The 56088-nt window shown below is 59.0% G+C and carries 57 protein-coding genes and 2 tRNA genes (1 of these 59 only partly in view); 20 read left to right on the forward strand and 39 right to left on the reverse strand.

From position 1 onward, the window contains the following. Nucleotides 1–836: 836 nt before the first annotated feature. Nucleotides 837–1214, forward strand: coding sequence for a hypothetical protein (locus JFT58_RS28145; protein WP_198834803.1), 378 nt, complete (start codon nucleotides 837–839; stop codon nucleotides 1212–1214). 489 nt (nucleotides 1215–1703) lie between these two features. Here JFT58_RS28145 and JFT58_RS28150 read toward each other — a convergent pair. The 5 genes from JFT58_RS28150 to dapA form a co-directional block, all read right to left on the reverse strand. Further along, nucleotides 1704–1793, reverse strand: a tRNA-Ser gene (locus JFT58_RS28150). A gap of 83 nt (nucleotides 1794–1876) precedes the next feature. Beyond that, a complete protein-coding gene (gene purC, locus JFT58_RS28155) occupies nucleotides 1877–2590 on the reverse strand; it encodes a phosphoribosylaminoimidazolesuccinocarboxamide synthase (RefSeq protein WP_005786030.1) in 714 nt (237 codons plus the stop codon). Nucleotides 2591–2617: 27 nt separating this feature from the next. Beyond that, entirely contained in the window at nucleotides 2618–3376 is a 759-nt protein-coding gene (locus JFT58_RS28160; RefSeq protein ID WP_054897606.1) for an MBL fold metallo-hydrolase, read from the reverse strand. Nucleotides 3377–3380: 4 nt separating this feature from the next. Further along, a complete protein-coding gene (gene bamC, locus JFT58_RS28165; RefSeq protein WP_032892980.1) occupies nucleotides 3381–4496 on the reverse strand; it encodes an outer membrane protein assembly factor BamC in 1116 nt (371 codons plus the stop codon). A gap of 17 nt (nucleotides 4497–4513) precedes the next feature. Further along, entirely contained in the window at nucleotides 4514–5392 is an 879-nt protein-coding gene (gene dapA / locus JFT58_RS28170; protein WP_054897607.1) for a 4-hydroxy-tetrahydrodipicolinate synthase, read from the reverse strand. Between the two features lie 262 nt (nucleotides 5393–5654). Here dapA and JFT58_RS28175 point away from each other — a divergent pair, with 262 nt between their 5' ends. Together JFT58_RS28175 and JFT58_RS28180 are read left to right on the forward strand one after the other, a co-directional pair. Beyond that, a complete protein-coding gene (locus JFT58_RS28175; protein WP_003189463.1) occupies nucleotides 5655–6215 on the forward strand; it encodes a glycine cleavage system protein R in 561 nt (186 codons plus the stop codon). Between the two features lie 14 nt (nucleotides 6216–6229). Beyond that, nucleotides 6230–6703 (forward strand): peroxiredoxin, encoded by a 474-nt coding sequence (locus JFT58_RS28180; protein WP_003189461.1) that lies wholly within the window; start codon nucleotides 6230–6232, stop codon nucleotides 6701–6703. Between the two features lie 19 nt (nucleotides 6704–6722). On the opposite strand, the gene JFT58_RS28185 is transcribed toward JFT58_RS28180, so the two are convergent. Continuing rightward, entirely contained in the window at nucleotides 6723–6962 is a 240-nt protein-coding gene (locus JFT58_RS28185) for a sulfurtransferase TusA family protein (RefSeq protein ID WP_054897608.1), read from the reverse strand. Nucleotides 6963–7057: 95 nt separating this feature from the next. Between JFT58_RS28185 and JFT58_RS28190 the strand changes: the two genes are divergently transcribed. Further along, a complete protein-coding gene (locus JFT58_RS28190; RefSeq protein WP_003189458.1) occupies nucleotides 7058–8491 on the forward strand; it encodes a M48 family metalloprotease in 1434 nt (477 codons plus the stop codon). A gap of 68 nt (nucleotides 8492–8559) precedes the next feature. On the opposite strand, the gene JFT58_RS28195 is transcribed toward JFT58_RS28190, so the two are convergent. The 4 genes from JFT58_RS28195 to rpoE form a co-directional block, all read right to left on the reverse strand. After that, entirely contained in the window at nucleotides 8560–9996 is a 1437-nt protein-coding gene (locus tag JFT58_RS28195; RefSeq protein WP_014717365.1) for a DegQ family serine endoprotease, read from the reverse strand. A gap of 234 nt (nucleotides 9997–10230) precedes the next feature. Next, nucleotides 10231–11190: a MucB/RseB C-terminal domain-containing protein gene (locus JFT58_RS28200; RefSeq protein ID WP_054897609.1), complete on the reverse strand. Its 960-nt coding sequence runs from the start codon at nucleotides 11188–11190 to the stop codon at nucleotides 10231–10233. A 16-nt stretch (nucleotides 11191–11206) separates the two neighbouring features. Beyond that, nucleotides 11207–11794, reverse strand: coding sequence for a sigma-E factor negative regulatory protein (locus JFT58_RS28205; RefSeq protein WP_034126575.1), 588 nt, complete (start codon nucleotides 11792–11794; stop codon nucleotides 11207–11209). 32 nt (nucleotides 11795–11826) lie between these two features. After that, nucleotides 11827–12408, reverse strand: coding sequence for an RNA polymerase sigma factor RpoE (gene rpoE / locus JFT58_RS28210; RefSeq protein WP_003172477.1), 582 nt, complete (start codon nucleotides 12406–12408; stop codon nucleotides 11827–11829). Between the two features lie 460 nt (nucleotides 12409–12868). Between rpoE and nadB the strand changes: the two genes are divergently transcribed. Further along, nucleotides 12869–14485, forward strand: coding sequence for an L-aspartate oxidase (gene nadB / locus JFT58_RS28215; RefSeq protein ID WP_054897610.1), 1617 nt, complete (start codon nucleotides 12869–12871; stop codon nucleotides 14483–14485). Here nadB and JFT58_RS28220 read toward each other — a convergent pair. Then, a complete protein-coding gene (locus JFT58_RS28220) occupies nucleotides 14454–14900 on the reverse strand; it encodes a protein YgfX (protein WP_054897611.1) in 447 nt (148 codons plus the stop codon). The genes nadB and JFT58_RS28220 overlap by 32 nt on opposite strands. Further along, nucleotides 14884–15138: an FAD assembly factor SdhE gene (locus JFT58_RS28225; RefSeq protein WP_003189444.1), complete on the reverse strand. Its 255-nt coding sequence runs from the start codon at nucleotides 15136–15138 to the stop codon at nucleotides 14884–14886. Before JFT58_RS28225 ends, JFT58_RS28220 begins: the two co-directional genes overlap by 17 nt. A gap of 141 nt (nucleotides 15139–15279) precedes the next feature. Here JFT58_RS28225 and ygfZ point away from each other — a divergent pair, with 141 nt between their 5' ends. Then, the gene (ygfZ, locus tag JFT58_RS28230; protein ID WP_054897612.1) at nucleotides 15280–16221 is read left to right on the forward strand and encodes a CAF17-like 4Fe-4S cluster assembly/insertion protein YgfZ; all 942 of its coding nucleotides are present in this window, start codon (nucleotides 15280–15282) and stop codon (nucleotides 16219–16221) included. A gap of 35 nt (nucleotides 16222–16256) precedes the next feature. Then, nucleotides 16257–17078: an HDOD domain-containing protein gene (locus JFT58_RS28235; protein WP_034126564.1), complete on the forward strand. Its 822-nt coding sequence runs from the start codon at nucleotides 16257–16259 to the stop codon at nucleotides 17076–17078. On the opposite strand, the gene JFT58_RS28240 is transcribed toward JFT58_RS28235, so the two are convergent. Continuing rightward, the gene (locus JFT58_RS28240) at nucleotides 17079–18464 is read right to left on the reverse strand and encodes a sensor histidine kinase (protein WP_054897613.1); all 1386 of its coding nucleotides are present in this window, start codon (nucleotides 18462–18464) and stop codon (nucleotides 17079–17081) included. Continuing rightward, complete coding sequence (locus JFT58_RS28245) at nucleotides 18457–19128, reverse strand: response regulator (protein WP_014717358.1); 672 nt, start codon at nucleotides 19126–19128, stop codon at nucleotides 18457–18459. Before JFT58_RS28245 ends, JFT58_RS28240 begins: the two co-directional genes overlap by 8 nt. 235 nt (nucleotides 19129–19363) lie before the next feature. Between JFT58_RS28245 and JFT58_RS28250 the strand changes: the two genes are divergently transcribed. The 5 genes from JFT58_RS28250 to JFT58_RS28270 all read left to right on the forward strand — a co-directional run bounded on the left by JFT58_RS28250 (nucleotide 19364) and on the right by JFT58_RS28270 (nucleotide 24826). Beyond that, complete coding sequence (locus tag JFT58_RS28250) at nucleotides 19364–20656, forward strand: OprD family porin (protein ID WP_054897614.1); 1293 nt, start codon at nucleotides 19364–19366, stop codon at nucleotides 20654–20656. Nucleotides 20657–20684: 28 nt separating this feature from the next. Beyond that, nucleotides 20685–21674, forward strand: coding sequence for a Bug family tripartite tricarboxylate transporter substrate binding protein (locus JFT58_RS28255; protein ID WP_161793218.1), 990 nt, complete (start codon nucleotides 20685–20687; stop codon nucleotides 21672–21674). A 147-nt stretch (nucleotides 21675–21821) separates the two neighbouring features. Continuing rightward, complete coding sequence (locus tag JFT58_RS28260) at nucleotides 21822–22280, forward strand: tripartite tricarboxylate transporter TctB family protein (RefSeq protein WP_054897615.1); 459 nt, start codon at nucleotides 21822–21824, stop codon at nucleotides 22278–22280. Between the two features lies 1 nt (nucleotide 22281). Further along, nucleotides 22282–23796, forward strand: coding sequence for a tripartite tricarboxylate transporter permease (locus JFT58_RS28265; protein WP_014717355.1), 1515 nt, complete (start codon nucleotides 22282–22284; stop codon nucleotides 23794–23796). After that, the gene (locus tag JFT58_RS28270) at nucleotides 23789–24826 is read left to right on the forward strand and encodes an AbrB family transcriptional regulator (protein WP_054897616.1); all 1038 of its coding nucleotides are present in this window, start codon (nucleotides 23789–23791) and stop codon (nucleotides 24824–24826) included. Before JFT58_RS28265 ends, JFT58_RS28270 begins: the two co-directional genes overlap by 8 nt. Nucleotides 24827–24855: 29 nt before the next feature. Here the strand turns inward: JFT58_RS28270 and ung are convergent, their stop codons facing one another. Then, nucleotides 24856–25548, reverse strand: coding sequence for a uracil-DNA glycosylase (ung, locus tag JFT58_RS28275; RefSeq protein ID WP_020301023.1), 693 nt, complete (start codon nucleotides 25546–25548; stop codon nucleotides 24856–24858). A gap of 136 nt (nucleotides 25549–25684) precedes the next feature. Here ung and JFT58_RS28280 point away from each other — a divergent pair, with 136 nt between their 5' ends. Beyond that, nucleotides 25685–26797: an enoyl-CoA hydratase/isomerase family protein gene (locus JFT58_RS28280; protein WP_054897617.1), complete on the forward strand. Its 1113-nt coding sequence runs from the start codon at nucleotides 25685–25687 to the stop codon at nucleotides 26795–26797. Here JFT58_RS28280 and JFT58_RS28285 read toward each other — a convergent pair. Both JFT58_RS28285 and JFT58_RS28290 read right to left on the reverse strand, forming a co-directional pair. Further along, nucleotides 26783–27235, reverse strand: coding sequence for a DUF3757 domain-containing protein (locus tag JFT58_RS28285; RefSeq protein WP_054897618.1), 453 nt, complete (start codon nucleotides 27233–27235; stop codon nucleotides 26783–26785). The genes JFT58_RS28280 and JFT58_RS28285 overlap by 15 nt on opposite strands. A 157-nt stretch (nucleotides 27236–27392) precedes the next feature. Next, entirely contained in the window at nucleotides 27393–27752 is a 360-nt protein-coding gene (locus JFT58_RS28290; RefSeq protein ID WP_054897619.1) for a hypothetical protein, read from the reverse strand. A 67-nt stretch (nucleotides 27753–27819) separates the two neighbouring features. On the opposite strand from JFT58_RS28290, the gene JFT58_RS28295 reads away from it, so the two are divergent. The 7 genes from JFT58_RS28295 to JFT58_RS28325 all read left to right on the forward strand — a co-directional run bounded on the left by JFT58_RS28295 (nucleotide 27820) and on the right by JFT58_RS28325 (nucleotide 32859). Further along, a complete protein-coding gene (locus tag JFT58_RS28295; RefSeq protein WP_155718216.1) occupies nucleotides 27820–27987 on the forward strand; it encodes a hypothetical protein in 168 nt (55 codons plus the stop codon). A gap of 8 nt (nucleotides 27988–27995) precedes the next feature. Then, nucleotides 27996–28208 carry a cysteine-rich CWC family protein gene (locus JFT58_RS28300; protein ID WP_054897620.1) on the forward strand — a complete coding sequence of 71 codons (213 nt, stop codon included), beginning with the start codon at nucleotides 27996–27998 and terminating at the stop codon, nucleotides 28206–28208. Next, nucleotides 28198–28890 (forward strand): pseudouridine synthase, encoded by a 693-nt coding sequence (locus tag JFT58_RS28305; protein WP_054897621.1) that lies wholly within the window; start codon nucleotides 28198–28200, stop codon nucleotides 28888–28890. The genes JFT58_RS28300 and JFT58_RS28305 overlap by 11 nt, the downstream gene beginning before the upstream one ends. Nucleotides 28891–29194: 304 nt before the next feature. Continuing rightward, complete coding sequence (locus tag JFT58_RS28310) at nucleotides 29195–30079, forward strand: alpha/beta fold hydrolase (protein ID WP_054897622.1); 885 nt, start codon at nucleotides 29195–29197, stop codon at nucleotides 30077–30079. Nucleotides 30080–30192: 113 nt separating this feature from the next. Next, a tRNA-Gly gene (locus JFT58_RS28315) sits at nucleotides 30193–30266 on the forward strand. A 181-nt stretch (nucleotides 30267–30447) separates the two neighbouring features. Beyond that, on the forward strand, nucleotides 30448–31707 hold the full coding sequence (locus tag JFT58_RS28320; protein WP_054897623.1) for a tyrosine-type recombinase/integrase: 1260 nt from the start codon (nucleotides 30448–30450) through the stop codon (nucleotides 31705–31707). Nucleotides 31708–31743: 36 nt separating this feature from the next. After that, nucleotides 31744–32859 (forward strand): acyltransferase family protein, encoded by a 1116-nt coding sequence (locus JFT58_RS28325; RefSeq protein WP_054897624.1) that lies wholly within the window; start codon nucleotides 31744–31746, stop codon nucleotides 32857–32859. Between the two features lie 34 nt (nucleotides 32860–32893). On the opposite strand, the gene JFT58_RS28330 is transcribed toward JFT58_RS28325, so the two are convergent. From JFT58_RS28330 to JFT58_RS28435, 22 genes are all read right to left on the reverse strand, one after another. Then, nucleotides 32894–34831, reverse strand: a complete 1938-nt coding sequence (locus JFT58_RS28330) for a hypothetical protein (RefSeq protein WP_198834804.1) — start codon at nucleotides 34829–34831, stop codon at nucleotides 32894–32896. Between the two features lie 70 nt (nucleotides 34832–34901). Further along, nucleotides 34902–41021: a hypothetical protein gene (locus tag JFT58_RS28335; RefSeq protein ID WP_060772894.1), complete on the reverse strand. Its 6120-nt coding sequence runs from the start codon at nucleotides 41019–41021 to the stop codon at nucleotides 34902–34904. Next, a complete protein-coding gene (locus tag JFT58_RS28340) occupies nucleotides 41018–43129 on the reverse strand; it encodes a transglycosylase SLT domain-containing protein (protein ID WP_198834805.1) in 2112 nt (703 codons plus the stop codon). Before JFT58_RS28340 ends, JFT58_RS28335 begins: the two co-directional genes overlap by 4 nt. Further along, entirely contained in the window at nucleotides 43129–43590 is a 462-nt protein-coding gene (locus JFT58_RS28345) for a hypothetical protein (RefSeq protein ID WP_233095462.1), read from the reverse strand. The genes JFT58_RS28340 and JFT58_RS28345 overlap by 1 nt, the downstream gene beginning before the upstream one ends. Before the next feature lie 11 nt (nucleotides 43591–43601). Beyond that, the gene (locus tag JFT58_RS28350; protein WP_060772897.1) at nucleotides 43602–44069 is read right to left on the reverse strand and encodes a phage protein Gp13 family protein; all 468 of its coding nucleotides are present in this window, start codon (nucleotides 44067–44069) and stop codon (nucleotides 43602–43604) included. Next, nucleotides 44056–46398, reverse strand: coding sequence for a hypothetical protein (locus JFT58_RS28355; protein ID WP_060772898.1), 2343 nt, complete (start codon nucleotides 46396–46398; stop codon nucleotides 44056–44058). The genes JFT58_RS28350 and JFT58_RS28355 overlap by 14 nt, the downstream gene beginning before the upstream one ends. After that, the gene (locus tag JFT58_RS28360; protein WP_060772899.1) at nucleotides 46395–46994 is read right to left on the reverse strand and encodes a hypothetical protein; all 600 of its coding nucleotides are present in this window, start codon (nucleotides 46992–46994) and stop codon (nucleotides 46395–46397) included. The genes JFT58_RS28355 and JFT58_RS28360 overlap by 4 nt, the downstream gene beginning before the upstream one ends. Before the next feature lie 59 nt (nucleotides 46995–47053). After that, on the reverse strand, nucleotides 47054–47431 hold the full coding sequence (locus tag JFT58_RS28365) for a hypothetical protein (RefSeq protein WP_060772900.1): 378 nt from the start codon (nucleotides 47429–47431) through the stop codon (nucleotides 47054–47056). Further along, nucleotides 47424–47816 (reverse strand): Bbp16 family capsid cement protein, encoded by a 393-nt coding sequence (locus tag JFT58_RS28370; RefSeq protein WP_060772901.1) that lies wholly within the window; start codon nucleotides 47814–47816, stop codon nucleotides 47424–47426. The genes JFT58_RS28365 and JFT58_RS28370 overlap by 8 nt, the downstream gene beginning before the upstream one ends. 37 nt (nucleotides 47817–47853) lie before the next feature. Further along, nucleotides 47854–48849, reverse strand: coding sequence for a major capsid protein (locus JFT58_RS28375; protein ID WP_060772902.1), 996 nt, complete (start codon nucleotides 48847–48849; stop codon nucleotides 47854–47856). Between the two features lie 29 nt (nucleotides 48850–48878). Further along, nucleotides 48879–49592, reverse strand: coding sequence for a hypothetical protein (locus JFT58_RS28380; protein WP_060772903.1), 714 nt, complete (start codon nucleotides 49590–49592; stop codon nucleotides 48879–48881). Continuing rightward, a complete protein-coding gene (locus JFT58_RS28385; protein ID WP_060772904.1) occupies nucleotides 49589–49885 on the reverse strand; it encodes a Bbp19 family protein in 297 nt (98 codons plus the stop codon). The genes JFT58_RS28380 and JFT58_RS28385 overlap by 4 nt, the downstream gene beginning before the upstream one ends. After that, a complete protein-coding gene (locus JFT58_RS28390; protein ID WP_198834806.1) occupies nucleotides 49885–51579 on the reverse strand; it encodes a portal protein in 1695 nt (564 codons plus the stop codon). Before JFT58_RS28390 ends, JFT58_RS28385 begins: the two co-directional genes overlap by 1 nt. A gap of 1 nt (nucleotide 51580) precedes the next feature. After that, entirely contained in the window at nucleotides 51581–51907 is a 327-nt protein-coding gene (locus JFT58_RS28395) for a hypothetical protein (protein WP_157717971.1), read from the reverse strand. A 29-nt stretch (nucleotides 51908–51936) separates the two neighbouring features. Then, on the reverse strand, nucleotides 51937–53448 hold the full coding sequence (locus JFT58_RS28400) for a hypothetical protein (RefSeq protein ID WP_060772907.1): 1512 nt from the start codon (nucleotides 53446–53448) through the stop codon (nucleotides 51937–51939). Beyond that, a complete protein-coding gene (locus JFT58_RS28405) occupies nucleotides 53426–53959 on the reverse strand; it encodes a terminase small subunit (protein WP_060772908.1) in 534 nt (177 codons plus the stop codon). Before JFT58_RS28405 ends, JFT58_RS28400 begins: the two co-directional genes overlap by 23 nt. An 8-nt stretch (nucleotides 53960–53967) precedes the next feature. Then, entirely contained in the window at nucleotides 53968–54180 is a 213-nt protein-coding gene (locus JFT58_RS28410) for a hypothetical protein (protein ID WP_060772909.1), read from the reverse strand. After that, nucleotides 54177–54653, reverse strand: a complete 477-nt coding sequence (locus JFT58_RS28415) for a DUF2514 family protein (RefSeq protein ID WP_060772910.1) — start codon at nucleotides 54651–54653, stop codon at nucleotides 54177–54179. Before JFT58_RS28415 ends, JFT58_RS28410 begins: the two co-directional genes overlap by 4 nt. Further along, nucleotides 54650–55165: a glycoside hydrolase family protein gene (locus JFT58_RS28420; protein WP_060772911.1), complete on the reverse strand. Its 516-nt coding sequence runs from the start codon at nucleotides 55163–55165 to the stop codon at nucleotides 54650–54652. The genes JFT58_RS28415 and JFT58_RS28420 overlap by 4 nt, the downstream gene beginning before the upstream one ends. Next, a complete protein-coding gene (locus JFT58_RS28425) occupies nucleotides 55162–55413 on the reverse strand; it encodes a holin (RefSeq protein ID WP_060772912.1) in 252 nt (83 codons plus the stop codon). Before JFT58_RS28425 ends, JFT58_RS28420 begins: the two co-directional genes overlap by 4 nt. A 167-nt stretch (nucleotides 55414–55580) precedes the next feature. Continuing rightward, a complete protein-coding gene (locus JFT58_RS28430; RefSeq protein WP_198834807.1) occupies nucleotides 55581–55919 on the reverse strand; it encodes a hypothetical protein in 339 nt (112 codons plus the stop codon). Next, on the reverse strand, nucleotides 55916–56088 hold the 3' portion of the coding sequence (locus JFT58_RS28435) for a hypothetical protein (protein WP_198834808.1). Its footprint extends 10 nt past the window's final position; the window shows 173 of its 183 coding nt (coding positions 11–183); its start codon lies beyond the right edge, outside the window; its stop codon occupies nucleotides 55916–55918. Before JFT58_RS28435 ends, JFT58_RS28430 begins: the two co-directional genes overlap by 4 nt.

Genomic DNA, 56088 nt, shown 5'->3' on the forward strand with positions numbered 1-56088 from the left:
GTCCCCCACATATACATACACCGCCCCACTGATAGCAATATAACGCACGGAATTGGTCAAAATCGGCCTTCTTCCACTCCGTTGATACAACGACACCAAGCCACACCACTACACGCCTAAAATAGCCAAATGCGTTACACCACGCAGCATTATAATCTATCTAAAAGCCTATATCAGATAATAGCACCCAACAGCGTTAGCCACTCAACCCAACACTTCCATGGGTTCGGAGATATATCCCCCAACCTATATGTATGTATACATACATATCAAATTTCTTTCCTGATGAAAATTTCACACTTTTCAAAATTCATCAAAATTGGTGAATATCACTCACTGGGCTGATGAGCCTAAATATCCCGAAAGCGATTTGGGGCAGTAACCAAAAATCGACCTTTTCCAAAACTTATTTTCTTGAAAAAAACTGTCGTGGAAATTTTACGTTTTTATCGAATTTTTTAGATATTTAATTTTTTCAACCATTGAATTATTGCTTACTTACAGCAAAATACCTTGTCAATAGCAAAATGAAAATAAATATAACGTCCAACCTTAATCATAAAATAAGGTTCAACCCTACTTAAATCACTTAGTTGACTTTCGCCACGAAGCAGATCAAAAAATGACACTGCAAAAACTCAAAAATCGCTCTCAAATTAATTTCACAAAAAAAAGTGGGGTATCGGTCACGTTAGAAATTTAAAAAAATGAGAATATCCAATTTCCTACAACGTATATCCCCGAAGTAATGTTATAGGTTCGGAGATATATCCCCGAAGCATTGACATATCAAAAACCTATGGTAATTGTATTGTAATAACATAGGAGTTCTAAATATGAACAAAATGGAATATGCAGGAAAAATTGGCGGTATGGTTGGCGGTTTTAAAAGACGTGAGCGTCAAAATTTTTTAATTATGTTCGTAAAAATAATAGAAATGGATGAGCTTGATATCCGAATGACCTCAACCCTCGCCAGAAAGCTAATAGCAGCGTTTTCAGGCTGCAAATCAATATCCAACGATGTTCTAATTAAGGAGTTTGCAAGAAGCGGGAACAGCGTAAAACAACAAAACCTTGATATGATTGTCCATTCATTAGTAAAACGATGGCAAGATTACTACAACGAACAGTGGAGGGAGGCGAAAATAAAAATAGATATTGAAGCAGACGAATATAAAAAACGCATAATCGAAGAAATGCGACCACAATAAAGCTCAAAACATGTAACGCCAGACGATACATACTTATATCCTCAAAGCTAATACTACGCTTCACGGACATATACCCTACTCCCACAGAGTAGGAATCGCCCCATTTCGTTCCACTTAAATTAAACAGCCATAGGTTCAAAGATATATCCCCGAACCCTTATTTATCACCCACCCTCGACAACTGCCTGCGACCGGTTTTCGTTTCGTAATCCGGCCACCAACGGCACGGGTACAAGTCCCCGCACCTTTGGCGACCTCGATCAAAAACCAAGCCGGGGAAGGCTCAGGAACCCACCAGAGGCACCAGAACATTAGCGGATAAGCAAAGGTAGCCCCAAAGGCCAAAGACGCTCAGGAAGATCCATAGGAAGGGCAAACGACAGACGAAAAAAATGGCGATCTGCAGGTCAGGTTTTGCTACAAAACCTTGCTACAAATCACCATTTTTTCAACCTCGTAAATCATTGATTTATAAGGCTTTTTTCAATATGGCGGAGAGATAGGGATTCGAACCCTAGGTACCGGTGAAGGTACAACGGATTTCGAATCCGTCCCATTCGGCCACTCTGGCATCTCTCCAACGGCGCGCATCATAACAGCATGATTGATGGATGCAAAGCGCCGAAGCGATTTTTTTCCGTGCTATCAGATGCTTGCGTCGATTACAGCGGTACGCCGAGACGATTGGCGACTTCTTCGTAAGCTTCGATCACGTCACCGAGGCCCTGGCGGAAGCGGTCTTTGTCCATCTTCTTCTTGGTGTCCTTGTCCCACAGGCGGCAGCCATCCGGGCTGAACTCGTCGCCCAGGACGATGGAGCCGTCGTGGAATACGCCGAATTCGAGCTTGAAGTCCACCAGCAACAGGCCGGCGTCGTCGAACAGCTTGGTCAGCACGTCGTTGACCTTGAGGGACAACTCCTTCATGCGCGCCAGTTGCTCAGCGGTACCCCAGCCGAACGCCACGACGTGGGATTCGTTGATGAACGGGTCGCCCTTGGCGTCGTCCTTCAGGAACAGTTCGAACGTGTAAGGGTTGAGCTTGAGGCCCTCTTCCACGCCCAAGCGCTTGACCAGGCTGCCGGCGGCGTAGTTACGCACGACGCATTCCACCGGGATCATGTCGAGCTTCTTGACCAGGCACTCGTTGTCGCCCAGCAGTTTGTCGAATTGGGTCGGGATACCGGCCGCCTCGAGTTTCTGCATGATGAAGGCGTTGAACTTGTTGTTCACCATGCCTTTGCGATCCAGCTGTTCGATGCGCTTGCCGTCGAACGCCGAGGTGTCGTTGCGAAACAGCAGGATCAGGCGGTTGGCGTCGTCGGTCTTGTACACCGACTTGGCTTTGCCGCGGTAGAGTTCTTCACGTTTTTCCATGATGGGCTCCGCTTTGAGTAAGGTGGGCTAGGCGATGTGTCGCCAGTCGAGCCCTGAATCTTGATCGGCCAGTTGCAGCCAGTCCGGGTCGCACCCTAGGGTGTCGACAAAACATTGCCGGGCAAGCGTCGGCAGGTTGTTCTTGCTGCTGAGGTGAGCCAGGACCAGGTGTTGCAGGTCTTGCCAGCCCAACTCGTACACCAGATATGCCGCCTGGTGATTGTTCAAATGTCCCAGCTCGCCGCCCACCCGTTGCTTGAGAAAGTAAGGGTAGTGACCGCGTGCCAGTAGATCCCTGCAGTGGTTGGACTCGATCATCAAGGCATCGAGGTCCCGGTATCCGTCCAGCACCCTGGCGCAATAGGAACCCAGGTCGGTCAGCACGCCGAAACGCCGCTGGCCGTCACTGAATACGTATTGCGTGGGCTCCTGGGCATCGTGGGCAACCGCGACGACATTGATGCTCAGGGCACCGATTTGCAGTTGCTCGCCACCGGCTAGAAAACCTGCCGGCTCAATGGGTTTGCGCATCCCGCGCAACGTGCCGCGACTCAAGTACACCGGCAGATTGTAGCGCCGAGACAGCAAACCCACGCCATGCACATGGTCGGCATGTTCGTGGGTTACCAGAATCGCGCTCAGTTGCGTGGGGTGAACCCCCAGGCGCAACAGGCGCCGCTCGGTTTCCCGCAGGGAGAAACCACAATCGACCAGCACGTACGTGTCATCATGGGCGACCAGCGTACCGTTCCCTTGGCTACCGCTGCCGAGAACGGCAAAACGCATCGGATCAGCCCAGGTTGTCTTGAATCACGCCCAACACTTTGCGCGCTGTTTCAGCTGGCGCGACGGTGTTGATGTTCTTCTCGACGGTGACTTGCACGCTTTCGCCCACCTTGCTCAAACGAACCTGATAACGCTCGGCACGGGTTTCGATCTCTTCCTTGGTCGGCGCGCTGCCGAACAATTTGCCGAAGAAACCTGGCTCATCGTCTTTCTTCTCGGCCTTTTCAGCCACGTTGATGTAGTACAGGCCCAGGCTGCGGTTGATGTCTTCAACGCGCCAAGGGCCCTGCTCCAACGCACGGCCAACACTGGCCCAGGCACGGTCGAGGTCTTCACCCAGGTTCAGCACGACGTTACCGCTGCCGTCTTCGGTGAGGCTGACGCGGCTAGGGGTGTCGTAATCACGGGCGGCGAGCAGGGAAACGGAACCGCCCTTCTCGGAGATACGGCTCATGCTGGCCAGCATCTCGTCGACCAGCGCGGCGTCGACGCCGGTGTTAACCGAGCGCGGCGTGAAGTCGACGTCAGCCGTGCTGCCGGCAGGCCGCTCGGCGCTGACGACATAGACTTCGCTGGTATTGCGCTGCACGCCGGGCTCGATGCGCACACGCACACGGGCTTCGCTGTCGGCGGCTACACCGCCCGCCAGCAGGCGCTGGGCCATGTTGGCGGACAGCTCGCGACCTTGCTGCCATGCGGTGGTGAACTCACCGGTCTGCGGGCGTTGCTGGTCGAGGCGGAAACCGTTGTCCTGGAAGAACTGCACCGCCACCGGCCAGACTTCGGCAGGCGGACGCTGAGCCACGATCCAGCGGTTGTCGCCGCTTTTCTGCAGGCTGTAGTCGCTGGCATCGGCCACGGCCATAATCGGCTGTGGGCGTGGCACTACGTACTCACCCTTGACCGTGTCGTCGGCGACGTTGCGTGGAATCGGCAACAATGGGTCAAGGCGCTTGGCGACATTGACATCAGGCGGCAGTTGCATCGGTTTGGTTGCTTGCGCTTCCAGGTAATCGCTGCCGCGGTCACGGAAGTAGCCTTCCGGGCCCCATACCCAACCGCAGCCACTGGTGCTGGAGATAATCAAGGCAAGTGCGGAAAGTCCGGCCAATCGCTTCATGCGTAGTGCTTCCTCAATTAAACCAGGACGCCGGACTGGCGCAGGGCCTGTCGCAGCGGTTCGTGACAGGCTTCGCTGAGGGGGGTGAGCGGCAGACGGATACCGTCCGGCATCAGGCCCATCTCAAACAGCGCCCACTTCACGGGAATAGGATTGGATTCGATAAACAGTGTCTTGTTGAGCGGCATCAGCTTTTCGTGGATGGCGCGAGCGGTGGCTGCATCGCCCGCGATGGCGGCGGCACACATATCGCTCATGGCGCGCGGGGCCACGTTGGCGGTCACGGAGATATTGCCCTTGCCACCCAGCAGGATCAGCTCGACAGCGGTGGCGTCGTCACCGGAATACACCAGGAAGTCGCTGCTCACGCCGGCCAGGATGTCCTTGGCGCGTTGCAGGTCGCCAGTGGCTTCCTTGATGCCGATGATGTTCGGCACGGTGGACAGGCGGATCACGGTCTCGGCCTTCATGTCGCACGCGGTGCGACCCGGTACGTTGTAGAGGATCTGCGGGATCTGCACGGCTTCGGCGATGGCTTTGAAGTGCTGGTACAAGCCTTCCTGGGTCGGCTTGTTGTAGTACGGGGTTACCAGCAGGCAAGCGTCGGCGCCAGCCTTCTTGGCGTTCCTGGTCAGCTCGATCGCTTCACGCGTCGAGTTGGCGCCCGTACCGGCGATCACGGCAATGCGGCCCGCAACGCGCTTGACCACGAACTCGATCACCTGGATGTGCTCTTCCACATCGAGGGTGGCCGATTCACCTGTGGTGCCGACCGCCACAATGGCGTTGGTGCCCTCTTGCAGGTGGAAGTCCACCAGTTTGCCCAGGCTGTCCCAGTCGAGACGACCTTGTGCATCCATGGGTGTGACCAGTGCCACCATACTGCCCGCAATCATGCAACCGCTCCTGCCGGAAAAAGAGAGCCGTAATGGTACTGGCGCCAAGATGCTTGTACAAGCGAAGTACCGCGTGAGGATGCGTTCTGGCGCAACTAAACGTCGGGCAATGACATCATCGGGCCAAAGCACCGCCCGAAGCCGGCTGATCACGCAATGAAAACGCCACCTCCTAGCCCTTGGCGACGCTTTTCGCTACCCTTGATCCTTTGATCGATACAGCCCACACGGTATCGACCGCTCATCGCTTTAGGAAGGCTGCATGTCCACCCCCACAGTTCGCGAACAATTCCTTGTTATCAGTGCCCTCGGCGCCAACCCCATGGAGCTGACCAACGTCCTGTGCCGCGCCAGCCATGAGAACCGCTGCGCCGTCGTGACCTCCCGCCTGACCCGCCACGGCGAGTGCAGTGCGCTGGTCCTGCAGATTTCTGGCTCCTGGGATGCCTTGGCACGCCTTGAAACCGGCCTGCCGGGCCTGGCCAAAAAGCACGACTTTACCGTCAACGTGGTACGCAGCGCCGCCCTGGAAAATCGCCCACAGGCTTTGCCTTACGTGGCCTATGTCAGCTCGGCCTACCGTTCGGACATCGTCAACGAGTTGTGCCAGTTCTTTATCGACCATAACGTCGAGCTGGAAAACCTGACCTGTGACACCTACCAGGCGCCACAAACCGGCGGCACCATGCTCAACGCCACCTTTACCGTGACCTTGCCGGCCGGCGTACAGATCAGTTGGCTGCGCGACCAGTTCCTCGATTTCGCCGATGCCCTGAACCTCGACGCCTTGATCGAACCATGGCGCCCACAGAACCCCATGTAAGGAAGTACCTCTCTATGCCGGTAGCCATCGACACACCCGTGGCCGATTTCGAGGCCCAGGCCACCAGCGGCCAGACCTTCAGCCTCGCGGCCCTCAAGGGCAAGCAAGTGGTGATCTACTTTTACCCGAAGGACAGCACCCCAGGCTGCACTACCGAAGGCCAAGGCTTTCGTGACCAGTACGCCGCATTCAAGGCCGCCAATACCGAAGTGTTCGGCGTGTCGCGTGACAGCGTGAAGTCCCACGAGAACTTCAAGGGCAAACAGGAATTTCCTTTCGAGCTGATCAGCGATAAGGACGAAGCGGTCTGCCAGCTGTTTGATGTGATCAAGTTGAAGAAGCTGTATGGCAAGGAATACCTGGGTGTGGATCGCAGCACATTCCTGATCGACAGCCAAGGCGTGCTGCGTCAGGAATGGCGCGGAGTGAAAGTGCCGGGGCATGTTGATGCCGTGTTGGCGGCAGCGCAGGCGCTGAATAAGGCCTGATTCTGCGTCGACAAGGCCGTCAGGCCTTGCGCAACCAATAACGGTACACACCCTCGGCGGCGTCTTCATGCTCCAGGGTGTGGCCGGCCAGCTTGGCAAAGGTGCGAAAATCACGCTGGGAGCCGGCGTCGGTGGCAGTCACCTTGAGCACGGCACCGCTGGCCATTTTATTGAGCTCCAGCTTGGCCTTGAGCAACGGCAAAGGGCAGTTAAGACCGCTGGCGTCGAGTTCGGCGTCACAGGCTACAACGTCGGTCATGGTGCTACTCCAGGCAAACATTCGGGCCGCTTAGAATATCTGGTCCCAAGCTCAGTGTCCGGCTACAGTAAGCTCTTTGTCGAAAGGCTTTGTGCATGACTTTTTTGCGCCCTACCCTGCTGACGCTGGCCTGCCTGCTGGCCTCCCCGGCCTTTGCTGACGACCTGCCGTCACTTGGTGACGCCAGCTCTGCCATAGTCTCGCCGCAACAGGAATACCAATTGGGCCGAGCCTGGCTGGCCTACCTGCGCGGCCAGGTTTCGCAACTCAATGATCCGCAACTCAAGGATTACGTTGAAACCAGCGTGTACAAGCTGGTGGAGACCAGCCAGGTCAATGACCGGCGCCTGGAATTCATCCTGATCAACAGCCCACAGCTCAACGCCTTTGCGGCTCCCGGTGGGATCGTCGGGGTCAACGGCGGCCTGTTTCTCAATGCACAGACCGAAGGTGAATACGCGTCGGTACTGGCCCACGAACTGGCGCACTTGTCCCAGCGTCACTTCGCCCGAGGCGTAGAAGCGCAATCACGCATGCAACTGCCGATGATGGCGGCCCTGCTTGGCGGCATTATCGCCGCCGCTGCGGGTGCCGGCGATGCCGGTATCGCCGCGATTGCCGGCTCACAAGCCGCCGCGATCCAGGAACAGCGCCGCTTCTCTCGCCAGAACGAGCAAGAGGCCGACCGCATCGGCATCCTCAACCTGGAGAAAGCCGGCTACGACCCGCGCTCCATGCCCACGATGTTCGAACGGCTGATGCGCCAATACCGCTTCGACGCCAAGCCACCGGAGTTCCTGCTGACTCACCCGGTAACCGAATCGCGTATCGCCGACACCCGCAACCGCGCCGAACAAGCCAAACCTGGCGGCAAGGAAGACAGCCTGCGCTATCAACTGATTCGCGCACGGGTGCAGCTCAAGTACGAAGACACACCTGGTCTGGCCGCCAAGCGCTTCCAGGCGCAGCTGGATGAGAACCCTAAAAATGACGTTGCGCGTTATGGCCTGGCCATCGCTCAGATCAAGGGTACTCAACTCAAAGAAGCGCGGGAAAGCCTGGCGCCGCTGTTGGCCAAGGCGCCCAATGACATTACCTACAACCTGGCCCAAATCGAACTGGACATCACCAGCAACCGCATGCCGGATGCGCAGCAACGTACCGACCGCATGCTCACCCAGTACCCCAGCAACTATCCGCTGAACCAGGTGCGGGTAGACCTGCTGCTTAAACAGAACCGTACCGCCGATGCAGAAAAGGCACTGGATGGGCTGCTCAAGTCGCGACCGGACGATCCGGACGTGTGGTATCAGGTCGCCGAGACTCGCGGCTTGTCCGGCAACATCATTGGCCTGCATCAGGCTCGCGCCGAATATTTCGCATTGGTGGGGGATTTCCAGCAAGCCATCCAGCAGTTGGACTTTGCCAAGCGGCGCGCCGGCAATAACTTCCCGTTGTCCTCACGCATCGACGCCCGTCAGCGTGAGCTGATCGAACAGGAGCGCTTGGTGAAAGGCATGATGAGCTGAACCCGCCGCCCACAAAAAAGCCCCGCTGCCGTTAACCGGCAGCGGGGCTTTTTTATAGGTCTAGCGGATTACTCGGCCAGTTTGAAGGTGATGAAGCTGGCACGGCCTTGACGCAGGACGCGCATCGACACCGAGCGATTCTTCGGCAACGCCTTGGCGATGTCGGCGAATTCCTTGGTGGTATCGATTGCCTGGTTGTTCAAGTGGGTGATCACGTCACCCGGTTGCAGGCCGATCAAGGCGGCTGGGCCGTCCTGCACTTCCTTGATCACGACACCGCTTTGCAGGTCGAAGGTTTTCTTCTGCTCGGCGGTCAGTTCAACGACGGCGATACCCAGGCGGTTACTGCTGCGCTCGGCGCCTGGCTTGGCGTTGCCCAGGGCGTCCAGGGTCGCGCCTTCTTCCGGAATTGCCCCAACGGTCAGTTCGACGTTCTGGCGCTTGCCATCACGAATCACTTCCAGCTTGGCTTTGCCGCCGGCCTTGAGCGCGCCGACCAAGTGAGGCAAGTCCGCCGACATGATGATCGGCTGGCCGTTCATGCTCAGAATTACGTCACCGACTTTCAGGCCGCCCTTGGCCGCAGGGCCATTGTCCTGAATCTGCGCAACCAGGGCACCGGCCGGCTTGTCGAGACCGAAGGACTCAGCCAGGTCCTTGTTCACTTCCTGGATTACCACGCCCAACCAGCCGCGGCTGACCTTGCCGCCGCTTTTGAGCTGATTGGAGACGTCCATGGCCACATCGATCGGGATCGCGAAGGACACGCCCATGAAGCCACCGGAGCGGGTGTATATCTGCGAGTTGATCCCCACCACTTCGCCGGCCAGGTTGAACAGCGGACCACCGGAGTTGCCCGGGTTGATCGGCACGTCGGTCTGGATGAACGGCACGTAGTTTTCGTTTGGCAGGCTGCGACCGATGGCGCTGACAATGCCTTGGGTAACGGTGTGGTCAAAGCCGAACGGTGAACCGATCGCGACCACCCACTGACCAGCCTTCAGATCTTGGGACTTGCCCAGTTTAAGCACCGGCAAGTCCTTGCCATCGATTTTGAGCAAAGCCACGTCGGAACGTGGATCGGTACCAATCAGCTTGGCCTTGAGTTCACTGCGGTCGGCCAGGCGCACGAGAATCTCGTCGGCATCGGCAATCACGTGGTTGTTGGTGAGGATGTAGCCGTCAGGCGAAATGATGAAGCCGGAGCCCAGGGACTGGGCTTCGCGCTGACCACCGCCGCCACGAGGAGAGCGAGGTTGCGGCATCCCGCGTTCGAAGAACTCGCGCAACATGGGCGGCAAGCCTTCCAGGTCGGGCATCTGCTGGTTCGAGACTTTGCGATCCGGCAGCTTCTGCGTGGTACTGATGTTCACCACGGCAGGCGAGGCCTGCTCCACCAGTTGGGTGAAGTCAGGCAGCTCGACCGCTTGCGCAGGTAAGGCCTGGCCCAGCACCAGCACTGTGGCGACTATGGATAAGTAAGACTTCAAACGTGGTATCGACATACAGCTCCCGTTACGACGAGCAGGGTTAAGCGACAGGGTTCAATAAACGCCGGATACTGCGAGCGGCATTTTTGTTCCGCGAACAAACAAGGCCAGAGCCATCAAACCCTGACCTATAAAAAACATGGGAAGTTTTTGCAAGTGAAAATGCTGATCCAGAGATTTCATACGCCCAGCACCCAACGAAATTCGGGCCCAGATTGATAGACCAGGATGAACATAAGATTAACAATCTCAGGGCTTGGCGGCGGCCTTTTCACCACGCACCGACAACGCGATGCGCTCAGCAGTGCCAATGGGAATTTCGCCCACCACCGTGACCATCATTTCGCCATCTACCGTATTCAAACGCCGGGATACTGCCACGGTCGGCCCAAGCTGAGCGCGGGTTTCATTCACATCGGCGCCGTTGGCTGACTCAAGAAACACCGAAAAACGCGCGAGCCCATCGTCATACATCAGGCTGTCGACGGTAGATTTCGTTTGGGCATCTTTGCGCGTAGCGCTGCTGATCTGTTGGAAACCAGGCGGTAGCCAGTCCAGATGCCACTTTTGCGTGGCAGACAGCTCAGGTGATTTAGCGGCGGACATCGTTACCGGCGAACAGTCGCCGCTGGGCTGCAAGTCCTGGTCAGAAGGAATGGCCGAAGCATCCAGACGGGTGAACTGAAAACGCTCCAACAACTGCCCTTGGTCATTCAGCAGCAAGGATTTAAGCGGCAGCGCAGTTTCAAGGTCCAGGTGTAATTCAAACCCATAACGGTAGGGATCACGCGGGCTGATCGACACAATCACCGCATGACGACCGGCCACGCGCGATTTGCCAATAACGGCCAGGTCATAGAATGAAGTGAGTTTTTTTGGATCAAGAATACGCGAGGGTGCCTCAGGTGACTGACCGAGACCAGCTGCCAACGTGCCACTGACACATTGTGCCCGACCATCAACCCTGACCGCTTCCTGGGCGGAGCCGTCAAGTTGCAACAAGCGTTCACGGACATGACCATTCTGGACACGGTGCCAGATGTCATGGGTAGAAAAACTGCCGTTACGTTCGTAGACAAACGTACCTTCAAAGCTTTGCTGCTGCTCTGCACGCCCAAGTCGAATCAGCCAGTCTTGGGCTTCATCGGCATGGGCGGATAGTGCAAACCAACTACTGAGCAAAAGCGTAAGGAGCGGTATGGCGCGCATAGGGCTCCTTAGCGAATCAGCGGTTTTCCTGGCTTGCTGCACGAGCGTATGGCAGAGCGCTGTCAGTGCCTTTGGCAGCCGATTCCTGCGCATGTTGACGCAGGTAGCCTGGAAGGCGCTGATCCTGCCAGCCGGATTGCCCCTGAAGTACACCATTAGCCATAGGGCCGGTGGTATCAGTGCTTTCCTTGTAGCCAGCCAGCACGGCCGGACCTTTGACTTGCGGACCGGCCATGACCGGTTGCTGAGTCTGTTGGGCCAGCTCGTTGCCTGCGATCTCGTCCTGGTTGTACAGGCGAACACCTGCCAACACAGCAACAGTCACCGAAGCGGCCACTGCCAGACGACCCAGGCTGCGCCACGGACCACGCGAGGCTTTTGCCGGAACGGCTTCATCAGCCAGTGCAGCAGAAACGGCCGCAGCAATATCCAGACGAGGGATTAGGAGATCCTTGTGCATCACCGCCCGAGCGACTTGGTAACGAGACCAGGTATCACGGGTTTCGGCGTCATCAAATGCGTTGAGCACTCGACGAAGTTCCAGTTCATCCGCTTCGTTATCCATCACTGCGGACAGCGATTCCTGCAGGGCATCACGACTCATGGCGGTTCCTCTCTTGGCTGTCGCCGCTGTCTTTAGTTTTCCTGCAACAACGGTTGCAAGGCTTTGTCGATGGCTTCCCGGGCCCGGAAAATCCGCGACCTCACAGTCCCCACCGGACATTGCATGACGCTCGCAATGTCTTCGTAACTCAGACCATCGAATTCACGTAAAGTTAACGCCGTACGCAAATCTTCTGGCAGTTGCTGAATAGTGCGATGGACGGTGCCTTCGATCTCGTCGCGCAGCAATGCACGCTCCGGCGACTCGAGATCTTTGAGGCCGTGATCACCATCGTAGAATTCAGCATCTTCTGAACTGACATCACTGTCTGGTGGGCGGCGACCGCGTGACACCAGATAGTTTTTCGCCGTGTTGATGGCGATGCGGTATAGCCACGTGTAAAACGCACTGTCACCGCGGAAATTTCCAAGTGCACGGTAAGCCTTGATAAAGGCTTCCTGCGCAACGTCCTGCGCTTCATGGGTGTCGTGCACAAACCGCACGATCAACCCGAGAATTTTGTGCTGGTATTTCAGCACTAGCAGATCAAATGCTCGCTTATCACCGCGCTGTACGCGCTCGACCAGCTGCTGATCCTCTTCCTGGGTTAGCATGAACACTCCTCGTTGTACTTGAAGGAGGCTTGCATAACTAAACGATCAGGCTTGCAAACATAGACTCGGGCTTTTCGCAAAAGTTCTCCCCCTTCAAGCAAGTTTCCGGCATGCACTGATTTGGCACACACGAAAAACGCAGCACGGTCGGTGCCGGCTGCGCGAATAATCTTGTCGCCGGTTTCGTGACGCGTCCAATGCTCCCGACGGGCCAATAAACTCAACGTTTTCCCAGCTTTCGGGCAACCTGCTATTGAGTCGGGGCTTATGCAAAAAGTTCCCGTCCCGCCAACCGGCCGTTTCCCAAAGCTGCGCAGCATAATCTCACAATGCCACGAAGGCGTGGCTATTGTGCCGCTCCACCCCTCTATATACTAGTGGCCCGTGTGACCCTTTGATTCGCCGATCCAGGCGTCCTGTTTGCGCCCCCCTTTGGATCGCTTTTTGCGGAATCCGTCAAATGAGCCAACAGTTTCAACACGATGTCCTCGTAATCGGCAGCGGCGCCGCCGGCTTGAGCCTGGCCCTGACCCTGCCCAGCCATTTGCGTATAGCGGTTTTGAGCAAAGGCGACCTGGCCAACGGCTCGACCTTCTGGGCTCAGGGCGGCGTTGCTGCGGTGCTGGACGACACAGACACCGTGCAATCCCACGTCGAAGACACCCTTAACGCCGGCGGTGGCCTGTGCAACGAAGACGCCGTGCGCTTCACCGTCGAGCACAGCCGGGAAGCCATCCAATGGTTGATCGACCAAGGTGTACCCTTCACCCGCGATGAACATGCCGGCAGCGACGACGGTGGCTTTGAGTTCCACCTGACCCGCGAAGGCGGCCACAGCCATCGCCGAATCATTCACGCTGCCGATGCCACCGGGGCCGCGATTTTCAAGACCCTGCTCGACCAGGCCCGCCAACGTCCAAATATCCAATTGCTGGAGCAGCGCGTCGCCGTCGACCTGATCACCGAAAAACGCCTGGGCCTGCCGGGCGAACGCTGCCTGGGCGCCTACGTACTCAACCGCACCAGCGGTGAAGTCGATACCTATGGCGCACGCTTCACCATTCTCGCCTCGGGCGGCGCCGCCAAGGTCTACCTCTATACCAGCAACCCCGACGGTGCCTGCGGCGACGGCATAGCGATGGCCTGGCGCTCGGGCTGCCGGGTCGCCAACCTGGAGTTCAACCAATTCCACCCCACGTGCCTGTATCACCCGCAGGCCAAGAGCTTCCTGATCACCGAAGCCCTGCGCGGCGAAGGCGCACATTTGAAGCTGCCCAACGGCGAACGCTTCATGCAGCGCTTCGACCCACGCGCCGAACTGGCACCACGCGATATCGTCGCCCGCGCCATCGACCACGAAATGAAGCGCCTGGGTATCGACTGCGTGTACCTGGACATCAGCCACAAGCCCGAAGCCTTCATCAAGACCCACTTCCCGACCGTCTACGAACGCTGCCTGACCTTCAATATCGACATCACCAAGGGCCCGATCCCCGTGGTACCGGCCGCGCACTACACCTGCGGTGGCGTGATGGTCGATCAGCATGGCCGCACCGACGTACCGGGCCTGTATGCCATCGGCGAAACCAGCTTCACCGGCCTGCACGGCGCTAACCGCATGGCCAGCAATTCATTGCTTGAATGCTTCGTGTATGCGCGCTCGGCGGCAGCGGACATTCTTGAGCAACTGCCGCGCATCCCGGTACCGGCCGCCCTGCCCCGCTGGGACGCGAGCCAGGTCACCGATTCGGACGAGGATGTGATCATCGCCCACAACTGGGACGAGCTGCGGCGCTTCATGTGGGACTATGTGGGCATCGTGCGCACCAACAAACGCCTGCAACGGGCGCAACATCGGGTGCGCTTGCTGCTGGATGAGATCGACGAGTTCTACAGCAATTATAAGGTCAGCCGCGACTTGATCGAGTTGCGCAACCTGGCCCAAGTGGCCGAGCTGATGATCCGGTCGGCCATGGAGCGCAAGGAAAGCCGCGGCCTGCATTACACCCTCGACTACCCACAGATGCTGCCCGAAGCCCGGGACACTATCCTGGTGCCAACCACCTACGGCGGCTGAACTTCAGGCGTACCCGCAGGCGCCGGTGCACATCGGCGGCCTGCGCATCCTTTGGCACGCAGATGGACCGCACTCGCCGTTCACCCTGCACTCGGTAACGCAACACCACGATCAGCGGCAACGCCAGGCTGTCGGGCCGCAGCTGCACTGGGTGCCACCCGCGTGCGGCGCTCCATAACTGCCAGCCATCGTCGTCACGGCGCAGGCCACGAATCGACGAACGGTGAGTGAGCAGGATTTGCCGCGGTAATACCCAGGCACAATGAGCCAGGCATAGCAGGATGCCAAGGCTTGAATAAGGCAGGTCGAGAGCCAGCAGGCTGCCCAGTGCGACCAGCTGGGCAAGCACATAGGCCGCCAGCAACAGCCGTGAGGCCTGCCAGCAGCATTCGAAACGATTACTTGGGCTGGACACGATCCAGGATCATCCGAACCATGCGCTGCAGCTCCGGGTCTTCGGATTCGGCGCGCTCCATGAACCAGCCAAACATGTCCTGGTCTTCGCACTCGAGCAACCTGACGTAGAGGTCGCGGTCCACCTGATTGAGCGTCGCATACACCTCTTTGGTGAAAGGCACCAGCAACACATCCAGCTCCAGCATACCGCGACGGCTGTGCCAGTAGAGGCGATTGATTTCTACATCTTCGACCATGGAGCCCTCCTAAAATAGAGCGCAAGTATACAGCCCCGACGACACTGGAACAGTCGGCTTTGGTCGCCCTATATGGAAACTATGCATTTGCCGGACGCCCCTCTATGATGCACCCCATGACTTTTTGACCTGCGATGACCCATGGCTGACTCCGCTTTTTTCTGCCCCCTGTCCCACGAAGGCGTTCTCGCCGTCCGCGGCTCTGATGCTGCCAAGTTCCTGCAGGGCCAACTGACCTGCAACCTCAATTACCTGAGTGATACCCAGGCCAGCCTGGGCGCGCGCTGCACGCAAAAAGGCCGGATGCAGTCGAGCTTCCGCATCCTGCTGCAGGGTGATGGCGTGCTCCTGGCCATGGCCACCGAGTTGCTTGAGCCGCAGTTGGCGGATCTGAAAAAGTACGCGGTGTTCTCCAAATCCAAGCTCACCGACGAAAGCGCTGCCTGGGCGCGCTTCGGCCTGGCGAACGCAGACGCGGCCCTGAGCGCCCTGGGCCTCGCGCTGCCGGTCGAGACGGATAGCGTGGCACGCAACGAGGCATTGATTGCCGTCCGCGTTTCCCCGGGCCGTGCCGAACTCTGGGTACCTGCCGAACACGCCGACGCCGTGCGCAGCCAATTGGCCGCGCAGTTGCAACAGGCTGACTTGAATGCCTGGTTGCTTGGTCAGATCCGTGCCGGTATCGGCCAGGTGATGCCCCAGACGCGCGAGCTGTTCATTCCGCAGATGCTCAACCTGCAGGCCGTGGGCGGCGTCAGCTTCAAGAAAGGCTGCTACACCGGCCAGGAAATCGTCGCGCGCATGCAGTACCTGGGCAAACTCAAGCGGCGCCTGTATCGCCTGAGCCTGGAGGCCAACGAGCTTCCCGAGCCAGGCACTCCGTTATTTTCCCCGAGCCATAACAGCGCGATCGGGGAAGTGGTCATCGCAGCAAAAGCCGACCAGTCGATTGAACTTCTCGCCGTGCTGCAAGCCGAAGCTGCCGACAGTGGCGACGTGCGCTTGGGCACCCTCGAGGGCCCGGGCTTGAATCTGCTTGACCTACCCTACCAACTGGACCGTGACCGCGAGATCCAGCGTTAATCGCCGTACTTTTTGCAGCACCCTAGAGAGCATGAATGAACAAGCTGGCGGAAAAAGTCCAACAAGCGTTGGTAACGGCCATCGACAACGATGACCTGGTTCTGCCGACATTGCCGGAGGTGGCCCTGAAAATTCGCCAGGCCGCCGAAGACCCGGACATCAGCATCAGCCACCTGAGCAAAGTGATCAGTCGTGACACGGCCCTGTCGGCGCGCCTGATCAAAGTGGTCAACAGCCCGTTGCTACGGGCCAGCCAGGAAGTCACCGACCTGCACACCGCCATCACCCGGCTCGGTACCAACTACAGCAGCAACCTGGCTATCGGCCTGGTGATGGAGCAGATCTTTCACGCCCGCTCCGAGGTGGTCGAACAGAAAATGCGCGACGTGTGGCGCCGCAGCCTGGAGGTGGCAGGCGTGAGCTACGCCTTGTGCCGTCGCCACAGCCAGCTCAAGCCAGACCAGGCGGCGCTGGGTGGCCTGGTGCATCAGATCGGCGTGCTGCCGATCCTCACGTACGCCGAGGATCACTATGAGCTGCTGGCCGACCCCGTCAGCCTCAACCACGTCATCGACAGCATCCACCCGGTGCTGGGGGACAAGCTGCTGCGGGTCTGGGACTTCCCTGAGATGCTGGTGAACGTGCCGGGCCAATACCTGGACCTGACACGCGACTCTGCAAGCCTGGACTACGTCGACCTGGTGCAGGTCGCCGCGCTGTACTGCCACCGCGGCACCGACCACCCTCTGGGAACCGTGCCGATTACCGCCTTGCCGGCCCTCATGAAGTTGCGCATAGACCTGCACAGCGACGCCCTGCGCAGTGAACTGGACGAAGCGCGCTCGATGTTTTACTGATCAACCCGCGATAAAACTCACGCGTACCTTTAGCCCCGCCAGCTCGCCATCATGCAGGCTGATCTGCGCCAGGTGCGCACGGCAAATCTCCCCGACAATCGCAAGCCCCAAGCCCGACCCCATGCCCTGCTGGCTGCGTCGATAAAAGCGTTCGAACACCCGGTCCCGCTCATCCAGTGGGATGCCTGGGCCGTCATCCTCGACTTCCAGCACCGCTGGGGCCTTCACTCGCAGAATGACGTTGCCGCCGGGCGGGGTATGGGCCAAGGCGTTATCCACCAGGTTGCTCAGCAGCTCATTCAACAGCGTTGGTTCGCCGCGCAGCCATACCGGCTCGTCGGCCTCCAGTGCCAGGGCCACGCCCCGCGCGTGGGCCAGCGGCGCCATGGCCATACCGAGCTCACGGGCCAATTGGCTTAAATCGAGCAGTTGCGCACCGCCTTCGGCAATGGCGCGGGCACCGTTTTCGATGCGGGCCAGGGACAACAATTGATTCGCCAGGTGCGTCAGGCGGTCGGTGCCCTGGGCGGCCGTTTCCAGGGTGCTGCGCCAGGTGGCTGGTTCTTCGGCACGCAGGCCCAGTTCCAGCCGGGCCTTGAGCGCCGCCAGGGGCGTGCGCAGCTCGTGGGCAGCGTCGGCAATAAACTGCGCCTGGCGCTCGAACTGCCCGCGCAAACGTTCGGTGAAATGGTTGAGCGAGCGCACCAGTGGGCCGAACTCATCCTGAACTTCCACTAATGGCAGAGGCCGCAGGTCATCAGGCTGGCGCTCTTCCACGGCCGTACGCAGGCGTTCCAGCGGGCGCAGTGCGGCGCTCACCGCGAACCACACCAGCAATAACGCACCGATGGCGAGCATGCCCAGACGCAGCAGGGTATCGGCCATCAGGCTGCGGGCCATGGCCACCCGGGCTTCGTCGGTCTCCGCAACACGAATTTCGGCCATGCCGTTCATGTTCGGTTCCGAGACGGCCTTGAGCAGGCTCACCACGCGCACATGCTGGCCCAGGTACATGGCGTTATAGAACCGCGCCAAGGCTGGATAATCGTCGGTGCGGGGCGTGCCAGGCGGCGGGCCAGGCAGGTTTTCGTAACCGGAAATCAGTTTCTGATCAATATCATTGACCTGGTAATAAATGCGCCCGGCACTGTCGTAGGCAAAAGTGTCCAAGGCCACATAGGGCACATTGGCGCTGAGGGTGCCGTCCACCTGGGTCAAGCCGGCGGCAATGGTGCGTGCCGAGGCCAGCAGCGTGCGGTCATAAGCGGTGTCGGCGGCTTCGCGACCGTTCCAATAAGCGCTCATGCCGCTAGCGAGCATCAACAACACCAGCAATAACGCAAGGTTGCACAGCAAGCGCCAGCGCAGGCTGCTGGGCTTATGCATCACGGGCTTCCAGCAAATAGCCAAGGCCCCGGAAGGTGACGATGGCGATGGGTTGGCCATCGAGCTTCTTGCGCAGGCGATGCACGTAGATTTCGATGGCGTCGGGGCTGGCCTCCTCGTCCAGGCCGAATACCTGGGACGCCAATTGTTCCTTGCTCATCACGCGCCCCGGCCGGGCGATCAACGCTTCGAGCACCGCTTGTTCTCGGGAGGTCAAGGTCATCAGCTCGCCTGCGACCGTGAAGCGCCGGGTGTCGAGGTCGTACACCAGCACACCGCAGGTTTGCTGACGCTCGCCGCCCAGCACGCTGCGCCGCAACAGTGCCTTGACCCGTGCTTCGAGTTCCGTGAGTTCAAACGGTTTGGCCAGGTAGTCATCGGCGCCCAGGTTCAGGCCGTGCACGCGGTCTTTTACATCACTGCGAGCAGTCAGCATCAGCACCGGCAGGTTTTTTCCACGTGCCCGCAAACGTGCGAGCACCTCGAAACCATCCAGGCGCGGCAACCCTACGTCCAGGATCACCGCGGCGTATTCCTCGCTGCTCAAGGCCAGGTCCGCCGCCACGCCGTCATGCAACACATCAACGGTCAAACCCATGCTCTTGAGCGCTTGGGCCACGCTTTCGGCGAGCTGCAAATGGTCTTCAACCAGGAGGACACGCATGGATTTCTACCTCGTTCAGGGGTGGTCGACGCCACGCTTTGCCCGGCAGTTTACAGCCGCAACCTGGCCTGTGAAGCCCGAAAACATTGAAAGGCGATTGAAAGGTTAGTGAAAGCTTCGCCCTTTAGCATCCAACCACGGTGGTCTATGCCCGCCGAGTTGCCTGACCCGTAGCGCCCGAAAAACGCCTCGAAGCGTTTTCGCCAGAATAAGAACAATAACGGAGTACACCACGATGCTGTCGACCCAGCCACAGGCTTGCCCGCCTGTTCGTTCTTCCCGCCTGACCCACACCGCCCTCGCCAGTGCCGCTGCCCTTGCCGGCTTTTCGCCGCTCAGCCAGGCTGCCTTCTTCGAAGACAGTAGCGCGACCCTGGAAACCCGCAACATGTACTTCAACCGCGACTTTCGCGACGGTACCAGTGCCCAGCAATCCAAGCGCGACGAATGGGCCCAGGGCTTCATGCTCAACGTGCAATCGGGCTACACCGACGGCACCGTCGGCTTTGGCGTGGATGCGCTGGGCATGCTCGGCGTCAAGCTCGACTCCAGCCCCGACCGCACCGGCACCGGCCTGCTGCCGACCCACGATGACGGCCGCGCCGCCAACGAGTACTCCAAGCTGGGCCTGACCGGTAAAGTGAAAATCTCCGCCACCGAGCTGAAGATCGGCTCGCTGATCCCCGAACTGCCGATCCTCAAGCCCAACGACGGGCGCATCCTGCCGCAGACCTTCAACGGTGGCTTGATCACCTCCAAGGAACTCAAGAACCTGGTATTCACTGGTGGTCGCCTGGACAAAGCCAAGGACCGCGACGACACCAACTACGAAGACATCGCGCTCAATAACAAGAACAGCCGCTTCCTCAGCGGTGCCACCGGCAAGCACTTCAACTTCGGTGGCGTCGACTACAAGTTCGCCGACAAGATCACCGGCAGCTACCACTTCGCCCAACTCGACGACGTGTATCGCCAACACTTCCTCGGCATGGTCGCTTCACGCCCGATGGGCCCTGGCACTTTCGCCGCCGACCTGCGACTGGCAATCAGCGATGACACCGGCTCGGCCCGCGGCGGCAATATCGACAACACGTCCCTCAACGGCTTGTTCAGCTATGCCCTCAATGGCCATAAGCTCAGCGCCGGCTACCAGCACATGTCCGGCGACAGCGCCTTCCCGTATGTGGATGGCAGCGACCCGTACCTGGTCAACTTCGTGCAGATCAACGATTTTGCCGGCGCCGAAGAACGCTCCTGGCAGGCACGCTACGACTACGACTTTGCCAAGCTGGGCATTCCTGGCTTGAGTTTCATGAGCCGTTACCTCTCGGGTGACAACATCAAGCTCAAGAACGGCGAGACCGGCAAGGAGTGGGAACGCAACAGCGAGATCAAATACGTGGTGCAAAGCGGCACGTTCAAAGATGTGGCCGTGCGCCTGCGTAACGCCACCTATCGTTCCAACTATTCGGCCCGTGACGCAGATGAAATGCGCTTGCTGGTCAGCTACAGCGTCGCACTTTGGTAGTAACCCCCTCATAACAAAAACGATGGAGATCACCATGACCCTTTCACTGCGTAAATTTGCCCTCGCCGCTGGCTGCATGCTGTTCGCCGGCCAACTGCTGGCCGCCGACGAACCCAAGCGTCCGGAATGCATCGCCCCGGCCTCCCCAGGCGGCGGTTTTGACCTGACTTGCAAACTGGCGCAAAGCGCGCTGGTGAACCAAAAGCTGCTGACCAAGCCGATGCGTGTGACCTACATGCCAGGCGGCGTGGGCGCGGTAGCCTACAACGCGGTCGTCGCCCAGCGCCCTGCGGATGCGGGCACGTTGGTTGCCTGGTCGAGCGGTTCGCTGCTGAACCTGGCCCAGGGCAAGTTCGGCCGTTTTGATGAAAGCGCCGTGCGCTGGTTGGCGGCAGTGGGCACCAGCTATGGCGCCATCGCGGTGAAAAGCGACTCGCCCTACAAGACCCTCGACGACCTGGTCAAAGCCCTGAAGAAAGACCCAGGCAGCGTGGTGATCGGCTCCGGCGGCACCGTCGGCAGCCAGGACTGGATGCAAACCGCACTGATCGCCAAGGCCGCCGGGATCAACCCGCGCGAACTGCGTTACGTCGCCCTTGAGGGTGGCGGTGAAATCGCTACGGCTCTGCTGGGGGGGCATATCCAGGTGGGCAGTACCGACATCTCCGACTCCATGCCGCATATCCAGAGCGGCGATATGCGCCTGCTGGCGGTGTTCTCCGAGCAACGCCTGGATGAGCCGGAAATGAAGGATATCCCGACCGCCAAAGAGCAAGGCTACGACATCGTCTGGCCGGTGGTGCGTGGCTTCTACCTGGGGCCAAAGGTCAGCGATGCCGACTACGCCTGGTGGAAAGACGCCTTCGACAAACTGCTGGCTTCCGAGGAGTTCGCCAAGCTGCGTGACCAGCGCGAGCTATTCCCGTTCGCCATGACGGGCCAGGAGCTGGACACCTACGTGAAGAAACAGGTGGCTGACTACAAAGTGCTGGCCAAAGAGTTCGGCCTGATCCAGTAATCGCCCCTCTTTTGTGTAATGCCCCTGTAGGAGCGAGCGTACTCGCGAAGAACCCAAGGACATCCACGTGCGTCCAGAGAGCACGCGTTATCGTTGACGTTTTTCGCGAGCAAGCTCGCTCCTACAAGAGGGGCCTTGGAGTTTTCTATGCTCTTACAACGCATTTTCGCTGCCGTGCTATTGCTGGCCTGTATCGGCCTCGCGCTGATGGCCTGGCCGTATCAGGCGGCTTTTTCCTACGAACCCGTAGGGCCAAGAGCCTTCCCCCTGCTGTTGCTCGGGCTGATGGGCCTGGCGCTCATCTACATGATGATTCGCCCGCAGGCGACCAAACACACTGACGATGAACCCGCGCTGGATCAACCCACGTTGGTCAAGATCGGCATCTGTGTGGCTCTGCTGCTGGTGTTTGCAGGCACATTCGAATCCTTGGGTTTCATTCTCAGCAGCATGCTGATCGGTATTCCGATGGCACGGCTGTACGGCGGCCGCTGGTTGCCCAGCGTGGTGATCATCACCTTGATGAGCGTCGGTCTTTATCTGCTGTTCGATAAAACCATGGACGTACCGTTGCCCCTCGGCCTGCTCGACGTTCTGGAGAACTGATATGGATACTTTTGGCTATTTGGGCCAGGGTTTCGGCGTTGCGCTGAGCCCCTATAATCTGGTGACCGCGTTATGCGGCACCCTGATTGGCACCGTGGTCGGCCTGTTGCCGGGCCTGGGCCCGATCAACGGCGTGGCACTGCTGATCCCCATCGCCTTCGCCCTGGGCTTGCCGCCAGAGTCGGCGCTGATCCTGCTGGCAGCCGTGTACCTGGGCTGCGAATACGGCGGCCGCATCAGTTCGATTCTACTGAACATCCCGGGCGAAGCCTCCACCGTCATGACCACCCTCGACGGCTACCCGATGGCCCGCAAAGGCCTGGCTGGCGTGGCACTGTCATTGTCGGCCTGGAGTTCGTTCATCGGCGCGTTTATCGCCACCTGCGGCATGGTGCTGTTCGCTCCGCTGCTGGCCAAGTGGGCGATTGCTTTCGGCCCGGCGGAATACTTTGTCTTAATGGTGTTTGCGATTGTCTGCCTGGGCGGCATGGCCGGTGACAAACCACTGAAGACTTTTGTTGCGGCGCTGATCGGCTTGTTCCTCTCTTGCGTGGGCATCGACGCCAACAGCGGTGTGTACCGCTTTACCGGCGACAATATTCACCTGACCGACGGTATCCAGTTCGTGGTCCTGGTGCTCGGCCTGTTCTCCATCAGCGAGATTCTCCTGCTGCTGGAAAAAACCCACCGTGGCCAGGAAGCGGTGAAAGCCACAGGGCGCATGATGTTCAACGTCAAGGAAGCCTTGTCGGTACTGACCGTGAACCTTCGTTGCGGCGTATCGGGTTTTATCATCGGCGTATTGCCGGGTGCGGGTGCGACCATGGCCTCGGCCGTTGCCTACATGACCGAGAAACGCATCGCAGGCGCCAGCGGCAAATTCGGTCAGGGCGACATGCGCGGCCTGGCCGCTCCAGAAACCGCGATCGGCGCGTCGGTCTGCGGCGCCATGGTACCCATGCTGACCCTCGGCGTTCCTGGCTCGGGCACCACGGCGGTGATGATCGGCGCCCTATCGCTGTACAACATCACCCCCGGCCCACTGCTGTTCCAACAGCAACCGGACATTGTCTGGGGCCTGATCGCCTCGTTGTTCATTGCCAACATCATGCTGGTCGTGCTCAACATCCCGATGATCCGCATCTTCACCCGTATCCTCGCCGTGCCGAACTGGGCGCTGGTGCCGGTGATCGCCATCATTACCGCGATTGGCGTGTACGCCGTGCATGCCACCACCTTCGATCTGTTCCTGATGATTGCCATCGGCATCTTCGGCTACATCCTGCGCAAGCTGGACTTCCCGCTGTCACCGCTGCTGCTGGGCTTTATCCTCGGCGGCCTGATGGAGCAGAACCTGCGCCGTGCGCTGTCGATCTCCAACGGTGCGCTGGAAATCCTGTGGTCGAGCCCGATCACCTTTGGCGTCTGGGTGCTGACCGCAATCATGCTGCTTGTACCGCTGCTGCGTATCTGGCGTAAACGCGTGCAACAGCGTCGTGCCCTGGCCGATGTCTGAGGTCACCTTTAAACATTGGTGGGGAACACCGCTGGTCGGCCTGGCCGGCGGTTACCTGGCAAGCCTGGTCGGCTGGCCTTTGCCGTACATGGTCGGCTCGTTGCTGGCGATCATCCTGGTGCGCTGCCTGACGCCCTGGCATTTGGCAGAGATTCCCGGCGGGCGCAAATGCGGCCAATGGGTGGTGGGCATCGGCATCGGCCTGCACTTCACCCCGGTGGTGATCGAGCAGGTGATGAGCCACTTCGGCCTGATTTTCTTCGGTGCACTGGTCACCAGCTTGTCGAGCGTGGTGGGCGTGTGGTTGATGCGCCGCAGCGGTGAAGACCGCGCCACGGCGTTTTTCTCCAGCATGCCGGGCGGTTCCGGGGAGATGGTCAACCTCGGCGCCCGCAATGGCGCGGTGCTCAGCCGGGTTGCGGCCGGGCAAAGCCTGCGTGTGCTGGTGGTGGTGCTGTGCGTGCCAGCGATCTTCAAATATTTGCTCGGAGGCGGCGCGCCGCAGTTCCATCCGGCGCCCGTGGACTGGGCGTGGCTGGCCGTGCTGTTTCCGGTGGGTGCGCTGGTTGCCTGGGGCTGGCAACGCTTGCGCCAACCCAACCCTTGGCTGTTCGGGCCATTGCTGGTGAGCGCGATCGCCAGTGTAACCTGGGATTTACACATCGGCCTGCCAGACGGCGGCAGTCAGATCGGCCAATGGTTGATCGGCAGCGGTTTGGGCTGCCACTTCAATCGGCAGTTCTTCCGTCGCGCGCCATCGTTCATGGGCCGCACCTTGATTGGCACGGCATTGACCATGCTGCTGGCGACGTTAGCGGCGGTGGGCTTGAGCGCCCTCACTCACCTCGACCTGCGATCACTGACGCTGGGCATGATGCCAGGCGGTATCGCTGAAATGAGCCTGACAGCTGAAACCCTGCAACTGTCGGTGCCCTTGGTGACGGCGATGCAGGTGATGCGCTTGTTGTTCGTGCTGTTTTTGGCCGAGCCTTTGTTTCGGCACTGGAACCGTCAGCCAGCCCCCCGCTAAAACCTCCCACATGTTGAATGTGCCAGGCCTCACACCGGTGGCAAACGCCACTCGATGGGGGCCTCGCCATTCTGCTCGAGAAACTTGTTGGCCCGGCTGAAATGCCCGCAGCCCAGAAACCCGCGATACGCCGACAACGGCGACGGATGCACCGAGGTCAGCACCAGATGCTTGGTGGCGTCGATGAGCTTCTGCTTGCTCTGAGCATGGGCGCCCCACAGGAGGAACACCAGGTGAGGCTGATGCTCGCTGACTACCTCGATAATCCGATCGGTGAAGAACTGCCAGCCCTTGCCGGCATGGGCGTTGGCGTTGGCGCGCTCCACGGTCATGGTGGTGTTGAGCATCAGCACGCCCTGGTCGGCCCAGCTTTGCAGGTAGCCGTGGTTGGGGATGTCGATGTTCAGGTCGCGCTTGAGCTCTTTATAGATATTGACCAGCGACGGCGGTGCCGGCACGCCCGGTTGTACCGAGAAGCACAAGCCGTGGGCCTGGCCAGGGCCGTGGTACGGGTCTTGTCCGAGAATCACGACCTTGACCTTGTCCAGCGGCGTTGAGTTGAGCGCGTTGAAAATCAATGGGCCGGGGGGGTAGATCTCTTTGCCAGCGGCATGTTCCTGGCGCAGAAACTCGCGCAATTGCGCCATGTAGGGCTTCTCGAACTCCTCCCGCAGGGCGTGTTTCCAGCTGGGTTCGAGTTTGATACGGTCGCCATCGGTCATAGTTGAATTGTCTTGTAAAAAAGAATGAGGCGAACCCTAGGAAAGCCGACCCCGCTTGTCAATTGATCTGACACAGCACCGGCACTTTCCCACGAAGGGATCATACTCATCCTTCACCTTCTCGATTGAGGCCACGATGAACCTGCATTTCGAAGAACTGACCGGCAGTGGCGGCGCTCGCATCGGTATCGCCAGCCTGGACGCGCCAAAGTCCCTTAACGCCCTCTCCCTGCCGATGATTCTGGCCCTGGATGAGCGCATGGAGGCCTGGGCCAAAGACCCGCAGATCGTCTGCGTGCTGCTGCGCGGCAACGGCCCCAAAGCTTTTTGCGCCGGTGGCGAAGTGCGCAGCCTGGCTCAGGCTTGCCGTGAACAGCCGGGCGAAGTTCCGACCCTGGCCGCGCAGTTTTTTGCCGCCGAATATCGTCTTGACTACCGCCTGCACACCTACCCGAAGCCGTTGATCTGCTGGGGCCACGGTTATGTATTGGGCGGCGGCATGGGCCTGTTGCAAAGCGCCGCCGTGCGTATCGTTACGCCAAGCAGTCGTTTGGCCATGCCCGAAATCAGCATTGGCTTGTACCCGGATGTGGGGGCCAGTTGGTTCTTGTCCCGCTTGCCGGGCAAGCTCGGCCTGTTCCTGGGCCTCACCGGCGCCCATATCAACGGTCGCGACGCGCTGGACTTGGGCCTGGCCGACCGTTTCCTGCGTGATGACCAGCAAGACGATCTGCTCGATGGCCTGCTGCAGCTGAACTGGCAGGAACAGAGCGCGATGCAACTCAACAGCTTGCTCAAGGCCCTGGCGCAGGAGGCAAACAGTGATCAACCCGAAGCGCAATGGCTACCGCGCCGCTCACAGATCGACGAATGGCTTGATGTAGGAGATGTGCGGTGTGCCTGGCGCGCCTTGAGCCTGCTGCGCGACCACAGCGACCCGCTATTGAGCCGGGCCGGCAAAACCCTCAGTGAGGGCTGCCCACTGACGGCGCATCTGGTGTGGGAACAGCTCCAGCGTGCCCGTCACCTCTCATTGGCCCAGGTGTTCGAGATGGAATACACCCTGAGCCTCAACTGCTGCCGTCATCCGGAATTCGCCGAAGGGGTTCGGGCGCGCCTGATCGACAAAGACCAGGCGCCTCGTTGGCACTGGCCGGATATCAACACACTCCCGGAAACGGTGGTGCAGGCGCACTTTGACAAGGCCTGGGAAGGTAGGAATCCTCTGGCGGATTTATCTGACTACTGACAGGTCTGTACGCTTGTCGTTGACCTTGAAAGCGCAATTGTCCGGCTGGCTGTCCTCGCACGTATACACCGGCAACTCGAACGCATCGGGCTGCAGCCTCCAATACAAGGTGCTGGTCAACGACATGTTGATAACCTCATTTCCGCTGCTTGGCCTCAACGCTACAACACCGTTCCAACTGGTGCGGTAGATGCACTTGTCCATGTAGCCGTTTCCTCTCTCCTCGCCGTCGCCCGGCATGAAGATTGCGCCAATGAACCCGTCGACAACACCACGCGACGCTACCTTCGGGCTTTGCCAGCGCAGGCCATTGTCCTGGGCGCGATAATGGCCGTCTGCATACGCGACCTGCGACGGATAAGGACAGCCTTGCTCCGCTCTTGCCGATGCAATGAAGCAGCTCATCAGCAGGAGCACGCAAATCAATTGTTTGAACATAGGGTTTCCATCTGCTCAGTCTCACCACGCAAAAGCACAAGGCTCCTCGTTAGTGAAGTACAGCTAGCGCCTCAAAGATAGCTGTTAAATCTGACAGTACGGACATACGGTACCTATAAAAAACGGCGCATGATGCGCCGCTTGTTTTTCAAGATATTTAACGGTGACCGCCGCGGCCACCTCCGTGGTCGGAACCGCGTCCACGCCCGCCATTGCCCCAGCGGTCGCCCCACCCCTGGTTTGGGTAGGGCCGGTACCCGGCGCGGGGGTAATAGCGCGGGGCCGGTTGGTAGTAGCGCGGCGCCGAATAGTAGCGAGGCTGTGGCGCATAGTAGCGAGGCGCTGGCGCGTAATAGCTGCGCCCAGAAGGGTAATAACGCGGGCCGCCGTAGTAATAGGCTGGCGCCGGCGCGGTGTAGACCTCGGAGCGATAGTAGGAAGCGCCTCCATCGTAATAGGGCACGCAGGCTGAAAGGGTCAGGCCGAGCAAAGCGATGAGCAGCAGTCGTCGATACATGGCGGCCTCCTGGACCGCGGAAGAGCTCCTCCAGCGACGCTGGCGAGCGGCATTCAGCTTTCACTGAATGACGAAACATCTGACATCAAAAACCGAATCTGGTGCGTTCGTGACACAAGTGGAAACACCTGTTTCAGACGAAGTGAAAGCCCGTCAAAACGCCATGATGATGGAATGCCGCGCAGCCGCGCTGTATCGTGCAACAACTAACGCGCCCTACCCGATTTCCTTCTGAACCGACCCATGACCACACCGACCCTTTGCCCCGCCTGTGGTGCCCGCAACGACTGCTCCCTAGCCGATCCGCGCACTGCCGATCAAGCCTGCTGGTGCTACGGCGTCATCATCGACCTGGCGGTACTTGAAGCCCTGCCGGATGAGTTGCGTAATAAAGCCTGCCTGTGCCCACGCTGCGCCCAGGTGGACGAACAGTTGCGTAACCGCAATGCGCGTTGATCGCTTCCTCAGCAACCTGCCACAGTTCAATCGCAAGCAAGTGCGCCTGTTGCTGGTGGAACGCCGGGTGACCGTTGAAGGGGTTGCGGTCAGCGATCCTCACCATGACGTACGTGAATTCAGCCAGGTCTGCGTTGACGGTGAAATCCTGCAAGCGGGCAAGCCGGCGCGCTATTTCATGCTGCACAAACCCCAGGGTTGCGTCAGCGCCACGTCGGACCCGCAACACTCCACGGTCCTTGACCTGCTGGACGAACCCGACAAAGCCGAACTGCATATCGCCGGGCGCCTGGATTTCAACACCACCGGCCTGATGCTGATCACCAACGACGGCCAATGGTCGCGGCGCCTCACGCAACCGCAGACCAAGTTGCCCAAGGTGTACCACGTGCAAACCGAACAGGACATCGGCCCGCAGTACGCGGTGACGTTCGCGGCGGGCGTGTATTTCGCTTTCGAAGATCTCACCACCCAACCTGCCGAACTTGAACTGCTGGGTCCCAGGACAGCGCGGTTGAGCATCATCGAAGGCCGATATCACCAGGTCAAACGCATGTTCGGTCATTTTGATAACAAGGTGATCGGCCTGCACCGCGAGCGAATGGGGCCCTTAGTGCTCGATGCGTCGCTTGCGCCGGGTCAGTATCGGCCACTGACTGACGAAGAGATCCTAAAAGTCTGACGACCGTTCAGCCGATGATGGCAAAAAACCAGCCGCTCGCCTTGCGACATGCGTTCCGTACTGCTTGAATCAGGGCTTCAGCCAGATAATGACTGATGAGTCGCCTATAACCTCCAAGAAACACCTTGCCTCGCCCGCGCTTGATCCACGGGCCTTCCCGGCAAACCGCCCGCCATAACAACACCCGCCGGCCAGCCGTCATCGGACCGACATGGGCCCTCATTTTCCAGGCGTATGCCTACCTGTCATAAAGCTCGTGCAGAGTGATCTGCGCGCACTACCCGCTTGCCAGGAGTCTTACGACATGAGGCCAGAAATCGCTGTGTTGGATATACAGGGTCAGTATCGGGTGTACACGGAGTTCTATCGCGCGGACGCGGCGGCAAAGACCATCGTCCTGGTCAACGGCTCAATGGCGACCACAGCGTCCTTCGCTCAAACCGTGAAAAGCCTGTACCCGCAATTCAATGTGGTGTTGTACGACCAGCCCTACGCTGGCCGTTCCAAAATCCATAACCGTCATGAGCAGATGCTTACCAAGGAAGTCGAAGGCCAGATCCTCCTTGAACTGCTCGACCACTTCGCCGCTGAACACGTATTGTCCTTCTCCTGGGGCGGGGCCGCCACGTTGGTTGCCCTCGCACAGCGACCCCGTCGGGTAGAAAAAGCCGTGATCAGCTCATTCTCGCCGGTGATCAATGCGCCCATGCGTGACTACCTCGAACGTGGCGTCGACTACCTGGGCAACCTCGACCGCGACCGCGTCGGCCATCTGGTCAACAGCACCATCGGCAAGCACCTGCCTTCGCTGTTCAAACGCTTCAACTACCGCCATGTCAGCAACCTGGCCGCACACGAATACGGGCAGATGCACTTTCACATCAGCCACGTGCTCAACAGCGACCGGCAGTGCTACCTCAAGGCAGCCAGGCAGATCGATATTCCAGTGCTGTTCTTGAACGGCGAATGGGACGAATACACCAGTGCAGACGACGCCAAGCTGTTTGGCCAGCATGTGGCCAAGAGCAGCTTCAGCACCATTCAGGCGACGGGACACTTCCTGGACATGGAACATAAAGCCGCGTGCCGCGACAGCCGTGAGGCCGTGGTGGGCTTCTTGAAAGGGCAACGGCCCGCAAGCCCGTTACGGTATAGCCAGGGCCAGGCGCAGCATGCATGGGCGCTTTGAAATCAGGCCTGACACTGTGGCGAGCAAGCTCTGTCGCCACACGCAACTCTCACATTTTTCAAAGAAAAACTTCAAATCCAGCTGAACATCTGGTACAAAGTCAGCCGCTCTGAGCGGGTATAGTTTAGTGGCAAAACGAAAGCTTCCCAAGCTTTAGTTGAGGGTTCGATTCCCTCTACCCGCTCCACATTCTTATTCCCTCCCCGTCCCACACCCTCCCGCTACACACCAAACCCCCGGTAATACTGAACAAACACCAATCCCTGCTAATCCCCTCTATTCCCTTTTGTGTCCGCTTATCCTTGATTCTGTGTATGGCGCCATGTATGGTGCGCACAATATCGAACCAAACCATACAAGAATCCAGCATGAAACGATCCGAGATAAAGCGCCGGCCACTGGCCGACACGGTGCTGGCTTCCCTTGAGCCAGAGGAAAAGGAATACCGCGAGAACTATGGAATTGACCGGCTCTATTTCGTGGTCAGCAGCACGGGCCGTAAACGCTGGGAGCTTCGATTCAAGAAGCCCAACGGTATATGGGGATGGCACGGCCTGGGCGCCTATCCGGACGTGACCGCCAAAAAGGCCAGAGAGAAAGCGCAGGAAGCGCAGCGGCTCAATGCCGAAGGCATAGACCCTATCACCCATAAGGCAACGTTGAAGGCTTCCAGGGATGCAGCCGAGGCGAACACGTTCAAAGCTGCAGCCGATCTATGGCTTGATAAAAAGATCAAGGACGGCCGGGCCGAAAAGACCCTGGCCGGAATCAAAGGTGCGCTGGCAAATGACATACTACCGGCCCTTGGTAGCAAGCCCTTGAGCAGGATCACCAGGGCGGATTGCGCCAACCTCCAGGCAAGCATCGAGAGCCGCGGTGCCCACAACACCGCCGAGAAGGTGCGCGTGTGGGTGAATCAGATATTTGGCCTGGCCATCGCCAAGGGCATGACCGAGAACAACCCGGCCAGCAACTTGATCGACATTGCCGAAAAGGCACCGGAGGAATCGCAGTACCCACACCTTCTGGAGTCGGAGCTGCCAGAGTTCTTGCGGGCGCTGGTTGAATCACGCAGCGGCACAATCGTTCGCACTGCTGCATGGCTGACTCTGCTGACCGCATCACGACCAGGCATGACGCGCTGGGCGGAATGGGCCGAAGTTGATCTTGATGCAGGCCTGTGGACGGTGCCAGGCGTCAAAATGAAAATGCGGCGTGACCACATCGTACCGCTGCCCACCCAGGCCGTGGAGCTGATCAGGGATCTGCAACGGCTTACTGGCCGGTCCCGCTACCTGTTCCCATCATCGGGCGAGAAGGTGCCGGTTATTTCAGACGCATCGATCAACAAGTGCTTTGCACTGATCGGGTACAAAGGGCGGATGACTGGCCATGGCAGCCGGCACACCTGCGAAACACTGCTATCCGAATTTGGCTGGGACGAAAACTGGCGGGACATGCACCTGGCCCACAAGAAAGCCGGACTCAAAGGCGTGTATGACAAGGCGATCTACCTGCCGCAGCGCCAGAAGATGGTGCAGTGGTATGTGGACTATCTTGATGCGCTTCGAGAAGGCATGACCGAACAACGACGAGACGAGTTCCGGCGCAAAGTTAATAACGCGTAAAACCAAAATCAAGAATTGGAAAATGGAAACTGAATCATGAGCATGGAACAGGGAAGGCTTGACTGGGTTCAAGCGCTTAGAGGAATAGCCGCCATGCTGGTCGTGCTGTGTCACGCAGCGGACTACCTGAGAGACTCACCCAGCTATCCGCTGATAGAGAGCGCGCTCTTGCCTGGAGCAATGGGTGTGGATCTGTTCTTCATCATCAGCGGCTTCATCATGGTTTACTCAACCCGCAAAGCGACGGGTACCATGGATGACGTGAAGAACTTTGCAATCAGCCGGTTCTCAAGGATCTGGCCAACCTATGCAGTCGTCTCTCTGCTATGGATCTTCATCGCTTATTCGGGGCTGGCGTATTTCAGCAGCACTGAAAACCTAACTGCGCTCTTGAAAAGCCTGACCTTTATCCCGGTCAAGGAAATGGCGCCGCTTTACTTTGAGCCTGTATTCCCCCTTGGCTGGACTCTGAACTTTGAAATGTATTTCTATGTCGTGTTTGCAGTGTCGCTGCTTTTCAAGCGATTCCGCCTCGCTGCAATGCTCACCTGGATAGCATTGACAGTAGTGCTAATCCCGATATTGACACGAACATTTTCTACGGATCCATTTACATACTATAGCTATGAGTTTAACTACTTAAACCTAATTACGAACCCAATTATCTTGGAGTTTGTGGCAGGTGCGCTAATCGGGTACATGTACCTATCGAAGCATATTATAATCTGTAGCAAGGTCGTTGCCGTAAACTTACTTGCTTCTAGTGTGGCGCTGGTAGTTTGGTTTAATTATTCTGGACCTGCATCTACTCACGGGATAACAAACTGGGGGGGTCCACTGGCTATTATGGTTTTAGCTATGGCCGTATGCAGCAAAACCGTGCATATAAAATCACCCAAGATTCTAATGTGGCTTGGAAAAATATCTTACTCGTTGTACCTGACCCATTATCTGACCAGGGCGGCCATGGATCACTCGGTGGCGTCCTTAGGGTTGAGCGCCTATACGCACACATGGGGGTACTTCGCTTTTTCTGTGGTGCTATGCGTTTCGGTTGCTGCTGGCTCTCAATACCTGCTTGAGCAAAAGCTATCCAATATTTTCAGGGATGCCCTGCATAAACGCCTACCAACCAAGACAGTTTCTGCATAAGTGGAAAGGCCCGACAGTGCCGGGCCCGATCTTGCTAGAAAACTCTCTTCAATATCACTGATATTTCAGTGGAAGGGATCACGATGTTTGAAGTGGTGGGGTTGGAAATCGTGACGTGAACCACGCCGCTACCCGCCCAAGCAACGGGGATGCAACCAAATAGTGATCTAAGTGCATACACATCTACTCTGTCATTTAAAAGCGCGGTAGAAAGTGCAATATCAAAAGATGCTACAGCGCCTGCGGCGATCGTACCTGCATACGAACCACTCGCATGATGCGTGTGGTGCTGGATGATATCGTACATTTCCAAGGGTTCGGTGATGCTAAACCCGAGTCTGCTATCACCGCTGCTACCAGCAGATCCCAGTATCATTGAAGGTTTAGAGTTTAAATTATATTTAGAGATCGCCGCGTTGTTTCCTAGAGGAATCAGCGCTAAGTTTGTCATGACCTGGCGCCCCGGATCCTTTACCAAACAAACGTAACCATTGGTAGCGGGGTTTTCAATAGTGAGCCCGTCCCATGTCTGAGAATACACAGAGGCGCTCCACTCTGCCCAGCTGTGACACCCCTCCACATTCTCGTTAATGAAAACGTTTGTCTCTGACCAGTTATGCGCCTGAGAGAAATCATAGGCAACCTGGTTGTCTGCAATGCTGTTGTTGTAAAACGTGTTTCTGTTGGCTGCTCCACCGAAGTGATGGCCAATGCCGCATGGCTTGATGATATTTTGAGAAATTTTATTGAAGAACGCTTGAACAAAAACAGAGGGCGTATGCCCGCTGTTCCAATCGAACGCAATACCAAAATTTGCGATTTCGTTCTTGCTGATGGTGCACTGCATTGCGTTGCGGATGGAAAAGCAAACTCCCGCGCCCGTGCCGGTTCCAACGATAGTTAATTTTTTAACGTTGCTGTCAATGCAAAGGCCCGGCGAGTATCCGGCTGGTCGGATAGTTTCAAATGCCGTGCCGCCGTGGATCAGCTCCAAACGATTGCGGCGCCCTGACCCACCCCCTAACAACGTCACGCTTGGGTACATATTCACTTTCTGGCCGAGCTTGTACGTGCCCACGATCTTGCACGTATCACCGCCGTCAGCATACAAAATAGCCCCGATCGTATTAAGCAACGGGGCGACATCCGTCCCTTCCACTGCACCAGCCTGCTTGATGTGGAGAGACCTGTAGACCAACTTCCATCGAGCGCCGTCGGCGCCAACAATAACCGTGATGCCGTTGTCTGGACTGGTGGTGTCGGAGGCGTCGACGTAGTAATCGCCCCCACCCTTATCCCCTTTCGTGTAGTAACCGAGCGTGCGGGCCCGCTGGTTGCGCGACGAGGAAAGCAGGCGCAGCGCCCCAACGTTATCAACCCGGCGAGAAAGCCCGTACTTTAGGTAATCGAACAACGTCCCGGCATCGTAGAGAATGCCGGTGGTCGTGTTGACCAGGCCACTAACGCTCTCTAGAAGGCTGGTAAAGAAGTTTGTAGACCAGAGCTTGTTTGCAGCGTCATGCGGTTCTACCGGGTCTTTTACATCCGTGATCCGCCGGTTTTCCGCATAGAAATAATCTCGCCCAAATGGGCGTGTAAGGGCGCGCTTGAAGATGCTGAAACCCTGCTGTATCAACATGGTCAGCTTGTCGAATACATCCTCATGCGTTTCCGCCAGGAACTTCCCCTGATTGCGCAGGCTGGTCTGTTGGAAGGCATCCATTTCCCTGGAAACAATCAACTGTCCAGGGCCAGCGAGCGCTGACGTAGTGACGATGCTCCCGCCCTGCTCATTGCCTGCGCCGTTGACGGTGTAGTTCGTGCCGAGCGTTAGAACGGAACTGACACCGGCCGGGTTCACATAGGTGACAACCAAGTCCTCATTGGCCAGGAACTTGAAATAGAACGGGTAGTTGGTGGTTACCCCATTGGTATCGAACTCTGCAACGCTGCCTATTGTGCTGACGGTCACGGGTGTGACTCCTTTCCTGAGGGCAAAAAAAATCCCGCTCAATGGCGGGATTCGGTGGGGTGCTTCGCTGTTATTTTTTCGGGGCGCCGTGCAACAGGGCCTTGATGAACTCGGCCGCGTCTTCGGGGGTCTCCTCCCCCACTGCGACATTGTAGAGGTATGAGCCCTGGCGGGTTAATGGTTTGGTAGGCACGCCCAGCAGGTAGCCGCCGGCAGTAACGACCGACTTGGCCGCCGCACCAGCTTCCTTTTCACCAGTAGCCAGCCCAGCAACTGCCGCACCTGCTTGCCGGCCGGCATTGATCGCTTGCCAGGCTGGAGACAGTGAGCCCGCGTGACCACTGAGGGCGGCCCCGAGGGTGTCGCGGATAACGGGGAAGCCGGACACGCCAAACCCAAGCGTACTTTTTGCCATCCACGCGGCAGTGTTCTCATCTTCGTCGGGCCCCTTGCCGGTGAGCAGATCGCCCACCACACCCTGGAAGAACGCCACGGCCAGCATGGCGGCGGCGGCGCTGGCCACCGTGCGCGAACCCTGCTTGGCCTCAAAGGCAAGGTCTCGGTTCTGGTTGTAGTAGGCGCTGAACGGCGTGTAGAACATCGTCAGCAGGCGCATGGCGGCGCCCTGGTCCTTGCGCTGGATGGCTGCAATATCCATTGCCCCGGTGCCGCCCTGCGAAAGGCGTACAGCCTTGTCGCCATCGAGCGCCGCCGCCGCCGAGTCCTTGCCGGCCGCCAGCCCTTCGCGATAGCTGGCCATCCAGATCGCGCCGGAAATCCCACGGTCCAGGTAACCCAGCAGGTTGAACGAGAACCGCACCAGGTCGTCACGCTTGCGGAAAAAAGCGTTCTTGCCGATAAGGTCGGCCATGCTGGAAGCCAGTCGACCGTCCTCGGTATCCCAGCGCAAGCGCATTGCCGGGGATGCGTCGGTGATCATCCGGTACGTCTCAACAGGAGACCGGATGCCATCGAGCAAGCTTTTGGCAAGCAGCTGGGGTTTCACATACAGCAGACCAGGAATCAAGCCGCCTACCTGGGCCAGCAGTGTCGTGCTGGAAAGGCCCAGGCCCACGATGGATGTATTCGTTCTGGCCGCGTCGAGGAACCGGTTGAAGTTGCCTGTTTCTGGCGGGTTGCGGTCATTGGCTATCGCCTTCAACCACGGCAAGAACGAATCAGCGCCACGCGGCCCCAGCTTGTCGATCAGCACCGCCCTTATCTGCGGGTCTTTGGTCAGGCGGTGAGCGTCCTGCAATGCCTCGCGGTGCGTCAGGTCGTGGACGTGCTGGGCCAGGCGCTGGGGGATGGCGCTCAAGTCGAGCAGCAGCGGGCCGCTGGCGTTGTCGTTACGCTGGTTGGTGAACCCGTTGGACGGTAGTGCGCCCTCGAAACCCTCATTGAACAACTCGCCGCCAACAGCCGCCGGCGGCGCCCCCGCCCTCTTGCGGTCGTACATAATCGGGAAATAACCGCCGCGGTACTCACCAAAAGCGGTGGTGACTGGCTTCGGCTCGATGCGCGGCGGCGCCACGCCTGACAGGCGCTTGTACATCGCCGCGATGTCAGGCCAGAGGTTGTCGAACGAATCCCACACCGACTGCACCAGATCCCAATCCTGCTTGTCCAGGCGCCCCAGCATGTCGGCCAGTGCCGCGTCATTCAGCTTGTTGCCCTTGAGCAGCTTGGTACGGTTCGACTCGTTACCCGTGTTGAGCGCGTGCATCAGGATTTCACGGCGGTTGAACGACTTCCCAGCGCTGGCTATATAGAAGCGGTCGGCCAGACGCTTGGAATCCATACCGGCAAAGCGCTCAACAATGGAGCGAATGCCATTTTTGAATAGCGTGCGCTCGTTGGCCTGCGCTTCTGCCAGCGGATTCCATACCAGCTCATGCCAGGGGCCGCTGGTTTTCTTGCCGTCCAGGCGGTTTATCACGTTTTCCATACGGGTAAGCGAGGCATCGAGCCCGGCCAGTGCACCAAAAGCCTTATCGGCGGTGGTTTCGCTGCTTTCGGAGGTGGCGACCTTTCGCGCATCAACAGGCACGTTGTCATTGAGGGAGCGGATCAGGTCACTACGGGCCTGCTCGTAATCGCGTTTGTACTTGCTGTTCAGCAGTTTGTTTTTCAACTTGGCCAGGTGTTCGATGTTCACCACCGCGTCACGCACGCCATTCAGTTCTTCAAAGGTCAGGTCTCGGTAGTTAAACCGGGCGCTCTGTTCAATCAGGTGCTGCGGGACGGTCACGACATTGCCGGCAGCTTCCTGCTCGCTGACGAACTGGGCCAGGCTACGACGGCGCTCTACCTGCGGGCCGCTGACCTTGCGGAATTCATACTGATCAAGCAGGCCCTCGATCTGCTCCAGGTAGCTGGCGCCAGCCTTGCCGATGCGTTCACGCGTCGAAGGCTTTTCGAAGCGGCGCATGAAGGTGTAAATCTTTTCCTCTTCCTTGCGGGCGGCAGTCGCCTCCCGGTACAGGTAGTGGTTCAACAACTCCCGCTGCTTGGCCTCGGCGGCTTCCTGCCAGCGGTTTTTGGTGGCGAAGTTGAAGGCGTCACGGTTCGCCTTGCGTTCGGCGTTCAAGTACAGGTGTGGCTGGATATCGCGCACTACCTTGTCAGCGATCACCTGCTTGGAAATAGTGCGGATATCTTTCAGGGATGGGATGGCGCTGTAGGCGTCTTCGCGCAAGGCGCGGGAATTTCCATCCTGTGCCCGCTGGACTTTCTCCACCTGCCGGCGCAGGCGGTCAATGGCGCGCAGCTCTTCCCGCACGACCTGGGCCCGGTCATCGTTGTGCACCGCATCAATGGCGCGGTCAGCCAGTGAGCCGTCGTTGAGCATGTCGCCATACTCGGCGCGCATCCTGGCGTCGGTTTCAGCCTGGATCAGTTCTTTGCGGCCACGGGCACCCACCAGGGCCTGAACCATTTCATCGCCCGAGGTGTAACCGAACTGCTCGGCGACGATATCGGGGTGAATCCCATCTTCACTGGTCATGCCGCGCAGGCGGGACACTACTGGCTTGCCATAACGTTCAACCAGCGGACCACGGGACAGCTTGACCGGATCCCCCACGGTGCCATCGGTTTGCAGCCCTTTGCGCAACAGATCCTGTACGCGATAAACGGGTTGGGCATCGACTTCTTTGGTCACCGCTTCCTGCATAACGCCGCGGGCTTCCTTCCACCACTTCTGCTGCTCGCGGTTCAGCTCATGCAGCGCTTCAGCGGTAAGTCGCTCCTCGGCGGCCTGGCCCGCCTTGTCGGCGGTTGCGCGGTAGGCATCGAACTCAGCGGGCGACATGCCGGCCGTCTGTGCGTCAGTGAACAGGCTGCGGTACGGGGCCTGGGCTACGGCGATTTCGTCATCGGTGGCCAGCAGTCGGTCGAACACCCGGCGCACGTCGTCATTGAGCTGAACGTTAAGGCGGCTGGCATCCCGGTAGATTTGGGTCAACCAAGCCTTGAATCGGGAAAAAGCCGACTGCAATGCAGCGCTGGGCGCCTTGCCTTCGCGCAGATATGCCTCAAAGCCACGGGCAAACTGTTCGTGCTGATCAACCTTAACGCCGGATCGATCTTTTACGCCGAACCAATCAAGGACCGTCTGATAATCCTGCTTTACCTGGTCCGGCACATCGGCGCGTGCTGCCAGATCGCCCATCACTTCCAGGTAAAAATGCCCGGTTTCATGCAGGAACGTGGACAGGTTGGCCTTGTCGGTCAGCTTGATATTGAACTTGCGGTCAGCGCCGAACTGGATAAACCCACGGGCACCGTCTTCTGTCTGATCAAACCGAACGGCGTCATCGCCCAGCAACGCCTTGCGCACGGCCGCGTTATCCAGTGCATTCAGGTCGAGGCCTGATTGATCAATAGCGCGCTGCAGGTCGTCCAGAGTTGCCCGGGCGTTGAACTGTTCCTGATTAAGGTTTCCGGGCGCTGACTGACGCTGGCCGCGCAATTCCTTGTCGATTGAGGCCAACAGCATATCGGGCGTTGCGGTTGCGACATTGCCGAAATAACCCGCTTCGGCGGCCTGGGTCGCCATATCGTCGAGGCTGCGCCCACCCTTCCTGGCGATACGATTGGCACCACGACGCCCCACGTCGGCGTCACGGGCGGCCAGCTCGCCGCCTTCGTCATTGATACCGCCGCGCTCGCGGATGAAGTCGATCAGCGACGGGCCGTTGACTGTGGCGTCGTCCGGAATGTCACCGGTTCGCAGCCGGTCCAGCATTAAATCCAGCTGATCAGCGCTTGCCGGACTGCGCAGCACCTCGGGAATGTCACGGCCAACACGCAACTGGTACTGATTGAACAGGTCATAGGGATCAATGCCGGAACGTTCGCCCAGGGAGCGGAACGCCGATTGATACAACGATGCCTCACGGTCGGCGGTCTGCGCTTCTCGTCCAATGCCCAGCAACTGCCCGCGCACGTCCTCAAATACACGGCGGTCCGAAGCTGCAACAGTGTCCTGTTCAACGCGGTCGCGCAGGCGGTCAAGCTCTTCCGGAACACGCTGCTGGAATTCGGCCAACTCGCGCAGGGTCATGGCGTCAGGGGTGGCGCGCATGTCCTGTTCCAGCCCCCGGTGGTGACCATCCTTTGCGATGACCGAGGCCCACTTTTCCAGCGGGATCGAGATATCGCCGCCCAAAGTCAGCGCCTCGCCCAGGGCGCCAGCATTGCCAGTGGCCGCCGTGGCGAATTGTTCAGGATCTAGGTTGTTCTCCTGGAAGTAGCGCATGAACTGTTCGGCCGGTACCAGGATATTTTCCACAGTGCCGCCGGACTGCTCTTTCAGGCGCGCGATCAGCGCTTCAGCACGGGCTGGGGAGCGCTTGAACAGCTTGGAGTTCTCGGCCATGTCGCCCAGGCGCTGCACGGCAGACAGATCCTGTTCGATCTGCCAATACCGTCGGCCCGAACTGGCGCTGGCCATGGCCACGTCAAGCGGCGCAGTGGCGAGGCCCAAGGCCGCATTGAGGAACATTTCGCCCCCGGTCGCTTCTTCGCCCACGGCGGCGGCACCGGCAAGCGCACCACCAGCACCACCAGCAGCCTGGGCCGTGCCCTCGACAGCGATATTGCCCAGCTTCCCACCAATGCCACGGGCAGCAAACGGAATGGGCAGCATGCCGCCCAGGGCGTTCACGGCGGCTTCTGCCACGGTGCGCTTGAGGCTGTAGGCGTAGGACTGATCGATATCGCCGGTTTTCTTGTAGCCCTCGGCCAGGTTCTCACCTGCACCACCAGCAATGCCCGCCCCGAAGTTCACGCCACCAACCACGATTGCTTTCTCGGCGGCCCGCTGGGCAAAGGTGCTGGCCAAGCGACTGACCGCAAAGTTCTTCACCGGCTGGGCGGCAATGCCACCAGCACCACCGCCCACCAACAGGCTTGGCAACGCTTCGGTCAAAGCGCTGCCGATCAGCCCAGGGTTGCGCAAGGCATACATGCCGGTATCAGCCGCCGCGCTGCCAAAGCCTGCACCGCCTGCCCGGGCCTGATCGAACACCTGGCCAGCGAAGGCGATACGCTGGTCACGCGGCATGGCCATGTAGCCCTCTACGGCGCTGACCACGTTGTTTTCGCTTTGCCCGGTGTAGTTCGGTTCATCCGTGCCATTGCGATCAAGGGCGCTTTGCGGGGCCAGCATGTTGACGAAGAAGCCGCCGACCGACGAAAGCGAGCGGTCCAGCAGGTTGGCAGCAGCCTCACCCGCCAACCCGATCTGGCCAATACCACGGGAAAGAGCGTCACCGGTACCCGTTGAGTGCTGCTGCCCCGATTCCTTGACGAAGCTATCAAAGGCCCCCTCAACGTTCGACAGCGCGTCGATATCGTCATGCGCCACGCCGGCATTGTTCGGGTCGGTCAAAAACTTGTTGGTGACCGGGGCGCGACTCAGCAAGGCGTCATAGTCCACAGCGTCCAGCTTGGCCTTGCGCTCAATCTCCAGCCGGTTGCGCGATACCATTTCCGGCGGCAGGCCGGTCAGTTCAGCCAGGCGCTGGATATTGGCCTGCTCGTCCGGGTTGGTGTCAGCGACATAGCTCAAGGCGGTGCGCGGATTTGGCAGGTCCCGCCGGCGTTGAATCGCTGCGTCGTATTTGTTGGGCTCGGCGGCGCCCTGCTCGCCGGTACCGGAGAGCAATTCGTCGTAACGATTCATTGGTTTGCCTCATTGAAAAGACGAAGGATGTCGGCGTCGTTGGGCTTCTGGCCGTGGCGCTTCATGGCCTCGACAATCTGCTGGTGCTCATCTGGCGGGATCTGCTTGATATCCCGGACGATCACCTTGTCACCGTCCTGGCGTTCAAAAGTTCGGCGCTTGGAGGTCCACTGTCCGAGGTTCCACCAGTTGCCACTACCGTCCACATCCCCCTGGATGAATGCCCGGTCAACGACCTTCTGCACCTGGTCGGGGGTCGCCTTCTTGCCTTGGTCCTGTTCCAGGGCGCGAATCTGCGTGTCGACGTACCGGCGGGCAGCGGCCACAGACTTGGCGTCGCGCTTGCCTGCCTTGGCTTCTGGATCAATGCCAGCCACACGCAACGCCTCTTTGAATATGTTGTCGTTGCTGCCAATGGACGATGTGGCCTCGGCGCCCTTCTCGCGCCGATCCTGCTGAAGCTTCGTCAACTCCTGGAAGTCGGTGTCGGAAAGCTTGGCGCGCATCCCCAATAGATTCAGCTCGTTGCCGCTGACAATCTCGTCGCGAGCCCGGTAATAGACCTCCTGGTCTGTTGGGCGGCCTGGCTTGTAATCCATGATCTGCTTGCGGCCTTCGGCGGGCAGCGCGGCCCAGGTGGCGGCCGGGATCGTGTCCCAGCTATTGCCCTGCAACACCACATCCCATGCGGACTCCAGGTTCTGCGCATCCTGCTGCTTACGCTGTTCGGCTTGCCAGTCAATGCGCTGCTTGGCGGCTTTCAACGCAATAGACTTCTGGTCGGCGGTCAGATCGTCACGCGCATCAATGGCCTGTGCTACCTGGCCAAAGCTGGGTTCGTGAGTCTGCAATGCCTTGCCCAGCACCTTTTCGGTGTATTCGCGGGTTTCTTTGAATGGGATCTTGTCCAGGAACTCGGCCTGGCTGATTTCACCGGTGCGCGGGTCACCCAGCTTGAGCTTGCTTGCGTTCTTGCCGGTGGTGTTGGTGCCGTTGATCCAGTCGTTAACCATGCCTGGGCCAGCGTTGTAGGCGGCCACAGCCAGCGCTGGCGACTTGAAATCGTTGGTCAGCTTCTGAAAATAGGCTTGGCCAAGCTGACGGTTGTAGTCCGGGTCATTGCGAAAGCGGTTCTCGTCCCATTCAACACCGGCAAGCTTTGCCGCTTCTGGCCCGGTGCTGGGCATGATCTGAGCGGTACCAATGGCGCCACGGCTCGACGTCATCGGTTGGCCGTTGCGGTCAAACTGCTTGCCGCCGCTTTCCGCCTGGAGGATTGAAGCAAACACACGGTTATCCTGGCTGCTGACATCCTGAACGGCCTGGCTGCCCACACTGACACCAACCTGGCGATCAATAAGCGGCTTGAGCATTGAGGCCGCCCGGAGCTGCGCGTCGGCGGTCATGCTGACAGCGTTGTCCATGAAGTATTGCTTTGCCTTCATCGGGTCACGCGCAGCCAGTTGTTCAATCACTGCCGCATTAAGCCGGGTGTTCGCCTCCAGGCGTTTCTGTTCAGCAAGTTCAGGCGGAAGGCCCTTGCGCTGCGCCTCAGATCCTTCCACCACATTCATCTTGGCTTGGTAGTAGGCGAGCTGTTGCGGGTCGTTGGCGTACAGGGCGGCGCCCTGGATGGCACTCAGGCGCTGCCCTTCGGCCGTGTCGTCGTAATGCTGTTCCCGTTGGGCGAACTCGTATTTGTTCAGTTCGTTGGACAGTGAGTTACGGCGGCTGGCGACAATCTGTGCATACCGCGCTTTCTGCTGTTCACTGGTCAGGGTCTCGGCAATCTTGACCTGCGCCTCTTCGAACTGGCCCAGCGTCTGGTTGGTGATATCGAGCGCAGCCCCGCCCTTACGCGTGTACACGCCGCCTTCCGGGTTGAACATGGTGTTCTGCTGCCACTCGGTCAGCTTGCGATCAGCATCCATGATCGAGGCGGTATCAGCCTGTTCCCTGGACTTGTTGGCCAGGATTTCCGCGCCACGCTGAAAGCTCTGCAAGCCCTGGGCAATCGAGGTGGTATCAGGTGCTACACCCTGCAGCTGAATGGGCCGGGTGGGCTGCTGCTGGACCTGCGCCGTGTCGTATGTCGGTACCCGTGGCATTAGCGAGCCCCCGCGAATGAACCGAATGCACTACCCAGGCCGCCCAGGATGGAGCCCATAGCGGCGGTCTTGCCGTTCTGCACGGTCTGGTTGGCATTGAGCAAGTCTTGCTTGGCCTGTACGCGGTAACCGTAAGCCTCGCGGGCGGCGTTGTTCTGGATAGTCAGGGCGTCCAGCTCGCCGAGCATGGCGGTATCGTCTTGCAACTGGGCAGAACTGCCGCTGTTCACGTCGATTCCGTTGGCCGCCTGCACGCTGCGCTGGGTGCCTACTGCCTGGCCGGTGCGAACGCGCTGCCAATCCGCCGAGGTGTTGCCGGCGTTGATAGCTTCGTTAGCGGCCTGAGTTTTGAAAGCGGCGTTTTGCGTCAAAATTCCCGACTGAAATACGCCGCTTTCCTTTTGCCCTTGGGCCTGCATCATGCTGCCGGCCATGCCAATGGCGACGGGGATCAATGCCATCCAGCACATGGTTATTCCTCTCGGTTCAGGGTGAAGGGGTAGAACGGCAGGCGCTTGGGCCCATACGGGACGGCCTCGCCGAAGTCGAAGCCAAGCCATTTTAGCCAGCGAATGGCCGAGGTGTTGCGGGCGTCTACGTAGTTGATGAGGTGGCGGTGCCGGGTAAGCATCCCTTGCACCTCGGGCTTGCAGACCTTGAGGAATGCACGGGCGTAGCGCTCTACGTGGGTTGTGCTGATCAGCCAGGGCACGCCGACCGATCCAAGAAGGCTGTGCACCGCATCCCCAAAAACGGCAACGATGTGGCCGTCAACCACGATCTTGCGTGCATTGAGGCTGTCGTTGATGCCGGATAACAGCTCACGTTCCAGGGATACGCCGAGCCCTTCGACAATCTCGTCGATATCGGCCTGGCGCACGTCACGCAGGATCGCCGGGATATCCTCGGGCTCAATGGGCAAAACGTCAGCGACCGCCAATGGTCACCTCCGGGATCACCGCCAGCACGGATAACGGCAGCGGGTCAGCCTGCCGGATAAATACCCGGCCCTTGCCCTGCCAGTCGTTGGATATAGAGATTTCCGCTTGCCCGGTGAGCAGCTCAATAGGCGACTCGTAGTCATCCCGGCCGGTTTTATGTGGGTAAAGGTGGTTTTTGTCCTTGCCGGCGAAGATGCCCCGCGATTCCTCGACCAGAACGATCAAGCTGTTGACGGCGATCTTCTTGTCTAGCACCGTCTCATTGGCGTTTTTTAGCTCCAGGTCGAGGGTTTCCATGTCGGATATGTATTGCAACCCTACGTGGGCGATGCCCGCGGCTTCCTGCAATGCAACGGAGCCGCCTGTAACAACACGCTGGGGGTGCACGCTGCCATCGGCCAGGATTGAAACGGTCTTGCCTTCAAGGTGGCCCAGGCCGGACAGCGTTTTGACCTGGCGCGCCCATTTAGAAACTGGGACGCCGCGTAACGATTCGGGACATATGATCAGCAACTTGACCGTGACCACGCTGGGGCTGGTGTAGCCGACCACCTCAACCCTGACAATTTCTGTAGCTGGGTCGCCGTTCTCGTCGATCACCTGGCGCTTCAACGAGTAATCGACGCCCACACTCCCCGCCGCGAATGGGGTGTGGCCGACCGCCGTCATGGTGACCACCTCGGGAAACTTCCAGGTTGTACCGCCGGATAAGGTGAAGGTCTTGGCCGCGTCGGTGTTGCGCCCGTCATAGGTCAGGCCGCAATCAACAAAGAAGGCGTCTTCAATGCTGGTGATCTGCCGGCTGGCCATGCGCTCGATATAACGCTTCTGCACGCCGTTGATGTTGCGGCGCACCACCATATACAGGACATCTTCCTGGCCTTCCGGGATGCAGGCGATCGACTCGACGAACCCGTCAGTGTCATGCCAATGCCAGCCCACCAGCTGCTGTTCGGGGATGTAGGTTAGGCCCAGTAGCACACCGTCATCGCGCACGTACCAGACAATCGAGTCCGGCACCTTCTGATATGCAACGTTGGTCAACGCCTTGCCCTTGAAGAGGTGGGCGCTGAACAGCGTCAGATCGTCAGCGGCGAACCCGTCAGCGTTCAGTGAGTACCCGAACGACGACACCCGGTTGCCTCGCGCCTGGACGTATACGGCGCTATTGCCTACCACCACGGGCGGAACGATTGACGAACCGTCGTAGCCCTCTGGAACGGCCTGCACGGTCTTTGCCGACAAACCTGTGTCACCGCCCGAAATGGTGAACTCTGCGCCCGTGGTGAGCGCCAGCAGCTTACGCAGCCCCAGCAGATGGCGAACCCGGTTCACCTTGTTGCTGCTCAAGGTGAAGGTAATAGCGTCATCATCCTTGTTGGGGACGGAATAGCCGAAGTTCTTGAAAAGGCCGGTCTTGCTCGTCCACACAGTCTGTGGCTGCAAATTGCTACCGGCGAATATCAGGCGCTGCTGGTAATACACCACGGCGCCCGGGAAGTTACCGGCGCCGACAAAGGGGTCGTTGCCGTTCGGTGGTGTGTCGGTCTTGACGGCCGTGATGTTCTGGTCCGTGAAGGTGGTGCCGGTGGCGCGCCCGATGAATCCGTAGATCCCGGCGCCGGCGTTGTCCTTGTAGATGATGTAGTACGTCGCACCGGTAACGGCGGACCAGGTGATGGTTGCTGACGCAACGTCTGTGTGGGTCGTGACGGGGTTAGACGTGGCAGGCAGGGACTCATCCAAGGTGTTGCCGTCATCCAGCACGGCGGTGACCTGGTAGCGCCAGGTTTGCGCCGTGCCAGTGCCGCCACCACTTACGGCCGTGGCAGATGCCGGAGCGGCAATGCGCGGGGCCAGGTTGATATCGGCGGTGGTCCAGTTGTCGTGGGCCAAGCGGTTCAGTTCACGCGGCTTGTATCCTGGCTGCGCGAACGTCATCACGTCAGCAGACTGGGTGTAATTCAGGGATGCCAGGTCATATTGCGTGTACGGCATGGCCAGTTCGAAGGGCGTACCGATGCTGGGGCCTGCGCTGTACAGCACCTGGCCACCGTCCTTGATAACCCGCATGTTCAAGTCGCCAAACGCCAGGATGTAGGTCTGCACGTCGTTGAACTGGAACGGGACCAGGCGGCAAAGCTTGGTCGAATCCTTTACCTCGGCCACGAGGCGCGTGCCGGCACGGTTACGCACGCCACCGTAGGGCATGACCATGAAGTTGCGGCACAGCTTGAGGCCCGTGTAGTAGCGGGCAATGTCGGTACGTGCACTGGCAGACGGCGAAAGCTCGCCCGCCGCGAAGGTCGGTTGAAGTATCCCGCTCATGCTCGCACCGTAATGAATTCAGATTCAGGCTCGGGATCGTCCTGGGATTCCTCAAAAGCAGAACCCTCGGCGATGGTCAGCGCCACTTGATATTGCTGGGCAGCGAACTGTTGCAGGTCAGGCTTGGAACTGAGCGGCAAAGCCAGGTCCATCGCCAGGCGCCAGGCCAGCGCGTCAGCAAACTGAGGGTCGAAGAACGTGGAGTCCTCGACCTTGAAGGTGAAGCGGCACGCAGCCTCAGGCTGGTCTGTGTGAATTACCCGACCGCCGGCGTCGTAACCAATTCTGTATGGGATCTGCAGATCGCTGGTGAGCGAGCGGCGAAACCCTGGCTGTACGATGTCACGCACTTGCAGGCAGTTGGCCGGATACCGATAACGGTAAGCCCAACCAGGCGCAGGACTGCCCAGGCTTGCCAGTGCAACTACGGATTCCGCGAATGGCCAGGGAAACGCCTGCAACACCAATTCACGAAGCGGGGCGTAGAACACACGGCACAGTTCGGCCGCTTTGCTCTTTTCCGTGAACGAAACTATCGGTTGCGTGTGTGCAACCCGCGACAGCGCCATGTTGCAAATTTCTACGTCGCTGGACATTCGGGAACCTCAGAAAAAGAAAAAGGCCCCGAAGGGCCCGTAAGGTGTGTTGCTGGTGATCAGGCGTCTGGCAGTCCGTTGCCGTTGGTGTTGTCCTGATCGTTGTCATCAGCGTCCTGCTGGATGGTTGGCCCAACAACTTCGCCACCTGCGTTCAGTCGGGCAGCTTCCGCTTCCGCTTCCGTCTTGCTGCCGATGAAATCGCCAACCCGCTGGTCCTTGTCGTCCTTGACCACGTACTTGCCAGCAGCGCCACGGGCGGCAACGTATCCCAGGCCAAAACCGCCAGCGTCCTGCTGGATGGTTGGAGCCTTCACAGCCCCCAATTCCTTGAGATTGCTGCCCGGGCTATCAATCTCCAGCACGACAGTTTCTTTGGGCTCATAGAGTCGGCCGTTGATAAACGACCGCTCAAGCACCTCATAGCGCTTAGACATTGGTCTGCACTCCAGCAACGATGCCGGCGGTTACCTTGCCCAGTGTTGGGGCGGTGCCGGTCACGGTGTAATTGAGGCGCAGGAAGCGTTCGGTTTTCTGCGGCAGGGTGACGACGGGGGTCTGATAACCCAGTTTCAGGTCGGCCAGCGGGACCACCACCGAATACAGTGAGCGAGGCGAACTGAAACCAGAGTTGTCATCGGTCTGTAGCTCGATGGTGAGGCTGGTCAGGGTGTTGAACGCTTCAACAACCTGAATGACCAGGGGAATGTCACCGCCGCGGCCTACGTCCTTGTTGTCGCCACGGTCGATAACGTCGGTCGAAGCTGCGGAGGCAGTGATTGCCTGGGCGTTCGACATGAGCAGCTTTGCGTCGAAAAGCATGATGGTCTCTCCTGAATAGGGGAAATCCACGCAGTCGTTAGACTACGCGGGCTTCGGTGTTGAGGATGGCGTCGATGCGCTTGATTGGGATGCCCAGGAACTCTGGGATCTTCTTGCCGCCGTACTCGCCCAGGGTGAGGTTGACGTTTTTGGAGTTCATCGCCTGTTTGTGCAGCCACGACTGGATAGTGCGGTTGGCATAGATGATGGTCCGGCCTTCGCCCTGCTCCGGGTTGTCGATGCGATACAGAGCATCAATCATCAGATCGATGATATTCGCGCCGGTCGCACCATCACGGGTCAACTGGGTGACATCGATGTTCGCAATGCGGGCATTTGCGCGCCAGTCACGAACGGACATACCGATATCCCACTTGAAGTGATCGCGATACGCCTCGAAGTCGCCGCCGTTATCAGCACGGGCGGTTTGCTGGCCCAGGAACTTGTGCTGAAAGCCCGCCACGCTGCCTTTCGGATACAGCAGGTGGGTAGACATCTCGCCCCAGGTCACAAACCAGATGGAGGTGTTGGTGGAGCCGGTGCCACCCGCATCGACGATGTTGGCGCCAGACTCTGCCGACTTATCGTTGTAGCGCGGCGCCAGGCCCAAAAACGCCTGAGGCTCTGCCTGAGTGTTGCCGTAGATCATGTAACGGGCGGCTTTGTTGTTGAAGCCCTGCAACTTGGCCATGTTTTCGGAGGTGCGGAAAGCATCGGCGTTACCGCTCAGGTCAGCCAACGCCTTATCGACCAGGCCGTAGTCTTCCATCATGCCGGTGGTATCCAGCACGGGCACGGTGGTTGATTTGCTTGGCTGAATGCCTTGGTTGAACATGCGCCAGGTTGGCTCGGGGATACCGGAACGCATGGTGGTCTTGTGCTTGGAGCCATCGTTGCACTCCTGGTACTCGGCGTCTTGAAGAATGTCGTTACGCTTAGCCATCAGCTCAACGATCTTCATGACCTTTTTGGTGCTGTCTTCCCTGTTGAACTTATCGATCAGGGTCGGCATGGTGGAGGTAAGGATGCCCATCTGTGTATCTCCTACGGTTTATGAATGCCTTAGCTGAAGGCGTCAACAATGGTCATTTCTTTGGGTGCATTGGTCTGGCTACCCGGCATGACGAACTTGTCCTCCGAGATAGCCGCGCTGATGCGGTGGCAGAACTTGAACAGCGCCGGGTGGTTGCCCAGCCCGGAGGTATTCAGCAACTCGGTCAATGCCGGGTCACCGAAGGACTGAATGACCTTGATAGCGCTGGCTACGCTCTTGTCGTAGTTCTCACCGCCAATTTCAGGGTCGCTCTTGATTTCTGCAGCCCAGTCCTTGGCCTGCTTGGTGACGGCGGTCTGGTATAGCTCGGCCTGCTTGCTCGCCAGTTGCGATTGGAAGTCGATGAGCTGCTGGGCCTTGGCCTGCGGGATGTTCAGTTCCTTGGCCAGGTTCTTGAACTCGCCTAGGATTTCCACATCCATCTCCATGCCTTCTGGCAGGGTGAAGTCCTCGTAGACTTCGGGCGCGCTGGTTTCGGCCTTGAGCTTCGCGGCTGCATCGGCGTCTTGCTGGATCTGCTCAGGCGTTTTGGTTTCGGATTCGGTTGCGGCTGTATCGGTTGCGGCTGTAGCTGCGGCAGGCGTCAGAGTGGTGGTGGTCGTTGCCGCCTCGGCGGCTGTCTCGGTGGTGGACGCCGCAGCAGTCTCACCACCACCAGTAGTGCTTGCTTCCGCCTCGCTCATGTACACGCGGCCAAGCAGCTTCATCATCAAAGGGCTCATTCATCTGTCTCCTGGGGTTGTTCAGCAATCGGCTTTGGCGCGTTCTCGGCAGCCATGACCGCGTACAGCGATGGGGTCAGGTCGTTGACCTGGCTCAAAAGAAGAAGGCCAACATTGCGTTGGCCTTCGTTGAAGTTCGTGATTGCGTCGGTGGGGCCTATTGAGCCTTGGAAAATCCTGCAATGGCCCAGGGTTCGCCACATGAAGCGGCGCCCTCGGCTGTCGTCCATCAGCCACTTGAAGTCGGCGATGTCCTGCAATTCCTGCTCGGTGGGCTCCTGTCGTTCGGTCATCACATCGCCCCTACAAGCGCGGTCAGGGCGTTATCCCCTCCAGTGTCGGTCTGGCTAAGCGCCTGGGCGCCCTGGATGACGCTTCCCAGCTCCTGCTGCATCTGCTGGTTTTGTTGCGCTTGGGCACGCTGCTCGCGGATCTGAGCAACCATGTCATCAGCCCGTACCAGCGTTGGGGGCACGCCGATCAGTTCAAAGTATTGGCGCATGGCTTCATCGGAATCGAGCAGGTCCAGCGCTTCGGTGCTTTGGGTGACGGTGGCCACGGTGCCGGCGAACCCAATAGCGCGCTCGATGCTGGATACGCCAATGGCCTTCTGTGCCTGAGCCAGGATGCTGGTGAACTCGATGCGCAGATCCATGTTCGCCAGTTCTTTCGGCGGCGGCGGCAACAGTGGCGCACCCGGCAACATGCCAGTCCAGCGCGGAATCGATTGCTCCAGCATCTGGTTGAAGTACATATCAACCAGCGGGTCTAACAGGTCATCGGTCTGGCGCTCCAGCACTGGCCCGAGCATCAGCAGCTTCTCTTCCTTGCGGGTGGCAATCTCGTACGCGGTGCGCACGCTGTCCATTTGGCTGATCATCAGGAACAGATCGACGAAGAACGCGGTGTCGATGATCGAGCTGTCAGCGGCAATCTCACCACGCAATTGGCCGAGCCATGCAGGCTGAACCTCATACAGCGGCGCGAACTTGGCCCCAACCTGCATATCGTTCAGGTAGGTGATGCTGCCCGGCAGGATCGAGGCGCGTTGATTCTTGAGGCTGGCCGGCGCACCCATTGGCGGGCGCACGCCCTTCTCCAGCAGTTCGGCCTTGCGGCGCTCCATCAGCTGGATGGCCTTGGTGGTGCCGATACACATAGAGCCGGGGCCGGAGCCATACACATCCTCGCCCAGCACGTCCCAGCGCGGCGCCATGACTGGGAACACCTTGAACCCGGATTCACGCAGCATCGAATCCTTGTCGCCGCTCTTTTCCCAGTGCACGGACCGGAACGGCATGTTGGTGTTGTCCTTGCGCCCCTTCTCGCGGGTGTCGTTGGGTTCGATGCCATGGCAGATGTCTACCCAGGCGTCCGGCTTGCTGGTCAGCAGGTTGCGCGCCGTGGTGCTCATCTTGTCTTTGCCGAACTGCTGTTCCATCTGGCGGGCAGTCATGCGGAAGTCGCGGTAGAGGGTGTCCACCTGGTTGCGGCTGTTGTTGGCGAGCATGTAACTGCCGATAGCCAGGGGGTACGAGCGCAACAAATCGCTGTCGTCCGGCATTACCACCATCGGCGCGGTACCGAAAATGCCTTCTTCGCTGTAGCGGTTGGGCAGAACGCTGTACAGGTTCGACCTGGCCATGACTTCGCGCATGGACGTCTCGGCGGCGTAAAGCCAAGCCTTGACCGGTCCATAAGCCATCAGGCCAGGATCAGGCGTGCCGAACTTCACCCAGGGCGATGCAGGGTTGGTCATGCCGGTGTGCATACCGGCGCCAAGCGTGCGGGCCGCAAACGTCGCTTGCGGGTTGATGATCTTCTGATCGCGGCGCTTGCCGTCGTTGGTGTCGGTGTTGTTCCAGCGGCCAGAGCGCGGGCTGATGAAGTCGCCTAGCTCTTTCCAGTCGGGCAGCCAGTTGCTGTCGCGCTCGCTCTTGAGAGCGGTGTAGCGCTTCTCGCAGCGTTCGCGCAGGGAGTCGGTCAACTTACACCCCCAACAGCGTTTTCTGGCTGGTATTGGCACCGCCAAGCACGCCAGACGAACCGGTCAAGATGGTCCCGTTCTGGCCGGATTGGGCCAGGCGGCGCTTGCGTTCAGCCTCTACAGCGGCCTGCACTGAGTCGCTGGAGGTGGTCGGTGCTGCACCTGGTGACGTTGAGCCTGCCGCTTCGGCCGCTGCCTTTGCCGCTGCCTTCTCGCGCTCGGCCTTGTTGAACATGCCGGTGTTCTCGCCAAACATGTTCGGCAAGCCCATACCTTCAAGCAGGACGTCACCGCCGCGCAACGGGTCGAGCTTGACCACCTTGTTCACAAGTTTTTTGATTCCGCTTCCACACATGGTCAGTTACTCGCGTAAGGGTCGTATTCGGATTCAAGGCCGTTGTTGCTGGCACCGGAACCGCCGTATTCGTTGTATTGGCTTTTCATCACCGGCATGGCGTACGTAAGCGCCAAGGCGTCACCGTCGTCCGGGGAGATACCCAGGCGCTTCTTGATGTCGTCCTTCTTCTCCAGGGCGATCTGGTCGCTGGAGTTGTGCGTGTACATCGGCGAGGTCAGCTCGGCTTCAAGCTCTTCGTTGCTGTCAATGGCCAGGCCCGCACGTAATGCCTCGCGCATCTGCCACCACATGTATGTGCGCATGTTCGCGTAGTGCCGGTCTGGCGCCCTGCTGGCGAAGTTGACATCAATGATTACGATGCCCGGCAGCAAGCGGCGCAGTTGATCAGCAACTGGGCCGCCAACGCCGGTAGCGTCAACGAACACCGCATCCGGCCGATGCTCCATCACCACTGTGCACACCTTGGCGATGAACACCGTGGTGTTGCGGGTTTCGCTTCCTGGAATCTTGATTGGCTTGATGGACTTCGCGTCCAGGCCGCGCCGGAACCTGATCACATTGTTGTCAGCACCGCCCCGGGCGATGTCGATACCGCAGACCAGGGCGTCGTCCATGCCGTAGACCGCTTCACGCTTCATCGCGTCAGCAACCCAGTCAGTCGGGATCAGTTGCAATTCGGAAGCCCTCGGGAACATGCCGCGTACACGGATGCGGAAAAAGTCGCTGTCCTCGCCGTAGTCCTGCTGCCACTTGGCGATTTGCGTTTTGTTGGTACCTTCAACCGTGCGGCTATCAACCTGGCGGTGTCCCCAGCGGTGTTTGTACCGTGTGAAGCAAGCCCGGAAGCGGCCGGTGGTTTTGGTCGGGTTACCGAAGGCAGCCCAAATGATTTCGGTGTTCTCGTCGGTAAGCGCACCTTCGGCCACTTCCCACACCAGGTCAGCAATGGCTGATGCCTCGTCGAATACCAGCAGAAGGCGCTTGCCCTCGTTGTGCAGGCCGGCGAATGCCTCGGTGTTGCTCTCCGACCAGGGCACCGCGTCCACACGCCAGTTCTTTTCATGCTCCGGGTCAGTGCTGATCAGCGCCGTGGCCGTGATCCGGAACCAATGCGAGGTGATGGAAAGCCGGTTCCACTTCGCCACCTCGGGCCAGGTCTTGGTCCTGAGCTGGGTTTCCGTGTTGGCAGTGACAACGCCGCGTGCATCGACGCAGGTGTCAACGCACCACTTGATCAGCCAGGACACCAGGGCAGATTTGCCGATCCCGTGGCCGCTGGCAGTGGCTTCGTGGATTACCTCGCCCAGGTCCTTGGCACCGGCGCGTAACTTCTTGCCGATGGAGTCGAGGACTTCAATCTGCCAATCACGCGGGCCGGTCTTGTTCGCCAGCTCGGTGCCAGGCTCGCCCCATGGGAAGGCGTACCAGACATATCCAAGCGGGTCTTGAGCAAACGAAAGTATGTCCTCGACCAACTGCTGCTCAAGGTCAACCGTTGCTGGCTCGCTCACGTGCTTTAGCCATCCGCTCAGAAAGGGTGTGGGTTACGTTTACTTCCACCTGTTCACGGAAGGCGCTGACTGCTACATGCTTGCCGAGCAGTTCAAGATTCTTGACCTTGTCCGGCCACTTGATCTTTTTCATCAGGCCGACCATCGATCGATCTTCGCCCGAACCTTCGAACATCTCGGCGATATCGAAGCCGACCAGATACTGGCGCCAACCCTTCGGCCATTCCGACAAAGGCTTGAAGCTCATGTCATCGCGCAGGATGTCCAGCACGTCGAGTTGATCAATCTCGACCAGGCGATTCAGTACGTAGTCAGCATTGATCTGCACACGCTTGCTGCGAGAATCCATCGCTTCCTTGATGGCCTGGGCAATTTGAGGTTTTTTCAGGTTCTCATCGCCTATCTGACCGGCCGTCCTTTTGCTGTACCCCGCCCTGATAGCGGCCTGGGTTGCATTGAGGTCAATCAGGTACTCATCAACGAATAGGCGCTGTTTTTGTGTCAGTGCCATGGGAATACTTACTCGCCAGCCAGTTCAGGCTTTTCAGTAGAGGGATCACCCTCCACGACTGGAGCAGTCACAACAGGGACAACCTTGAGCCATTCGAATGAACCGAAGATGGCTACAACTACGCCACCCTCACCAATAAGGCGCAGTTCGTCGCCCTGGGTGAACGTGACAGCCAGCACTTCGTGGACTTCGCCAGCGGACTTGATGTGGTACTTAATCATTTGGATGCCCTCATGGCGCTGTAGGAGCGTTCACAGGCGAATCCGGCCCGGCGACTTGCGTCAAGCGCTGCTGCCAGTTCGCCCGCATGGTTGTCAGCTTCTGTGCGCAGCTCGGCGAGCAAATCGGCAAGGTCGTCGATTGTCTTGCCTCTTGCGGCAAGGCGGGCACGTAGGGCGGCGCGGTCGGCAAGCAGGCTGGTTTGTTGCTCGCGCAGGCTGACACCCACAGCAACAAGCTCAGCAGCGTAAGCGTCATCGCTGATCTTTTGATTGGCTGCATCGGTGCGTACCTGGTCAATTTCTCGTTGGCGTTGCTGTTCGGTCTGGCGGGCCTTCTCGCTGGCTTCCTGGGCCTGGGTAGCGATGCTGGCCACGTAGTCCGCGTGATCGGTCTGCGCATTGTCCAGGCGGTGCGTCTGGATACCCGCCACGATCACCAGCAACGCAATGGCGGCGATCAGGTAGCGATTCATTGCGCAGCCATGCACTTGGCGTGGCGCTCTAACTGGCGAGCCCAGACGCCGGCGCAGCGCTTGTTACCCGGTGTCGAGCAGTCGAAGCCAGCGGCATAGCGATACTTGAGCAGGTCATTGCAAGCCTGGGCGTAGTTGCCGGCCAGCAGGTCACGGCGCGGCGAACCCTTAAGCCAGGTGCCAATGCCGTACTGGCCTACAAAGTCCATGTACAGATCGAATTCGGCCTGGTACAGCTTCACGCCCGGGAGCGATGCGGCGAACTGCTTTTCCGCCTGGCTGTTCAGGTTGCGGGCCAGCACTTCGGCGCGGGCCGGGGTGATCGTGTCGCCAATGCGGACTGGCTGGCCGTCTTCGTAGCGTGTCGAGCCATGGCCGATGGTGGGTACATCGCCCTTGGTGGGGATCACAGCGACCTGGGTGTAGCCCTCGCTTGCCTGCCAGGTGGCGAAGCCGGCCGCACTCAGGCTCAGCGCCGCGACGGCGATGCGCTGGCGAATGACGGGGTTCATGCCCGCGCCCGCTCTTTCAGGGCTTCCAGGCGCGCAGCGCTTTCGATGGACTCGCGGCGATCCTTGCGGACCTGGAAGAACAGATTGATCAGCAGGCCCACCACCGCGACCGCCACACCAGCAATACCTATCCAGTTGACTTGCGACAGCCAGCCAACCATGCCAGCAGCACCGCCAACCAACATGCCCTTATTGGCCACTGACGCACCCACCACCTCTACGATGCTCTCGGGCGTCGGGTTGGCCATGTTTCTACTCCTGTCCGGGGCTGCCATACGGGCCTCCAGATACGAAAAAGCCCCGGCAAATGCCAGGGCTCAGGGATGAATTACGAACACAAAAAAGCCCGGCTCAATGGCCAGGCTTGGTTCAAAGCGGTAAAACCGCAATCTGGCGCTAATGTGCCATTACTGTGTTAACACGTCAATGATTTACCCATTTCGATTTCGGCGGCAGTTCGGACGATAACGCGCCGCACGGCGTCTGCGGGATCACCCAACACCAACTGCTCAACGACGTACAGCTCGCCGTCACTACCGAAGTAATCAATCTGCACGCAATGATCCCCGTCGAAAGCAACGTCCAAGCTGAGCGCCACCATCAGGCGGAAAGCATCGCCGTCATCAGTGAGCGGATTCCATGTACCAGTAGTTCCGCGTTGGGGGTCGTACCATCCAACGTTATGTCCATCGAATGAAGCGGGCGACATACCAGCAGCCTTTGCCGCCAGTTCCATCAGCTCCTGGTCATTCATGCCAGCATACTCCCACGGATAAGCGCGGCTGTTTGAATCAGCGGCGCGTTCATAACGGAAACAAGTCGCGCAGCGAACACCGCCTGATCCAATTCGAACTGGGCCCTTTGCTTCTTGAATTTTGCATCCTGCAAAAGCAACTCCTGGAAGCGTTTCTGGTTTTCGATGT

Origin of the sequence: Pseudomonas sp. MF6767 (assembly GCF_016405475.1) — a bacterium.
GTDB classification, from domain to species: Bacteria; Pseudomonadota; Gammaproteobacteria; order Pseudomonadales; family Pseudomonadaceae; genus Aquipseudomonas; species Aquipseudomonas paracarnis.

Excerpts from the sequence above, each read along its gene's own strand:
- JFT58_RS28145 (WP_198834803.1), top strand. The coding sequence starts at position 837 with ATGAACAAAATGGAATATGCAGGAAAAATTGGCGGTATGGTTGGCGGT.
- purC (WP_005786030.1), bottom strand. The coding sequence starts at position 2,590 with ATGGAAAAACGTGAAGAACTCTACCGCGGCAAAGCCAAGTCGGTGTAC.
- JFT58_RS28160 (WP_054897606.1), bottom strand. The coding sequence starts at position 3,376 with ATGCGTTTTGCCGTTCTCGGCAGCGGTAGCCAAGGGAACGGTACGCTG.
- bamC (WP_032892980.1), bottom strand. The coding sequence starts at position 4,496 with ATGAAGCGATTGGCCGGACTTTCCGCACTTGCCTTGATTATCTCCAGC.
- dapA (WP_054897607.1), bottom strand. The coding sequence starts at position 5,392 with ATGATTGCGGGCAGTATGGTGGCACTGGTCACACCCATGGATGCACAA.
- JFT58_RS28175 (WP_003189463.1), top strand. The coding sequence starts at position 5,655 with ATGTCCACCCCCACAGTTCGCGAACAATTCCTTGTTATCAGTGCCCTC.
- JFT58_RS28180 (WP_003189461.1), top strand. The coding sequence starts at position 6,230 with ATGCCGGTAGCCATCGACACACCCGTGGCCGATTTCGAGGCCCAGGCC.
- JFT58_RS28185 (WP_054897608.1), bottom strand. The coding sequence starts at position 6,962 with ATGACCGACGTTGTAGCCTGTGACGCCGAACTCGACGCCAGCGGTCTT.
- JFT58_RS28190 (WP_003189458.1), top strand. The coding sequence starts at position 7,058 with ATGACTTTTTTGCGCCCTACCCTGCTGACGCTGGCCTGCCTGCTGGCC.
- JFT58_RS28195 (WP_014717365.1), bottom strand. The coding sequence starts at position 9,996 with ATGTCGATACCACGTTTGAAGTCTTACTTATCCATAGTCGCCACAGTG.
- JFT58_RS28200 (WP_054897609.1), bottom strand. The coding sequence starts at position 11,190 with ATGCGCGCCATACCGCTCCTTACGCTTTTGCTCAGTAGTTGGTTTGCA.
- JFT58_RS28205 (WP_034126575.1), bottom strand. The coding sequence starts at position 11,794 with ATGAGTCGTGATGCCCTGCAGGAATCGCTGTCCGCAGTGATGGATAAC.
- rpoE (WP_003172477.1), bottom strand. The coding sequence starts at position 12,408 with ATGCTAACCCAGGAAGAGGATCAGCAGCTGGTCGAGCGCGTACAGCGC.
- nadB (WP_054897610.1), top strand. The coding sequence starts at position 12,869 with ATGAGCCAACAGTTTCAACACGATGTCCTCGTAATCGGCAGCGGCGCC.
- JFT58_RS28225 (WP_003189444.1), bottom strand. The coding sequence starts at position 15,138 with ATGGTCGAAGATGTAGAAATCAATCGCCTCTACTGGCACAGCCGTCGC.
- ygfZ (WP_054897612.1), top strand. The coding sequence starts at position 15,280 with ATGGCTGACTCCGCTTTTTTCTGCCCCCTGTCCCACGAAGGCGTTCTC.
- JFT58_RS28235 (WP_034126564.1), top strand. The coding sequence starts at position 16,257 with ATGAACAAGCTGGCGGAAAAAGTCCAACAAGCGTTGGTAACGGCCATC.
- JFT58_RS28240 (WP_054897613.1), bottom strand. The coding sequence starts at position 18,464 with ATGCATAAGCCCAGCAGCCTGCGCTGGCGCTTGCTGTGCAACCTTGCG.
- JFT58_RS28245 (WP_014717358.1), bottom strand. The coding sequence starts at position 19,128 with ATGCGTGTCCTCCTGGTTGAAGACCATTTGCAGCTCGCCGAAAGCGTG.
- JFT58_RS28250 (WP_054897614.1), top strand. The coding sequence starts at position 19,364 with ATGCTGTCGACCCAGCCACAGGCTTGCCCGCCTGTTCGTTCTTCCCGC.
- JFT58_RS28260 (WP_054897615.1), top strand. The coding sequence starts at position 21,822 with ATGCTCTTACAACGCATTTTCGCTGCCGTGCTATTGCTGGCCTGTATC.
- JFT58_RS28265 (WP_014717355.1), top strand. The coding sequence starts at position 22,282 with ATGGATACTTTTGGCTATTTGGGCCAGGGTTTCGGCGTTGCGCTGAGC.
- JFT58_RS28270 (WP_054897616.1), top strand. The coding sequence starts at position 23,789 with ATGTCTGAGGTCACCTTTAAACATTGGTGGGGAACACCGCTGGTCGGC.
- ung (WP_020301023.1), bottom strand. The coding sequence starts at position 25,548 with ATGACCGATGGCGACCGTATCAAACTCGAACCCAGCTGGAAACACGCC.
- JFT58_RS28280 (WP_054897617.1), top strand. The coding sequence starts at position 25,685 with ATGAACCTGCATTTCGAAGAACTGACCGGCAGTGGCGGCGCTCGCATC.
- JFT58_RS28285 (WP_054897618.1), bottom strand. The coding sequence starts at position 27,235 with ATGTTCAAACAATTGATTTGCGTGCTCCTGCTGATGAGCTGCTTCATT.
- JFT58_RS28290 (WP_054897619.1), bottom strand. The coding sequence starts at position 27,752 with ATGTATCGACGACTGCTGCTCATCGCTTTGCTCGGCCTGACCCTTTCA.
- JFT58_RS28295 (WP_155718216.1), top strand. The coding sequence starts at position 27,820 with ATGACGAAACATCTGACATCAAAAACCGAATCTGGTGCGTTCGTGACA.
- JFT58_RS28300 (WP_054897620.1), top strand. The coding sequence starts at position 27,996 with ATGACCACACCGACCCTTTGCCCCGCCTGTGGTGCCCGCAACGACTGC.
- JFT58_RS28305 (WP_054897621.1), top strand. The coding sequence starts at position 28,198 with ATGCGCGTTGATCGCTTCCTCAGCAACCTGCCACAGTTCAATCGCAAG.
- JFT58_RS28310 (WP_054897622.1), top strand. The coding sequence starts at position 29,195 with ATGAGGCCAGAAATCGCTGTGTTGGATATACAGGGTCAGTATCGGGTG.
- JFT58_RS28320 (WP_054897623.1), top strand. The coding sequence starts at position 30,448 with ATGAAACGATCCGAGATAAAGCGCCGGCCACTGGCCGACACGGTGCTG.
- JFT58_RS28325 (WP_054897624.1), top strand. The coding sequence starts at position 31,744 with ATGAGCATGGAACAGGGAAGGCTTGACTGGGTTCAAGCGCTTAGAGGA.
- JFT58_RS28335 (WP_060772894.1), bottom strand. The coding sequence starts at position 41,021 with ATGAATCGTTACGACGAATTGCTCTCCGGTACCGGCGAGCAGGGCGCC.
- JFT58_RS28340 (WP_198834805.1), bottom strand. The coding sequence starts at position 43,129 with ATGCCACGGGTACCGACATACGACACGGCGCAGGTCCAGCAGCAGCCC.
- JFT58_RS28345 (WP_233095462.1), bottom strand. The coding sequence starts at position 43,590 with ATGGCATTGATCCCCGTCGCCATTGGCATGGCCGGCAGCATGATGCAG.
- JFT58_RS28355 (WP_060772898.1), bottom strand. The coding sequence starts at position 46,398 with ATGAGCGGGATACTTCAACCGACCTTCGCGGCGGGCGAGCTTTCGCCG.
- JFT58_RS28360 (WP_060772899.1), bottom strand. The coding sequence starts at position 46,994 with ATGTCCAGCGACGTAGAAATTTGCAACATGGCGCTGTCGCGGGTTGCA.
- JFT58_RS28365 (WP_060772900.1), bottom strand. The coding sequence starts at position 47,431 with ATGTCTAAGCGCTATGAGGTGCTTGAGCGGTCGTTTATCAACGGCCGA.
- JFT58_RS28370 (WP_060772901.1), bottom strand. The coding sequence starts at position 47,816 with ATGCTTTTCGACGCAAAGCTGCTCATGTCGAACGCCCAGGCAATCACT.
- JFT58_RS28375 (WP_060772902.1), bottom strand. The coding sequence starts at position 48,849 with ATGGGCATCCTTACCTCCACCATGCCGACCCTGATCGATAAGTTCAAC.
- JFT58_RS28380 (WP_060772903.1), bottom strand. The coding sequence starts at position 49,592 with ATGAGCCCTTTGATGATGAAGCTGCTTGGCCGCGTGTACATGAGCGAG.
- JFT58_RS28385 (WP_060772904.1), bottom strand. The coding sequence starts at position 49,885 with ATGACCGAACGACAGGAGCCCACCGAGCAGGAATTGCAGGACATCGCC.
- JFT58_RS28405 (WP_060772908.1), bottom strand. The coding sequence starts at position 53,959 with ATGGCACTGACACAAAAACAGCGCCTATTCGTTGATGAGTACCTGATT.
- JFT58_RS28410 (WP_060772909.1), bottom strand. The coding sequence starts at position 54,180 with ATGATTAAGTACCACATCAAGTCCGCTGGCGAAGTCCACGAAGTGCTG.
- JFT58_RS28415 (WP_060772910.1), bottom strand. The coding sequence starts at position 54,653 with ATGAATCGCTACCTGATCGCCGCCATTGCGTTGCTGGTGATCGTGGCG.
- JFT58_RS28420 (WP_060772911.1), bottom strand. The coding sequence starts at position 55,165 with ATGAACCCCGTCATTCGCCAGCGCATCGCCGTCGCGGCGCTGAGCCTG.
- JFT58_RS28425 (WP_060772912.1), bottom strand. The coding sequence starts at position 55,413 with ATGGCCAACCCGACGCCCGAGAGCATCGTAGAGGTGGTGGGTGCGTCA.
- JFT58_RS28430 (WP_198834807.1), bottom strand. The coding sequence starts at position 55,919 with ATGAATGACCAGGAGCTGATGGAACTGGCGGCAAAGGCTGCTGGTATG.